Below are 41,449 nucleotides of genomic sequence, written 5' to 3' on the forward strand. Positions count from 1 at the left end.
GCGTTGACGCAGCTGGCCGGGGGCGTCGTCGAGCACCCATTGCTGGGTCCCGCTGCCGTCCAGCGACCGGCTGTGCAGGCCGGACAGGGTGCCGGGATGGTTGCTGGCGTCGGCCAGTGCGAACGGCGGGGCGACCTCGCCGTTGTAGAGCTGGCCGGTGATGACGGGCTGGTCGATGTCGCCGTGCAGGAACTCGACGAGGACCTCGCTGCCGACCCGCGGCAGGGCGTGGCTGCCCCAGTTGGGGCCGGCCTGCCATTCGGCCACGCGGACCCAGGTGCCGCTGGTGGCGTCGCCGGGGGCGTGGCCGTCGGGACTGGCGCTGGAACCGGTGTCGGTCAGGCCGCCCGGATTCGGGGCCACGCCGCGCTGCCACGGGAACTGGACGCGTACCTGGTGGTCGCGGGTACTGGTGACGGCGGCGTCCGGCAGGCCGACCACGCGCGCGGTCTGGGCGCCGGGGGCGGTGGGCTTGGGACGGGCGAACGGGACGACGGCGGTCTCGGCCGGCACCGCGACGAACCGGTTGCGGTAGCTGCCGCGCTCGAGATCGGCGTGGTCGAGCAGTTCAACGACGCCGCTGCCGAGGTTGTTGGCCGCGACGTGCTCGACGGCCAGCGGCAGGAAGCGCTCGCCGGAGAGATCCGGATGCTGGGTCAGGGTGAACGCTGCGCCCGGCGCCATCCCGCGGCCGCTGCCCGCACCGGCGTGTAGGCGCTGCGGCAGGCGCAGGGCGTCCAGCCTGAGTTCGGCGGTCTGCTCGGCATCCGTGCGCGTGGCGAAACGCCCACTGCGCGGAACCGTGTAGACCTCCAGCGCCGGCACGCGGGGGCCGGCCGCGTCACCCGCCAGGGTGGCGGAGACGGCCTCGACCTGTTCCGGCTGCCAACTGGCGGTGGTGAAGGCGTTGGCGGTGACCTGGCGCTGCTCGGTGAAGTGGTTGATGGCGTCCTGCGACTCGGTGATGTCGCTGCGGTGGAAGCGCAGCATCGACGGCGCGGCGTCGGGCGCCGTGGCGGCGCGGTCGTACACCACCAGCGCGTGGCCGGCCTCGCCGTCGCCGGCCGCGCCCTGCACGTGCTCGAAACGCCACGCCAGCCCGGCATCGGCCAGCAGGCGGAACACGAACGCGTGGTCGCTCTCGCGGTACTGGGTGGTGATCGGATACACCGGCAGCGGCTGGCTGACATCGACCCTCAGCGCGGCCTGCGGGTAGTCGTCGAGGATCCGCTCGATCACGCCCAGCGCGTCCAGCTCCTGGAACACCAGTGCGTTGCGCCGCAGCCGCAGGAACGCGGTCCACGGCTCCATCACCAGACGGTAGCGGGCCAGCCCGCCATCGCTGCCCAGCGGCGCGATCCGGGTGCAGTGGCCGTGCCAGTGGCGGTGACTGCCGTCGGCCTTGCGCACGCGCAGCGAGACCGCCTGCCCGACCAGGCCCAGCGGCTCGATGAAGGCCGAGGTCGACAGGCAGTCGATGTCGAAGCGGAAATCCGCGCACACGGCCTCGTGGCCGGTGAAGCGTTCGACCACCAGCGAATCGCCCGGCCCGGCGGCGGGCAGGTCGATCTCGATCAGGCGGGTGTCTTGCGAGAGCAGCGCGCTGGCGAGCGCCAGCGGCGTAGCAGGGAACGTCCTGTCCATGGCGTACCAAATCCGTTTGGTGGTCGTGCTTGATCGCCGCCCCGCGACGGGACGGCCGGCGAAGGATACCCCGCCGGGGCGGTGGCCGTCAGCCGGAGCCGTTCAATCCTGCAACCACGGCCGCGCGATCTCCAGCGCCATCGCGTATGGCTCGGGGTGGTTGCGGTTGGTCAGCACGACGACGGTGAGCCGCCGTTGCGGCCAGCGCACAAGGACATTGCGGAACCCCATCGTCTCGCCCGAGTGCCACAGGGTTTCGCCGGAGATGCGCCAGCCGTAGCCGTACTCCACGGCCGGGTCGTCGGTTGGCGTGGCGGGCGCGAAGGCCAGGGCGCGCGACGCGTCGGAGAGCAGGCGGTCGTCGTAGAGCGCGGCATCCCAGCGGGCCAGATCGTCGATCGACGAGTAGATACCGCCATCGCCGAGCACCGCGCTGGTCTGGCTCTGGTCGGTGCGCTGCCACTGACCGTCGACCAGGCTGTAGCCCCATGCCCGGTGCGGAACCGGCGGGCCTTCGCGGACATACGCGAGGGTGTTGGCCATGCCCAGCGGCAGGAAGATCCGTTCGCGGAGGAAGCCGGGGTAATCGCGGCCGGAGGCGCGCTCGACGATCAGCGCCAGCAGCGCGTAGCCGCTGTTGCTGTAGCGGTAGTCACTGCCCGGGGCGAAATAGGTGCGGTCCTGCGACTCAAGCAATTTGAGCACGTCGGCGTCGCGCAGTTGCCAGGTCATCGAGCCGGGAATCACGTCCTCGTAGTCGACCAGCCCCGAGGTGTGGGTGAGCAGGTGGCGGATCGTGGCCGGTTCGACCGCGGCGGGCAGCGACGGCAGCCAGGTGCGTACCGGGTCGTCGAGGTCGAGCCGCCCGTCCTCGGCCAGCAGCAGGATGGCGGCGGCGGTGAACTGCTTGGACACCGAGGCGAGCCGGTAGTTGGTGGACGGCGTCGCCGCCGCACCGGCCTCGAGGTCCGCGCGGCCGAATCCGCGCCGCACCACCGGCCTGCCGTCGTGCATCACCAGCACCGAGGCGCCGGGCACATTGCCGGCGTAGTCGCGCATCACCGCTTCGACGTGCGCGATCCGGTCGCCCGAGGTGGCGCAGCCGGCCAGCAGCGCGGTCGATGCCAGCAGTGTCAGTGGAACGTGCATGGCTACTCTCCCTTCGTGGCCGGCGTGGCCGGACAGGCACCCGTGCGGACGAATGCGAGGTCTTCGTAGTCGTAGCTGAAGTCGGCCTGCGGATCGACCTTGGCCATCACCAGCCGGCGGGCGCCGTCAGCGACGCTGAAGTCGGCCCAGGCCTCGGCGTGGTCGGCGTGCCAGTCGACGAGGTGGCGGTCACCGACGCGCATGAGGTCGCCACTGAGCCGTGGCGACTTCGCCGAGCGGAACTCGACGCGGTCGCCGGCCGGGCAGATCGTGGCCTCGCCGAACCACGGATCGCGCCAGGTGCCGAGCCATTGCGACGCCGACGCCGCGGTCGCGGGACGGCGCGACGAGGTATCCGGCAGCGCCGTGGACGCAGCGGCGCCACCGCTTCGCTGCGCCAGCGCGGCGGCGACTTCGGCCACGCTACGCGCCTCGCCATCCGGCGTCAGGCGTTCGACCAGCACCTGGTTCAGCACCGTGCGCGCCTCGTCGGCGTCGCCGTTGATCATGAAGACGAAGCCGTCGCCGAGGTCGGGCAGCAGGTGCAGTTGCGAGTACATGCCGCCGAGCGTGCCGGTGTGCGACACGCTCCATTCGCCGTCGATGTCGGCCAGCCGCCAGCCGTATCCGTACGCGTAGAAGCGGGTGTCGTCCCAGTCGCGGCGCCGCTGCGATACCGGCATCGGCGTGTGCGCGGTCCACAGCTCGGCGCGGCGCTCCTGGGGGAGCCATTCCAGTTGCGCCGCGGTCGGCGCGAGCCAGTTGCGCGCCCAGGCCAACATGTCGTCGAGGCTGCAGCGGATGCCGCCAGCCGCGGCCGAGGTGATCGCGGGAACCTGCGGCGGGTCGAGTCGCATCGCGACGTTGCCGCCCTGCCCGCGCGTGTGTGGCTGGGCGACGTTGCCGAGCGCATCGCGGTCGAACGCGCCGACCCGGCAGCGCTCCAGCCCAAGCGGTTCGAACACCTCGCGCCGCATCAACTCCTCGTACGGCGCGCCTCCGGCCGCGGCGGCGACCTCGCCGGCCACCACGTACAGCAGGTTGTCGTAGGCGTAGCCGGAGCGGAAGCTCTGCTGCGGCTTCAGGTGGGCGAGCCCGGCGATGATGTCGTCGCGGGTGAAGAGGTTGGGCTCCGGCCACAGCATCAAGTCGCCGGCGCCCTCACGCAGGCCGGCGTTGTGGATCAGCAGGTCGCGCACCTGCATCCCGCGCGTGATCCAGTCGTCGTGCATGCGGAACCGCGGCAGGTGCTTCACGACCGGATCGTCCCAGCGCAGCCTGCCGGCATCGACCAGCCGGGCCAGCAGCGCCGCGGTCATCGCCTTGGTGTTGGAGGCGATCTTGAACACGGTGTCCGCGTCGACCGCATCACCGCTGCCGGCGACGGTTTCACCGCGGGTGCCGCGATAGACCACCTTGCCATCTTCGATCACGCCCAGCGCAAGTCCCGGCAGGTCGTAGCGCGCCATGATCGCGTCGACGATCCGGTCATACGGGGCAACCGCCCCGCCCTGCCCGGCCACCCGCTCCACGCCCTCCCAGACCCGCAGCAGGTTGCCGCCCCAGAGTTTCGCGATCCCGGCTTCGTCGTAACCGCGGCGACGCAGGCCGGCGGTGACGTTGGCGGTTTCGGACGCGTCCATCCAGCCGGTGATCGCACCGCCACCGTCGAAGTCGGAGGCGATGCCGACGTGGTCGATTCCGGCGACGTCCACCGCGTGGTCGATGTGGTCGAGATAGTCGTCGAGGGTGGCGATCGGGTGGTCGCGCTCGATCCGCGCCATTCCCGCGACGTAGGCCGGCAGCTCGCCGTGCAGGTCGCTGTCGAATTCGTCGGCGCCGATGCTGCGGGCGACCTGCTCCGCCAGCGCGGTCTCGGCAGCCTCGCGCGCGGGGTCGGGCTTGAGGAAGTAGGTGTAGGCGACGATCTGCACAACGCCGCCCTTGTCGCCGATCGCACGCAGAAGGGTGTCGTCGAGGTTGCGCGGGTGGTCGGCCAACGCGCGGGCCGATGAGTGCGAGGCGATGACCGGCGCCGTTGAAAACGCCAGCACATCGCGCACGCAGGCATCCGACGCGTGCGACACGTCCACCATCATCCCGATCGCGTTGGCGCGCTGCACGACCTTGCGGCCGAAACCGCTCAGTCCCACATCGCCCGCCGGCTCGTCGCCGAGCTCCGGCCGCGCGCCGGAACTGGTGCAGATGTCATTGTGGCCGGTGTGCGTCAGGCCGAGGTAGCGGGCGCCACGGGCGTAGGCGGCGTCGAGGTTGGCGAGGTCGAGGCCAAGCGAGTAGCCGTTCTCGATGCCGATCATCGCCGACAGCAGGCCGGCATCGTGGTTGGCCCGCACCTGCGCCGGCGTGGTCGCCAGCCGGATACGGTCCGGGTAGCGCGACAGCATCATTTCGATGGCCGAGTACTTGCGCTCGGCCTGGGCCATTGCCTTGGCGTAGCCCTCGGGGGTGCGCGGCCCCTGCTCGACGTAGATCACGAAGAACGCCGCATCCAGCCCGCCGCGTTCCATCTTGCCGAGGTCGACCCGAAGGTACGTGTCGGTGCCGACGTCGAAGCGCGGATCATGCATGTAGTCGGAGGGGATATCGACGTGGGTGTCGATGGTCAGCGGGTCGCCGGCCCGGGCGTTGCCGGACAGGGCGAGCAGCAGAGCGCACAGCGGGATTGCTCTCATCGTCGAGTTGCCTCCATGGCGCACGGGACGCGGGGCCGCGTGCCGGCGAAAAAGAAGGCGGCCTGCCGCCGCAGGCCGCCAAGGGGGTCTGCCTCAGTACGACAGGGAGAGAGTCAGCTGTGCGTAGCGCGGGGCCTGCAGGTAGCGCTCCTGGCCGAAGTACGGGTCGCGGTTGCCGACGCCGGTTTCCAGGTCCTGGTAGACCCAAACCGGCTCCTGGTCGTTGAGCAGGTTGTAGACCGCCAGCTTGGCCTGGAAGTTGGCCAGCCCGAAGTTGCGCTCGTAGGTGACGCTGGCGCCGATATCCACGGTCCAAGGCATCCGGCCCTCGCCACCGCGCGGCGAGTGCTCGAACACGCGGTCGGCGGTGCTCCAGGTGTCGCCCTCGACCGCGTCATCCGGGCGGGTGCAGTTCTCCACGCACACGTAGTAGCTGTGGTAGCTCTTCCAGTTGTAGGGGTTGCCGACGCCGAAAGCGGTGATCGGGCCGCCCGACTTCGCGTCCACCGTGCCGCCCACGCGCCAGTTCTCGTTCAGTGCGTAGGTGCCTCGCAGCTTGATCTGGTGGCGGTGGTCGTTGGCCAGCGGGCCGTAGCCATCGAGGTTGACGAACGGGTCGTCGAAATTCTCGGTACGGCCGGTGTCGCCGAAGTTGGTGTCGGTGTTGACCGGACCCTCGGCGTTGCCCTCGTTCCATGACAGCGTGTACGAGGCGTTGAACATCCATTTCTCGTCCCACGCGCGGTCGACCTGGAACTCCAGCGCCTTGTAGGTGCGGCGCGGCTTGACCCAGCCGCGCTGGCCGGTCGGGGTGGAACCGACGTACTCCCACTCGCCGTCGGTGAACACGTAGTTGTCGGCCTCGGTCCAGTAGCCGGCCTGCGAGGTGTCGATGTCGATGTAGCCGTCGTTGACGCCGTCGCAGTCCGAATCGCCCCAGATCGTGAGCTGTTCACCCGGGTTGGCCATCACCCACAGCGACTGGTATCCCGACCGGTCAGGGTCGACATCCAGCCGGCCGCAGTGGGTCGCGGTGATGTTGATGTCGTCGATCGCGTTGTTGAGCTTGCGGTAGATGCCGCGCACGCCCCACGACCACGCCTGGCTGAGCTGCTGCTGGAAGCCGAGGATCAGCTCGTCCTGGTAGACCTGGTCCATGTCGGCATCGACCTCCGAGCGCAGGTCGCCGACGGTGCCGTCGCCCTGGCTGTTGTCGAAGCCGAACTGCTCGCCAAGGATCGGGAAGGCGTACTCGACGCCGTTGTGCTCGCGGATTTCCCAGCCCTCGAAGCCGTAGAACGTCCGCGCATCAAGCAGCGCGCCGCCCTGCTTGATGTTGATGACGTTGGCGACCGGCAGGAAGTAGCGCCCGACGTTGCCGAACAGCTTGGTGGTGCCATCCCCGCGCATGTCCCAGGAGAAGCCCAGCCGCGGCGACCACATGTCGTCCATTTCGATGTAGGTCGCGCCCAGGCCGTCCTTGTTGTCGAAGGACTCGTTGCGGATGCCCATGTTGAGGATCAGGTTGTCGGTGACCGACCAGTTGTCCTCGATGTAGAACGCGTTGTTGGTCGACTCGAAGTTGCCGAAGATCTCGTACTGGCGCGCGCGGACGTAGGCGAAGTAGCCGTCGGGGACGATGCCCGCGTCGGGGATCGACGCGCCGGGCGTGGTCGCGGTGACGCCGTACATCACGCCGCCGGGGCCGGAGTACGCCTGGCTGAGGTCCGAGGTGTTCGCCTCGCGGTCGACGCCGAAGCGCAGGCGGTGGTCACCGAGCGACCACTCGAAGTCGACGCGGGTCTGCTCGCGTTCGTCCAGGCGGTCGTACATGCTGAGGTTGCTGGTACAGCCCAGCGGAACGCCCGGGTCGGGCACGCCGGTGCCGGCGGAGACAAAGTTGCAGGCGGCGTCGTTGGGCGAGGCGGCGAAGTCCTTGCGCTCGGTCTGGCCGTGCATGACCTTCATCGACAGGTCGTCGGTGAGGTACGAGGTCCAGGTCAACGCCCAGTTCCGGCCACCGGCCTCGGTGTAGCGGTCGCTGATCTTGTCGCCGACTTCGCCGGTGTCGAAATCGTATCCGTAGGTGCTGCTGTCGAAGCGGTTCTCGTTGGAGAACGCCATCAGGCTCAGCAGGTTGTTGTTGGTGACCTGCCAGTCCAGGGTCGCGCCCCAGAAGCCGTCATCCGATGCGCTGCGGGTGAAGCTGGTGCCGAGGTTGTTGGTGTTTTCCGGGTCGACCTGCCGACCTTCGTACATCGCGAAGAAGAACAGGCGGTCGCGCACCAGCGGGCCGGAGGCCCAGATGTTCATGCGGGTGGAGTCGGTGGTGTCACGGCTGCGGGTCAGGTAACGCTCGCCGTCGAGGTGGCTGTCACGCGCGTCGGAGCGCCACTCGCTGGGGCTGTAGACCAGCTTGCCGCCGGAGTGGAACTCGTTGGTGCCCGACTTGGCCACCGCGTTGACCACGCCGCCGGTGGTGCGGCCGAACTCGACCGAGTAGCCGCCGGTCTTGACCTGGAACTCCTGGTAGAAGTCGAACGGCGCTTCCGAGAAGCCAACGCGGTTGTAGAAGTCGGTGACGTTCAGGCCGTTGAGGTAGAACGCGTTCTCCGCCACCGAGGAACCACCGAACGAGATGCCGCCGAACGCCGCCGAGCCCGCGGCCACGCCCGGCGCGAGCAACGCGACGGACGACACGCTGCGCTCCACCGGCAACCGCTGGATCTCCTCGGCGGTCACGTTGGTGGCAGACTCGGTCGAGCTGACATCGACCGCGTTGATCACGCGCGAACCGACCACCTGCACGGTGCCGAGGCTGGTGACCGCGTCGCTGGCACCGACATAGGTGGCGTTGCCGAGACCGACCCGCACCTGCACCGGCTCCCCGACCGGCTGGCCGTTGGCGGTCGCCTGCAACTCGTAGGTGCCCACCGGCAGGTAGGAGAACCGGTAGTCACCGTTCGCATCGGCCGTCACCGTGCGGGTGAAGCCGGTCTGCGGGTTGCGCACGGTCACCTGCGCGCCGGCCTCCGAGACGCCGACCACGGCGCCGTCCTGTGCCATCGCCACTGGCGCAAGCGTTGCGAGGCACAGCCCCATGGCGATCGAAAGCGCACTTCTTTGCAAGGTCCTGCTGTTCATGCCCCCTCCGGCGTTCTGGTCGGTGATCGGCCTGCACGGGACAGGGCCGTCGCGTGGATGTCGGTTGCTTCAGTCGTTGCCGCGCGCCGTCCTGGCGGTGTCCGGCAGGACCCGTGCCTCGAAGTCGTAGTCCCACTGGTCGAAGTACAGGTTGCCGCCGTCCCACTCGACCTCGCCCCGCTGGGAGTCGACGGTCTCGGAACGGAAGTGCTGCTTGGCCGGGACGAACCCGGTGCCGTAGTCGTCGTTGAAGGCGATCCGGTAGGCGTCCAGGCCGCCGAGGTAGAACCATTCCAGGCTGGAGCCGTCGGCGGCGGTGGCGCCTTCGAAGCGGCCGGTGGTCACGTCCATCGGCACCCAGCCGTACGGGGCCAGGTACATCCAGCCCCAGTCGTGCAGGTTCCAGTAGTCGCCGTCGGAATAGACCATGCCCGACTGCCAGCGCGCGGGGATGCCATTGAGGCGCAGCAGGGTCATCAGCAGCAGGGTCTGCTGGCCGCAGTCGGCGTGGCCGGCATGCAGCGCGTAGTCGCTGATGTTGGTGATGGTGGAGTACTCGCGGGCACCGGCCCACGGGATGTCGTCGACCGCGGCGAAGAGCTTCTGCGCGATCCGGTACGGGTTGGTCTCGTCGCCCACCACCTTGCGCGAGAACGCCCGCAGCGCAGGGGTGAACACGATGTGCGGCGGGCGTTCGGCGAGATGCGGCGCCAGCGTTTCCGCCGCCGGTGCCGGCACCACTCGATCCGGGTCGATGGTGTGGCGCTGCGCGTACAGGATCAGCTCGTAGTCGATCGAGAACCTGGTCGGCTCGCCGGCGCGGGAGACGCGCTCCAGGTAGACGGTGCGCTGGGCGGTCGATTCGGGCGCAACGCGGGCCTGCGCCGGACGGCTTTCGAGCAGGCGGATGTCTTCCTGCTGGCCGGGAATCGCGCGCGGGAACGGGATCCAGGCGCGGACGGTCTCGCCGGCCGGCACCGCGTCGGGATCGACCGTGATCGACTGGGTGACGTGTACCCGGCGCGGCAGCACGTTGCTGTCGCCGCTCTCGCGGGCGGCCTCGGTGATGGCGGCGTGGTGCGCGTTCGGCGACTCCATCGGCCCTTGGCTGAAGGGCTTGGGGTCGGCGCGGCGGGCAGCGGCCTCCGGGCTCAGGCGGAACAGGTTCGGCACCGCGCGGACGAAGTACAGCGTCCGGCCGTCGATCACCCGGTGCTCGAGCAGGTTCGTCGTCTTCCAGCGCGCGAACTCGTCGTCGCGCAGGTCGGGGATCGCCTGGCGCAGGCGTGCGCGCACGTCGTCCTCGTCGAGTCGGAAGTCGATCAGGATCCGGCGCATGCGTTCGCGCTGGAAAAGCAGCGCCCGTCGCGATGCGGCGGATGTGCCATCGTCGGCCAGGGCGGCGGCTATCGCCGCTTCGGCTGCTTCAAAACGGTCGCCGTCGACCAGCGCGACGACCGTGTCGACAACGGCGTCGGTCGCTGCGGCACCCGCGCTCGAATCGCCGTCACCCGTGGCCGCCGGCACATCCGTCGACGCCCGGGCACCGCAGCCGGCCAGCAGCGCCGTGACCAGCAGCAGCGCGCAGGCATGCCGCACCGGCCGTTGCCGGAAACATGTGTCGCCAAGCTGGTGTCGAACCGTGTACACCCGTTGCTTCCCCTACGGATACCCACTCGCGACGAAGTGTGTAGCACGCCGTCACAAGTCGGTCAATAAATTATTCCGATGCTGTGTGCTATAAGAATCACGTATTCCGCAGTGCACAACGGCGCCGATGCCGCAGCAAGGGGACGGGGAATGGCCATCGCGACAGCTCCACGGCCCTATGCGGCCGCCGTCCCGCCCGCACGCGCCCCGTATGCTTCCTGCAGCCGTCCTGTTTCGCCACGCAACGCCACGCCCATGCGCCTGACCCGTTTTGCCGCCTGCCTCGCCGTCGCCCTGCTGCTGGGCGGCCCCGCCACCGCGCGCGAGACCGCTCCGCCGTCCGTCCCCGCCCATGGCGTAGTCGGGGTCCAGCCACAGCACCTCGATCCGGCGTTCTGGGTCGGCCGCATGGAGCAGGCCGACCGCGTCCTGATGACGCCCGCCGCGATCGACACCCGGAACGCACGCCTGTGGCAACTGGACGCGTCGATGCACGACCTGCGGGCACTGCCGGCCACGCTTGATGCGGCGACCGTCCGCGGCTGGATCGAGGACCTGTCGCAACGGCCCACCGGCGAACGCTGGGACGTGGACGGCAACCCGGTGCCTGCCGCAACGCTGGACGCGATGGTTGCCAACCTCGCGCTCGACGCGGTGCCGACCAGCCAGCCGACCCGCCACGGCCTGGTGGTCCATCGCGCCGCGCTGCGCACCTTCCCGACCGCGCAGCGCATGTTCAGCCGCCAGGGCGAGACCGACATCGACCGCTTGCAGGAAAGCGCGCTGTTCCCGGGCACACCCGTCGTCATTGCACATGAAAGCGGCGACGGTGACTGGTTGTTCGTGGTCAGCCCGCGCTACGCGGCGTGGATCGAGAAGAAGCATGTCGCCGAAGGCAGCGCGGAGCAGGTGTCCGGTTACGTCGACGCTGCGGCCTACCGTGTCGTCACCGGCGCGACCGAGCACACCGTGTTCACCCGCGAGGAGCCGCGCGTCTCGCAGCTGCAGCTCGACATGGGCGTGCGCGTGCCACTGGCCGACCTGCCACCCGACCAGCCGGTCAACGGCCAGCACCCGTACACCGCGCACATCCTGAAGCTGCCGGTGCGCAACGACGACGGCAGCCTCGCCTTCGCCCCCGCACTGCTGCAGCGCATCGCCGACAGCCAGCCCGGCTACCTGCCGCTGACCCGCGCCAACCTGGTCACCCAGGCCTTCAAGTTCCTCGGCGAGCGCTACGGCTGGGGCCATTCGTACAACGCACGCGACTGCAGCGGCTTCGTCTCCGAGATCTACCGCAGCATGGGCGTGCAGGTGCCGCGCAACACCAGTGCGCAGGCGGTCAGCCCGGCGCTGTCGCATGTCACGTTCGGCAAGGACGACGACCGTGCCACCCGCATGGCCGCGGTCGCGCGGCTGCAGGTGGGCGACCTGGTCTACATCCCGGGCCACGTGATGATGGTGATCGGCCGCGTCGACGGTGCGCCCTACGTGATCCACGACACCAACGGCGGCAGCGTGCTCGGCGCCGACGGCGAGTTGCGCTCGATGGCGCTCAACGGCGTTTCGGTCACGCCGTTGCTGCCGATGATGTTCAACCGGAATGAAAGCTACGTGGACCGCATGACCAGCATCGTGCGCCCGCACGGCACCCTCGACCTGCCCCGCTGAGCGGCGGCCACACGGACAACGACACACAAGCCATGAAGATCACCGACATCCAGTTCGGCATGCTGCGGGTACCGCTGAAGACGCCGTTCAAGACCGCGCTGCGCACCGTCGAGCGGGTCGAGGACATCGTGGTGATGGTGCATACCGACACCGGCCACGTCGGCTACGGCGAGGCGCCGGCCACCGCGGTCATCACCGGCGACACCCACGGTTCCATCGTCGACGCGATCCGCCACTACATCTCGCCGCGCCTGATCGGCGAGGAGATCGCCAACCTCAACCGCATCACCCGGCTGGTGCAGACCTCGATGGAGAAGAACTCCAGCGCCAAGGCGGCGGTGGAGATCGCGGTCTACGACCTGTTCGGCCAGCTCTATGGCGCGCCGCTGTACAAGATGCTCGGCGGCGGCGACCCGGTCATCACCACCGACATCACCATCAGCGTCGACACCATCGACAAGATGGTGGCCGACTCGATCAGCGCGGTCGAGCGCGGCTTCGACTCCTTGAAGATCAAGGTCGGCAAGGACATCGGCGTCGACATCGAGCGGATCAAGGCGATCTACGCCGCAGTCGAGAACCGCGCACTGCTCCGCCTCGACGCCAACCAGGGCTGGACCGCCAAGCAGGCGGTCTACGCGATCACCACGCTGGAGGACGCCGGCGTGCGGCTGGAGCTGGTGGAGCAACCGGTCAAGGCCCGCGACCTGGAAGGCATGCGCTACGTCACCGAGCGGGTGCACACGCCGATCATGGCCGACGAGAGCGTGTTCGGCCCGATGGAGGTGATCGAGCTGATCAACCTGCGCGCGGCCGACATCATCAACATCAAGCTGATGAAGACCGGTGGCATCTCCAACGCGATCCGCATCGCCGACATCGCCGCGCTGCACGGCGTCGAGTGCATGATCGGCTGCATGCTCGAATCCAGCATCAGCGTCGCCGCGGCGGTGCACGTGGCGGTGGCCAAGGCCGACGTGATCACCAAGATCGACCTCGACGGGCCGTCGCTGTGCCAGTTCGACCCGGTCGCGGGTGGGGTGACGTTCAACGAATCGGAGATCTCGGTCAGCGACGCGCCGGGCCTGGGCATCCGGGATATCCGCGGGCTCGAGCCGATCCCGGGCAGCGCGGCCGCCTGACGTGTCGGCGCTGCTGAGGATCCGCGCCGAGCGCGACCGGATGTCGGCGATCGAGCGCCGCATCGCCGACTTCGTGCTCGACAACGCCCAGCTGCTGCGCGACTACTCCTCGCAGCAACTGGCCAACGCGCTGGGGATCAGCCAGTCGAGTGTGGTGAAGTTCTGCCAGAAGCTCGGTTTCAAGGGGTACCCGGACCTCAAGTACTCGGTCGGCGAGGCGATCGCGCGGGCCGACAACGGCGACGACGCGGGCGACTCCGGCACACCCGCGGCGCTGCCGGCCGACGCCGGCATGGAGCTGTGGCTGCGCAAGAGCCAGGCCGAGGAGGAAACCCGTTCGATCAACCCGCCGGCAACGCTCGAGGCGGTGGTCTCGGCCCTGCTGGGCGCCTCCGCCGGCGGCAAGGTCTTCATCATCGGCCTCGGCGAGGACGACATCCCGGCCCGGGCGATCGCCCTGCGGCTGTCGCTGCTGGGCATCCTCACCGTGCACAACTTCGACACCGCCCACATGACCGCGAGCGTGTCGGCAGCCGTGCCGGGCGACGTGCTGCTGGTGTTCTCCGAGCACGGCAAGCAACCCGCCCTGTGCCAGATCGGGCGGCTGTTCCGCGAGCAGGGGGGCACCGTCGTGAGCATCACCCGCCACAGTTCCAACCCGCTGCGCGCCAATGCCGACCTGTCGCTACTGGTGTCCGCCCACGACGAGCGCGCCCACATCGAGCCGCTGCTGTACCGGTCAGCGCTGCAGCACCTGCTGGACCGCGTGTTCGTGCGGCTGTGCGAGTCGGGACGGATGGAACGCCTGCAGGCGACGATGGAGCGGATCCAGCCGATGCTGGAAGGGTGATCGCCCCGGGCGCCGGCCCGGCCACGCACGACATGCCCGCAGGAGACCGTATGCGACCACCCACCCGTACCGCGTTCAACCGGCTGACCATCACCTCACTGCTGGTGGCCGTCGCTGCCCTGTCCGGCTGCGCCCACACGGGCTCTGGTTCCTCGCCGTCTGCGGCGTGGTCGGATGCGCAACAACTGGTGCTGGTGACCGTGCCCGACTGGGACGCGCCCGAAGGGGAACTGGCGACCTACCGGCGCGCGTCGGTCAAGGCCGCGTGGCAGCGGGTCGGAGAGCCGGCGCCGGTCACCGTCGGCCGCAGTGGCAGCGGCTGGGGCCTCGGCCTGCATGCGCCACAGGGCGACGGCCCGGTCAAACGCGAAGGCGACGGCCGGGCACCGGCAGGGGTGTTCGCCATCGGCACCGCATTCGGCTACGCGCCGGCCGCCGCCACCGCCCTGCCCTACGCGCCGATGGACGCGGGCGACTACTGCATCGACGTCCCCGCCTCGCCGCTCTACAACCGCATCGTCGACAGCACCGAGGTCGGCGCCGCCGCGGTCAAGGACTCGACCGAGCCGATGCGCCGCGACATCCACGCCGATGGCGACCAGCGCTACCGGCTCGGGTTCGTGGTCGAGCACAACGGGCAGGCCGTGCCGCAGGCCGGCAGCTGCATCTTCGCCCACCTGTGGAAGACGCCGGACACGCCCACCGCCGGCTGCACCGCGATGGCGCCGGAGACGATGGACCGGCTGCTCGGCTGGCTGCGGCCGGAGGCGGCCCCGGTGTTCGTACTGCTGCCCGAGGCGGAGCTCCGGCGCCTGCAACGGGCATGGGGATTGCCCGCGCCCGAATGAGCCGCAGGGGAGGCCATCCCCGCCGGTCTCTGCGATAATCGTCCGGATGGCCCCGTAGCTCAGCTGGATAGAGCGTCCCCCTCCTAAGGAAGGGGTCAGTTAGCTGGAACGCCCTTCTACCCTTACATATCAGGGACTTACGAAGGCCCTTCCAACTGACCAGGGCTGATTTTACACCCTCAAACACCCCTGAACATCACTTTTTTGTCCCAGTATTTGTCCCAGAAATGAGCCAAGCCACGCTTCGCTACCTCATCGAGAACTTCCCACTGCGGCCCACCCTTCGGGTCGAGGAAGTCGCTCATGTGCTTGGCAAGAAGAACACCCGCGGCGCCATCCAGCGGGTTCGGCAACGAATGACGGACGGGGTGTATCCCAACGCCAGGAAGGTCGATGGGATCTGGCAGCTGCCGATTGAAGAGCTGGCGGAAATCATGGAGCCCACGCCCGAACACGCCAGGCCTTCCCTGCCCCTGCCCAACCCCAAGACTGCGCCCAGCCGCACCGGCCGGCGCAGGGGTGAGGTTGGCCCACGCGTGGGGTTCATCCGGGCTGCCCAGTTCTGGGTCCAGGTGTTCAACATCCTCGGCTACCCGGAGGATGCAAGCGATCTGGAAAACCAGGCCAACACCCTTCGGATGGAAGGCCGTCTTGCGCGCGACATAGCGCGATCGGAAGAACATGCCGCCGCCCTGGACGCCTCAACCCCCCAACCTCCCACTTCTGGCTCCAAGCCAATCCGTCGCCCCTGATCCACTGTCCACCAGGCCGCTTGCGGCCAGCCGGGCCAGGACGGCTCGGCCAGGTGGCCCGCAGGCCACGCCCCAGGACGGGGGCTCTGGATGTTCATGGGTATGTATGTATACCCATGAAAGCCTCATACCCCTTGCCAATTTCTGAAACGGTGGTTATCTGAAAGGCGAGCCGGGGCTGTTCACCCATTTCTCCCGATGGTTATCCAAGGCTCAAACCCGCAAGCAACTGCGGGTTTTTTATTCGCACCCTCTTGCGCTCGATGAAACTTCTGATTGGATGATGCCTGGGTAGAGTTAGATAACCCTCCTGTCCAACTCCTCCCAAACCCGCGGCTCACCCCGCGGGTTTTTTATTGCCAGAATTTTGTGAAAGGGGGTTGCGCTCGATTGGTTAGGCCTTTTGATGGGTAGTTGTGGATACCCACTAAACAAAAGGAGGCCCTTTGATGAAATACCTAATTCTCGCCGCAAGTCTATTCGCAGGCTCCGCGTCGGCCGCTGTCATCGAGGCCAAGACTGAACTGCATGTCCTGGCAACCAAGCCGGTTGTGGAAATGAGCCGCGGCAGCTGCGCGATTACTGGCGCGGTTGTGGTCAACGGCGAACTCGTGAAGGGCGCCGATATTGGCCTGCGTGCAAAAGACAAGCCTGACCTCATCGCGCGGACCAAGACCAACGACAAGGGCGTTTACACCCTGTCCGTTCGCGTTCGCAAAGGAACCTTGCTGCAAGAGATCGTGATTTCCAACCCAGACAAAACTGGGAAGGTCGCGGTGTTTCCGGGCCAGGTCATCGCGTGCAAGTAAACCCAACCCCAACTGCCAACCATAAGGAGGCTTCGTGAATATCAATCGCATCATCAAGCATACATCGCTCGCACTGGCCCTTGTGGTTGCCAGCTCTGGGGCATTCGCTCAAAGCATTTGCGCTGAAACGCCCACCGCCACGGCCACGGGCGTCAATGCCCACGCCTGTGGAATGAACGCTTCGGCAAATGGAACCAACTCACTTGCCAATGGAAGTGCGGCCACCGCCGATGGTGAAAGTGCTTCGGCTTACGGCACGTTCTCCCAGGCGACTGGATACCACTCATTCGCATTCGGAGCTGGCGCCATCGCAAACGGGTTTTCTGCACTCGCAGTAGGCGACGGTGCTAACGCAATCGGTGATCAAGCTGCAAGCTTCGGCGCCGGGGCAATTGCAGGCGCTGAAAAATCTCTTGCTGTTGGAAATGGAGCCAATGCCGGAGCTTATGGCGCTGCCGCAATTGGGTTGAACGCGAATGTATCTGGCGTTAACGGTGTGGGCATTGGCACTGCCGTTAACGTATATGGCACCGACGGGGTTGGTATCGGTTCCGGAGCACAAGCTGGTTTCCAAGCGATCGGCATTGGTGTTGAGGCTGCTGCTACTGGGGACGGAACCGTTTCAATTGGCTCTGGGTCCGTATCTAGCGGTATTGCAGCTGCAGCGTTCGGCGTTGATGCCGAGGCAACGCACGACTACTCCGTAGCGCTGGGCGCGGGCACCCGGACCACACAATATAACGAAGTGGCCGTTGGAAATCGCAAGGTTACCCAGGTTGCTGCGGGCACGGATCCAACCGATGCCGTCAATGTCTCGCAGATGCAGCCGTTCGCCGCTGCCTTGGGCGGTGGGTCGAACTTCAACGGCGGCGTGTTCACCGCTCCGAACTACGGCTTCATCTCTGGTGCTGTCTACAACAATGTAGGCGACGCATTGGCGGATCTTGATAGCCGCGTCTACGACCTGGAGCAGAACCCAGGTGGTGGCGGGACGGGTCCCCAGGGCCCAGCTGGTGACAGTGCTTATCAGGTAGCAGTTAACAACGGCTACGCCGGTAGCGAAACCGAATGGCTTGCCTCTTTGAAGGGTGAGCAAGGCGAGCGCGGTGAGCAAGGCATTGCTGGTGAGCCTGGCACCGGATCAACCGAGCCTGGCCCAGAGGGTCCCGCGGGACAGGACGGCGTTGACGGTATCGACGGTCGCAGCGCTTACGAGGTTGCCATCGAGAACGGTTTCGATGGCACCGAGGAAGAGTGGCTGGCTTCCTTGGAAGGCGCCGATGGCCGTGATGGACGCGACGGCAAGGATGGCGCTGGCAAGAAGTTGAACGGTGGCAGCAACATCGCTGTCAGCGACAACGAAGATGGCAGCCAGACCGCTAGCCTGAAAGACAACGTGCAGCTGTCTGACCAGGGTTCTGTGAATGTCGGCGCTACGACTGTCAACGCGCAGGGCGTTTCGATCGCGGGCGGCCCGTCGATGACCACCAATGGCATCGATGCTGGCAATCAGCGTGTGCGCAATGTCGCCGATGGACGGATTGAACAGGGCTCTCGTGATGCTGTGAACGGTGGCCAGATCTGGGCGCTGGAACAGGACTGGAATGACCGCTGGACCGAGATCAACCACCGCGTCGATGGCTTGGAAGGTCGTATTGATGCAGTAGGCGCGCAGTCCGCAGCGATGGCTCAAATGTCTGCCGCTGGCACCTACCTGCCCGTTGGCAAGGTGGCGATCAACGCAGGCTACGGCCAATACGGCACGGCCAGCGCCCTGGCGGTTGGCGTGAAGGTCCGCTTCTCCGAGCGCACCTCCGGCTCGCTTGGGTTCTCTGCGAGCGATGACGGCAAGCTGATGATCGGTGCTGGCTTCTCCTTGACCTTGCCGTAAGGAGACGACCATGGACCGTCTCTACTTCCAGGTGCCGTTCAACGACAAGGACATTGCAAAGCGCAGTGGGGCGAGGTTCGACGGGGATACCAAGTGCTGGTATGCCCCGGACGAACAAGTTGCGAACCTGCTTCGCAAGTCGTTCAAGGAAGTGGAGAACCCTGCTCCCATAACCGAGCTACCCGGTGAAGACCGGGAGTTCGGAGGGAATGGGCTCTTTGTGGATCTGGTGCCGTCGAGCTGCTGGTTTACCAATGTCCGCTACTGCATCGAAGACGACGACTGGGCCCGGTTGAGCAAGGGCGTTCGCGCCCGCGCCGGCCAGGAATGCGAAGTGTGCAAGGGAACGGTGGATGCTGAGAGTGGCATCTTCCTGGAAGCCCATGAGCGCTGGCATTTCGATGAGGAAAGCGGCACGCAAGTGTTGAAGCGGATCATCTGCTTGTGCACGGCTTGCCATCGCACGACGCACTACGGGCTCGCTCAAATCAACGGTGAAGCGGATCAGGTGAGGGCTCACTTCATGGCAGTCAATGACTGTGATGAGGCCGAGCTTGACCGGCATGTTGCCCACGCCTTCGATACCTGGCAGGAACGCAACTCGCGTGATTGGGCGCTGGATCTATCCATCATCACCAACGCGGGTATCACTTTGCGGCGTCGTGTGGCCAAGGATGACAGGCGCAACATTGCGCACGCCGAGACGCAAGCAACGCGTGCGGTTGAGGCCAGCGAGACCCTGACGATCAAGGAAATATCCTTGGATGACATGGATGACTTGTTCCGGGGCTTTTAATGGCCCGCAAGCATCGTCTTGGACGCTCCCAGAAGTATCACCCCAGGCCACGCCACCTGTATGCCCTGCTCTTCAACAATGGCGGATGCTATGTAGGGCAATCAGTGGATCTTGGGAAGCGCCTGCAATCCCATCGGTCCAACGCTGGCGGCTGGGGCGGCGCGAAGTTCCACATGGTGGAGCTTGGCGTGATCATCGGCACCTATGCTGACGCCGAGCAATACGAATATGCCTGGCGCTACAAAGCATCCAAGGCGGGCTGGCTGATCTACGGCAAGCCAGGGGTCCTGGTGAACCCTACCTACCGCCTGACGTTCCGTAGACGGATGTTGGCGTGGACGCTTTCATGGCCTGGCAAATACCGCAGGAAAGGAAGACTTTCCTCCTCCATGTTCTGGCTGTTCCTTGGCGGCATCGCCTTGATGTGCTTCTACACGGCGCAGATGTAGCGCAGAGTGCTGAACAGCACGAAGCCGGCATTTGCCGGCTTCGTCATTACTGGACGGTTCGTCTTACCTGTTCAATGACAACCGCTGGCGCTGCTCTCGGCGCTGTTCGATCCGCTCCTTGAACTTGTCAGTCACCTCTTGATCATTGCCCAAGCTTGCGCCGATGCGTTCAGCGGTCTGTTGGGCCTGCTCCATGAACTCTTGCGAGACCTTGGGCTTCTTGACCTTCACATGCGTCGCATCGTCCAACCAAGCGGGCTTTTGCTCTGGCTTTGCCGGCGCTTGGGTTCCAGGCTTTTCCACCTGGGCCACCGGCCCATCCACCGCTTTTTGCTCTTGTCCAGGCTCTTTGATCCCCGCCTCCATGGCGTTGACCTTCAACCGGTCCATGCCAAGCTTGTCGCGGATGGCATCGAGTTCATCCGTAGTGGCGTAGGCCTTGTAAGAGCCCTTCATGCGGGTGTAGCCCACCAACATGCTTTGGTTGTCGGCCATACCCGGATGCCACCTGTGGAACACCTCTTCCCTGCCCTGTCCTTGGGAGACATGGATGGTGTTGGCATAGCCATGATGCAACGCGTTGAAATCGTGGTGGTTGAAGGTGATGGTTCGGCCGCGGTCCCCGCGAGTGCCGTCCAGCGCTACGGTGAAGTCATAGCCGCCTTGGCGGTAGTTGCGCTTGATCTGTTCGATGGTGCCGCGAGTGCCGTTGACCACGCCCAAGCCGTCATCCTTGGCCCCAAAGCGGATGCTGTCGCCAGGGGCGAACTCGCGTTTGACCATCTTCTTGGCTTGGTTATCGCGCGCATCAATCACAACCGCCTTGTCGCCCTGGATTTCCCCACGCGTTTTTAACTCGTCGCGAATGGCGTTGTTGAGCATGGTGGTGTCTTCATTGGTATGGCCCATCACCAGCTTCTCTTGCGAGCTTTTAGGAGACTGGAAATAGTCGCGCAGCATGGCAGCCGTCGCCGATGGCTCATCCCGGTGCTCGTCAATGTGCCCACCCTTGTCCAAGGCCTCAAAGATCTCTTTGCTCTTGGAAACAACCTCCCGGCGAGACTTCACGCCTGGCTTGTCGATGACATTGCCAAGCTCGTCGCGATCGTAGAATGTTGTTGCCGTGGCGCGATCTTCCACACGCGACTGACGGCGGATTTCTGTGAGCATGGCATCGCCGGTGACCCCCTTGACCAGTTGCATGCCAGATCCGGCCCCCACGGGCTGCAATTGGTGGGTGTCGCCTTGGAGCACCAATTTGGCGCCGGCTGTATCGCAAAACGCCATCAATGCGCGGGTCTCCCGGGTGGGCACCATGCCGGCTTCATCGAGCACAACGACGTCTTTGTCGGTGAGCTTCATGTCGCCCTTTTTCAGCTGGTGCAAAGCCATGGCAACCGATCGGCAGTCCATACCGCTTTCTTCGTGGAGCTTCTGGGCGGCTGCGTTGGAAATGCATACCCCCACCATCCGCTTGCCCTCACGCGTGAACGCATCGGCATAGCAATCGGAGACGGTGGTTTTACCCGTGCCAGCCAGGCCTGACAGCACGGCCACACCGCCTGTTTCGTTGGTGATGTGGGTGATGGCATGCCGCTGCTCATCAGACAGCTTGAAGCCCTTCCTGGCCTCGTAGTCCTCGATCGCTGCCAAGGTGGTTTCAGGCTTCACGCGGACATGCTCATCATTCATGCGCATCTCGGCGCGGTGCATGATTTCTTGCTCAAAATCAACCATCCACTTGGCGGCAAACCGGTCTTCGGTGTGTCGGCGGGCCAGGCGCTGGCCCTTGTCTTCGTCGTGGATGGCTTCGCCCTGGATCCGCACCAAGCCGGCGCGCTCGGTGAACTGGTCCACCTTCTCCATCAGCTCGTCATGGTTGATCCGCCCCGACCACTCGTTGCCGATCTGGCGCACAAGGTCATGGTGGGCAAACACGGCTTCGGTCTTGTGCAGGCGTTCCAGGATCTCTTCGTCGGGGTTGACCTCAACGAACTTGTCCTCCCTGCCCTTCAATTCCTCGATCTTGGGGATCTCCAAAGAAGCATCAAGCTCAACCATCCGCTGATAGGTGAGCACCCAGTTGTCCTTCATTTCGGTGAAGGTGGGCTCATCCTTGTGCTTGCGCGTGGCCAGGCAAGCCGCTTGGTTGGATACCCCGTGTTCTTCGGCGTAGGCAAGAAGCTCGGCGCTACGGGTGGAGAACTTGTCGCACAACTCATCACTGACGCCATTGATCGTCCACCAGATCCGGCCCGTTTCTTTCTGGTCCATATCCAGCTCAACCTGCTGTTCGATGCCATACCCAAGCAAGCGCAGCTCGCTGGCTAGTTCATTGCGATAGATCTGGTCAGATGCGTGCTGGTGGCGGAACAGTTCCTTGGCTTCGAACGTGCCCCAAACGCCATCCACGCCCTTACAAATTCCGTAGATAAGATTGTGGGTGTGCAGGTTCGGTTCCAAATTTCTGTTGGATGTGTGGTCGTGCTGGGAATAGATCAGGCCCTCAATGTCCATCGCATCCTTGCCACCCGCGCCCCTGCGGGTCTCAACTCGGCCTTCCAGGTAGTCCATGGCCTTGGCTACGGCTCGCCGATGGGCCGTCAGGATCTCCATCTGCTCTTTGGGTTTGGCCAGGGCAAAGGCAACTGATACGGGCTTGGGCGCAGACAAGGTAATGTCGTAGCCCACTCGGTGCCCGCCCTGCCACAAAGTCTCGGGCTCACCCTTTTTGTCCAGGACCGGATTGCCGTGGCGATCGGTCTTGACCACCTCTGTGGGTTCGGCGCCTGCGTTTTGGCACAAGGCCATGTCGGTTGGTGAGAAGCCTTTGGCAAGCTTCAACATCACATCACGCTCAACCTTCTTACCTGCCAGGTTCATGACCGGATCGGCAGCGAGCTTGCCGCCATATCGCATGGTGTCGAGGGCAGTGTCGTCGGTGTAGTAGTAGCCCATTGAGCTTTCAGCATGGCGTCGAAGCTCTTTATCCAGCTCCTCGCACTCAAATAGGTAGTCGATGGGTTCGCCCTGTGCGTTGCATCCGCGGGCGTCAATGCGCTTTGTAGAATTCATTGTTTACTCCTGGAAAGCCGGGGTCGAGGCGGCGGGGGTTCGACCCTTCCAGGGTGAGGTAGAACGCGTTTAGCGCAAGGGGGTGCGGGGCAACTCCGGCTTGGGCATGAAGCTGTCCATCTGATCTTGGGTGAGCTTCTTCCTGGGCTTGCTCAACACCTCCACGGTTTCAGCCTTGCGAGCAGCTGCATGCTTGGGGTCATCCACGGCTCGCATGGCGTCAAGGGGCAACACGGAAGGCCCCGCCGGCTTGGTGGTCCATTCGGCCGCTATCTGGCCTTCCCGCACCTTTTCAAACTGGTTGCCTGGAAAGTCCAGCAGTAAAGGATTGCCACTGATCTGCACGATCGCCCGTATGCCCCAACGATGCTTACCAAAGCCCCTGCCGCGGCGAAACCCTAGCTTGTCCGTGAGTTCCGCCGCATGGACTACCGGTGTGCCTTCCTCAATGGCGCGCGGATTAGGACCGTTGGAAGTGATGGCGACTTTTCTCGATCCCATGATTTCGGCCAGGTGCTTGCGCGTTGAACCCATCTGCACTTTGCAGATGATGTGCATACCGATCATGCCTTCGATGGCTTCCGCCGTTTCGGGCCCATAGATCAGCTTGATCTGGGAAATGCTCTGCACGCCACCGATGAAGACCACGCCCTTGCTTCGACCCTTGTCAACAAGATCGGTGAAGTTGATTTTTCCCACGCTTGTCAGCTCATCGAAAATGAAGCCCAGGAAGCGCATATCAGTGTCGGGCATGCTCGGCGAGCTAATTCGCTCTGCGGCGATGTTGACCATGGCCGCAATGTAGGCCTTGGTCAGGCTCCCTTCCCCACCCTGGACGATGACCTGGCGCCGTCCCTTGTAGTCGTCTTTCAGCCACTCATTGATTGAGAAGCGGCGCTTGCCCACTCGGGGCCAGGCCATAGCCAGATCGTCAATCACGCGGGTGTAGCTTGCTAGCGTTGACAGCACCGACTGCACCGATGAGCTTTCTTCATCGGCCACCAGTGGGAAGGCCTTGATGTAGTGCTTTTGCAAGGCGGGAGCGAGTTGGGCCGCACTTCTCGATGTTTTCTGGGACAACTCTGCCCAACCCCAGTTCGTGCCGTGGTCGTTTTGCAGCTCGCGCAGCACACCGATGAGGATCTGTTGGGCGGCGATGGACCAGAACTTGCCGTTGCCCTGCTCTTCGGGGATCAGCGATGCAGCAAAAGCCGATGCTTGGGTAGGCGTGCGCACATCAGCTCCCACATCCCACACATAGCTGCGCTTGTCGAAGGGCGAGACGATGACGGGCTGTTTGAAGAAGCTGGTGAAGTCGCCCTTTACGTCATAGAGGAACAGCCGGTCGTTGCGGTCGATGATCTGCTTGATGAGAGGGAGCAGGATTTGGGTCTTGCCGGCACCTACTCCGCCATAGATGAGCGCGTGCGATACCCATTGCTTCTTGGGCAGCACAAGTGAGGGATGCAGCATCAGGTGTCCAGGATCTGCTTTCCGCTCCTTCTTCGTCATTGACCGGCTCTTGGCTTCTTGCAGCGCCCTTTTGCCGTCCAGTAGCTCGGGACCGGCGATATGCCGAACCCCGTTGCGAGGCGTCAGGGCATGTCCTGCCAGCCACCAGGCGGCTGCAATGGATCCAAGCATGGGTAGACCCACCCGGATTGCAGCGCCCAACCGGTCAGGCTTGATGGCTTCGAAGAACCGCGCTGCAGGCTCGTCCATGGCGTAGCCCCCGCCCAGGTAGTGGAACAGGGTCTGCACCCCACCCCACGCTTGCGAGCCCCATTGGGAGGCAACGTCGGGGTCAGTGCCTGGAAGATGGAAAGCAATGAAGGTGGAAGCGGTGTAGATCGTAGCAAAGGCAAAAACGCCGGCAAGCAAGCCTTGATCCCAGTGTCTTACTTTGATCGATGGCGGAACGGTGGCGGGCACTGGGCCGAAAGCGTCATAGATCTTGTTGCTGCTCACGCTTCAATCCTCTCGCAAGGTGCAAGGCAGATCGACCAAACTTGTCCAGCTTGCTGGTGTCGGCAGAATGATTGATCAGTGCCAAGCAAGTGTCGGCATGCGAATTCTTTGCAGCCAAATGCAATGGCGTCAGTCCACCCCAGCACTGTTCGTCCACCCGGGCGCCGCAATTGACCAAGGCACCAATGAGGCTTGCGCGCCCGCGCCTGGCTGCGATGTGCAGACTGGTCTGGTCGCGGTCGTCGGCAAAATTTGGGTCAGCACCAAGATCCAACCCGTCGAGCACCGCTTCTTCATTGCCCTTGGCAATGGCATCGAAGAACAGGTAATGCAGGTTCGGGTTGGCACGGATCAGATCGGCCTGGTGCAAGCATTCCAGATAGTCATTGCAGTCTTGCGCCACTCCCTCCCAAATGCTGGCTCGGTCCTCATCGTCTTGTTGCTCGATGTAGTCCCACACCATGGCCGAATAGTCTTCTTCGGGGCCTTCCACATCGAAATCCCGCTCCACGCTTTCCGGCGTAAAGGGAAGCTTGGCTGCGAAGCGCATGGGTTCGTTGTCGCGCTCCATCTCAACAGTGAAATGAGGCAGGCCGCGTGGGCAGGAAATGCGCCAGGTGAGGTCGCCAAAGCCGTCCTCGCCTCCGATGGGTTCCTTGGCTTTCACATAGGCCAAGTGCAACAGCTGCAGCGGGTGCAGTGGTGGCGCCTCGGGGTCGATATCGAGCTTGATGCGATCAGCTAGATCTACGGCGTCATGAACGCCAAGATCGGTCAGCTGCTTGTGCAGTTGTTCGTAGATGGTTTCCTGGGGTTGAATATTCTTCATCCCTTCGTTGTAAAGGCAAACTGTCCAGGCGCAACCATTTGCGATGAAAGTCGTGAGCGACGGGCTGGTTCATGCAAACAAAGTCATTCAAATCGGTGCTCACCCTGCAAATCGAAGCTACCACCTGGAACGCAGTATCAAGGGTGGGCGCTTCATCGAGTTCAACCGGAATGCTCTGACCAACGCCGTGCTTGTTCCACTCCCATCCAAGAACCGGCGAGAACGGGTCCTGGTAGCTCGGCAACTCGGCGTTTTGCACCGCGATGCCTTCAAGTCCTGCCCAGTGATTGGGTGTGTGGCTTGGCACATATTTGTCCATCAGTGCCACAAGCTCGGCGCGCATGGCTTCTTCACGCTTGGCAGCGCAGGCAGCCAGCTCGTCGGCCAAGGCCTGGTCGGGGCCGTCAATCCATAGCACTGCGTTGTTCAAGCCAGCGCGCTCCAAGGCGTCCATGGTTTTTTGGTTGACCGCGGGACAGCCTTGGCTGCGTCCGACATGTCCAGGATTGACATAGCCAGACGGATGCATGACTACTGCCCTGTCGCGGGCGTTGGAGTTGAACCGCTTGAACAGTCCATCGAGCTTGCGAGACAGTCCATTCTTCCCGTGATAGGCCTCTGCGATCTTGTAAAGACCAAGGCTGGTCATGTGGGAGTTGGGCGTGTTGGAAAACTTGTCTGCTCGACCGTCGCCGTTGCGATCAGATCCTGACCCATGGGCCACCAGGGCGTTCAAGATGAGCTTGGGCTTCTCGCCTGACAAGTCGTAGGCCCACATGCGCTTGTCAGTGCTCTTCATGCCCATGTCCACGACAATGAGCTTGTCCACTTCCTCGCCGGCATCTTCGGCACAAAGAATGGCGCTGGCAGCGCGCTCGGCCACCGCGGGTTTGAGTGTTGGTGAGATATCTTCAAAATCTCCTGCGCCGGCAGCATAGGCAAAGCCAGGCAAGCAGATCAGAGACAGTAGCAAAGCAGATAGTTTCATGGATGGGGCCTCCTTAATTGCAACGCCTTCCTCCGGTGGCGTCTGGGTTGGTTGTATTCATGGGTATGTGTGGATACCCATGTAATTATGAAAAGGCATATATTTGTAAACGCAACCCAATAAAGCGGAAACTTGACCTAACTCACGCAAAAAGAAAGAGCCCCGAAGGGCTCTCTCGTTTGAAGCGGCAGGCTTTGACTGCTTACTGGGATTGCGCGTTGCGGCGTTGTTGCACTTGTTGATGGAACTGGTTCTGGGTTTGCTCGTTCTTTTCAGTCTTGTCTTCGAAAGTAGTCCCCTTGGGTTGGTTCGCTTCATTGGACACCTTCTGCGCTGTCGCCTTGGCGTGTTCGAAGTTCGCATCCTCGTGCTGGTTCTCCGCCTGAACGCCACCCTGCTTCGCTGCTGTGGCTTCCTGCGCCTGGCGCTGGGCGATAAAGGTCTGCATTTCAGCATCAGACGGGACATGACCCAACTGTTGGTGAGCGGCCAACTGGTCAGCTTCCAACTGCTTCACGAAGTCCCGGTCTTCCTGAGTTTCTGCGGCCTTGGCATAGTTAGGCTGGAGTCTTGTCCCGGCCTCCGTTCCATCGGACTGGTGACTTCTTGCCTCCTGCACCAGCCCTTGCCCGTTTCCCGACTGACGCTTCGCCTCGTCATAGCTTGGCGACCAGCTTTCCCTTGACTGCTCAATCCTGTCTGTCATGGTGAGGCTGTTGGATTCACTTGGCAGCTTGGCAATGCCCTGGCGCTCAGCCACCAACTCTTCAAGCTCACCTTGCTTGGCTTCCATGCGCCCTTGCAACTCACCGATGCGTTCAGGTGAAGACTTGCGCGCCATCTCCAACAGGGATTTTTGGTAAGAACCCACTTCGCCCTCATACTTGGCCTTGGCCATGTCCCAGGCTTGCCGGTCTTCTTTTTGGAAAATGCTAGGCCGACCGGAAGCAATATGGGCATCTCGGCTATCCTGGGCTTCGGTGAGCTGCTGTTCCATCTCGTAGATATCCGATCCCATGTTCTTTCGCTTGTCGATCGTGGTCTCGTATTCCCCTATCTGTGCTTCCTTCTTCTGGGCTTCCTCGTCCAGCTTGACCCACTCTTGGTCCTTCGGGTCGTCGCTTTGTTTCATCTTCTCGCGAAACTCTTGATCCCGGACGGCATCGAACTGCTCGCGATCGCCCTGGTTCACCGCTTTACGCTCGGTATTTAGACTGGCTCGATCCAAATACTCTTGGGTTTGCGGATCGTATTTGCGTTCATTGCTCATAGCATGGGTCTCCGTTGAAGTGGAATATCTACATCTCCAACATCCCACAAATGTCCATGGGCGCAAGGGGTGCGGATAAAAAAAGCCCCCGGCGAAGGGGGCTTTAAGGGGTCTGGAAAGGCGATCAGTATTTCGAAACGGTATGATTGATCGTTTCGCCCATCTGGGTCCCGATAGCGATTCTGGCAAGCCACTTATCTGGGTTTTCTTCAATCAGGTCCAACACCTCATCGGATACGAAGTTCATCGACGCAGTATCTGCGCGAGGGCCACCTGCCCGATTGAGATACACCACGGCTACACCACGCTGTTTCAGCTCCTCGTTGAAACTGGACGCTCCAAACAATGGGAACTCACCGAACTTGGTGCCTACCTTTCGATCAACCGTAGACACCTGCTGGACAGAATGTTCACCCTTGCGCTTGGTCTGATGACCCTTCCAGCCAACGCTTTCTTTGTCTTGCGCCGTTGCTTCGACCTTGCCAGCGCCCAACAGCTCAAACCGGCGCATGACCGCGCGGTTAGGATGGTTGAGATCGTTCAACGGCCGGTTCTTCCAATCCCTTGCCGCCATCTGGTAGTTCAGGCCTGCTTGATACGAAGGCTGTTCGAGCTTCCGCACCAACCCAAACCGCTTGGTCAGATACTCATAGGTAAGATCCGACGCACCCAGGGCCACAATGTTCTGGAAGGTGTTGGCGAACTTCATCGCCTTATACTGGTCATCGAACTGCACCCACAAGTTCTCGTAGCTCTGCGTGAACATGACCATCATCAGCCCCAATTGCCTGGCGATCGGAGCCATGTCAAGCTCCTTCTCACCCACCACAAGCTGACACTCGTCGCAAATGTCCATCATCGGGCGCTGATCGGGGAATTCCTTGTGCCACTTGTTTCCGAACGGCGCACGCTTCTTAACCCCCGTATAGATGCGCTGAACAACCAGGGCTTGAATAACATCCGCGGCGATACCGTGGTCAATCTTGGGCAGGTTGATGCCTACGAACTTCCCTCGCAAGGCCTGTTCCACATCCGCGCCCTTTTCCAGGATATACCAAGGCGTTCCGTCCTTGTCCTTCAAATGCTTACCACGGACAAGTGGATTGATGCGCCGGGTGACGTTCATGATGATGCTCGTGCGGGTTTCAGGAGCTAGTCCAACCCAGCTCGGAGCGAACACATAGGCAAGAGAACGGTTAATTTGACTGTAACCTCTAAGCTCGGAGTAAATACTCTCTGGGCACTCCTTGACCCTGGCTTGCTGAGCGTTGTAACCAAGCTCTGACGCCATTACCGAAAACGCAGGACCAACCGATGGCACCCCGTCCACGACGCGGCAATCAGTCAAAGCCTCGACCACACGGATCAGTGTGTCAACATTCCAAAGATACTTGCGTTCGCGATCACGCACTGCAACCCAGTTGTCTTTGCGCAGCTTAATTTCTGCGAATGCCTTACGCGCATCAGAAACATCCTGTCCCCTTGCGTATCGCTTGGTAATTTCCATCTGCAAGTAGGTCAGTTGGTTTTCCAGTGATCTGGCCTGGCGGATTGCCAACTCTTTGTAGAACGGCTCGTGCTTAACCAAAGCCTCATGGATCGTGGTTGCATGCTCGATGAACTGGTCAGCTTGCTGCTCCCAGGTTGGATCTTTGGCGGCTTTATTGCCAAAAGAGTTCAGTGCAATGGCAACACCCTCAGCGTCCAATCCTTCCAGCAAGGCCAATGGAATACCGGGCTCAATCATCAAATCGATGATCTGACGCAACTCACCTGCTAGCGTTCCCTTGCCGTCTCGGATGAGTGCACCGCCAAACATACCTGCACGATACTGCAAGGCAATGGGCCGGGCCATGTTGGTGGTCTTACCTTTACCTGTATCGCCAAAGCCCAAGAAGTGCATGGAGAAGTCATTGCAAGACAACACCATGGGCGCCCCACGGTCGGGACCATAGGCATACTGTCGCTTGGCCTGGTTGCCACTGGCGATACCCAAGATGATGATCGGTGAAGTGTCTTTGATAGCTGCTTTGAGCTGCTCTTGGCGAACAGTGTTGGTGATGCCAAGAGGACCTTCATTGGCCGCGGCCAGGTTGTAAGCCGTTCCTTGCTCTTCCAGATCTTGCGCACGAGCAATGAAGTCGCGCTCGGAGTAGGTCATAGGAGCAAAACAGGCAGCAATGTAGGCCGCGGCAGCCATCATGCCATCGGGCAGCAAGCCTGAAATGGCAATGATGGCCGCCCAGATGGCCGCCCACTTGATGGCATGTTTGACGCGCTGACCGAAGCCTCCGATCACGACGCCTGTTTCTTTGTCCTCACCCACAACCAGTTCAGAAACCATCATTGATAGAAACACAATGATCGCAATCGGGATGATCAAGGCGAACGCGGTCATGGTAACAGTCGTTAGTCCGCCAGATGCCATGCCGGCGAGAGACGGTCCAGCCACGGGAATCATCATGACCAGGCCGCCCATAACACTACCTACACCTGACAGCGTGCCGATGACAGCCGCGAGCAACATTGGCCCGAGGTAGTATTTGATCAAGCTCCACACCCCCTCCTTAACCCCTTCCCCTTGGCAAAGCGCAACCAGGAACGGGATGATGAGCAGTGAAGACAATGCACCCATCACCAAGTGGATGTTGAGCAAGACGTAAGTCAGTGCTGAAAGCGCCGGGAAGGCTGCATACAGAAGCGGCGTTGCCAGGCTGTCTCCACCCTTGATCCTGTCCTCAGGGAGCACATAGCCTTCAATGGACTTGCCCATCTTGGTCTGGATCATGCGAGGTTCGCGGTGGCGCAGATCAATCGGGATTTCCGGCCACCACTTCTTGAACGGATCCAGGTTCTTGATCGTCATGGGAACGAACCACTCGTTCTTTTCGGCGTTGTAATCTGCTCCAAGGCGGACCAACTCTTCCGCTTCGCTTTCCTTGACGCCCACGAGCTTCCTCGCAAGCAGCAGATCGTGGATATCGCTACCGTTGACGATGTTATCGAAGTTGGCCCTAGCCGCTTTGACTGCTTCATCTTTGGATGAATAGCTTTCTTGCTCACCCTTAGACTTACGCTTAAAGATACGATTGATGAACTTTCCGGAGGCGTCTACGCCGTCCACGATGTTCCACACGGTTGGCATGAACATTAATTACCTCCTTGGATTAGTTTCGGACACTCATTCTTGGCACCTGGCGGCAATGTGGATGGATCTAGTGTCCCGACCATGTCTTGCTCCATCCACATCTCACAATTTTCACGCGTAATCGCAGCTACCGGTTCCACCGATGCTTCCATGGCCTGGCTCACGACTTGATTTGTCAGCGTTTCCCCACCAGTGATCTTGTTGACCACCATGCTGCTGCCAATTAGGACCATGACCGATACCACGGCGCTGTAAAACGCAGCGCGTGCAACGAGGGGGCGTATGGTTTCGCGAACCTGCGTCGCCTGGATGCTCTGGTTTTGCCACTCCTTGAACCCTTCTTTATCTTCGGGTGGAATGCGATCAACGCGGTGCATGTAGAAACTTTGCGCCAGGTCTTCGCGTATTTCTTCCATGCCAAGTGATTGTGGTGTTCCAATGAACCACCGACCCAACGCATCTGAAAGCCGCGAGCCGAAGATTGGCTTGCGCTTCTTTTCATACTGCAAGTAAATTTTTTCAAGCAACACTGGTGCGCCTCCTTTTGGGTATGTCTGCATACCCATCAAAAGGCAAAAGCGGATGAGCGCAAGGGCCGTAACTAGAAAAAAGGGCCCGCGATGGGCCCTTGTTTCATGTGGAGCATTAACCCCCTAGTTGTTTCTCAAACGCGTCCAACTCGGCCATTGCCTCGTCCTGCCAAGTTGGCTCCTGCGGCACTGGCGCGGCCTTTGGTTTCGCCGGTGTCGGACGGGCAACCTTGGGTTTCGGTGCAACTGGCTTAGGCGATGGGGCAGCCTTTGGAGCAACAGCGGCCGGAGATGGAACGGGCTTGGTTTCAATTTTTGGCTCTTCAATCACCGCCACCGAGTCTTCAACAGCTTCGCTTGTCGCATTGGACGCAACGGGATCCGTTGGCGTTTCACCTGCCGGTTCCAACATGTCCGGCTGTTCTTGCACGGCAACGGGCTCCACCTGGATGGAAGGCGCAGGCTTTGCGTTGACCTTCACCTCAACAGAAGTTGGAGCCTCGATGACGTCAGCTGGCGCTTCTGTTGGTGCCTGGCTCGGCGCATCTGTTTGCTGGGTGAACCAGTAGGCTCCCCCCAAGATTGAGGCAATCAGAATGGCGCCAACAATGATCAACAGATTGCGCTTGCCTTGCATCTTGACCGGAGCGTCAGAGGAATACTGGGCGGCAGGCGCAACAGCCTGGTGCACAGATTCGGCAGAAACCTTTGCAGTTGGTGCCGCAGGTGCAAGCGGAACTTCCTCATTCACTGCATCCAGGCTTTCGTCGTCGGCAGCTGAAACCTGCTTGACCTCGACTGCTTGATCGAACGTCTCATCGATTGCTTGGTCAATCTCTTCGTGAGCTTCCTGCGCATGCTCATTGTCCGCCAACGGCACAACTGGCTCAGCTGGACCCGCTTCGACTTCCGCAAGCCGAGCTTGCTCTGCAAGAAGCTCGGCTTCCTTGTCTGCTGCCATTTTGGCTACCCGCGCTGCTGCGAGTTCCGCCTCTTCCTTATTCCGGGCTTCACGCTTGGCAAGCGCCGCCTTGGCTTTGGCAGCTGCCACCTCCGCTGCCTCCTTGCTCTTCTCGACCAGAGACTTGCCCGCCATGGCCGCGAACTTGCCGGCTACCTTGGCCTTGGCAACGGTGCTGTCGGAGACGATCTTGGTTTCGTCCTCGGCATACATGTTCGACGGTCGCTTGGGCTCATCGACAATCTTCGGTCCACCCTCGGCTGCAACCTTGGCCTTCGCCAGTCGCACCCGCTCGGCCATCGTCATCTTGCTTTCGTCAGTCATGGTTCCTCCTTACTTGTGGGCCAGCCCTCCAACTGGCCCAGGTGTTGTTAGTCCGCTTGTGGGGCGATGGTGATGGTGTTCCCCCCTGACCCGCACTTGTCGATGACCGTGTGACGGCTCATGTCGGGCTGGCCCCGCAGGAAGTTCAACGGCACCTGGCAAGCATCTGCCTCACCTTCAAGAATGAAGACCAGGTTGGCTTTGGATTTGGAAGCCATACCGGCAATCCGCTCCATCAGGGCGCGCGTCTCTTTGGTCATGGGCTGCATGTCGGCCGGCTTGTAGTCAATCGACATGCCTTTCAGCTTTTCAACATTCTTGCCCTTCACCCGCTCTTGCTGGGTGTGAACGGTCGCCTTCATGCCGGCAGCGTTTGCCGCGGCTTCCAGTTCCCTCGCGTCTTTCATCTGGTTCCGGATAGAGACTTCCTCACCCACCATCCCGCCAACAGCCATCACGGCTGGTATGGCCCTGGGGTCAATACCGAGTGCCCCACCCACCAAGCCGCCGATCATTGCGCCGATGCGACCACTTTTCTTTGCCTTGGCCTGATCCACCTTTGGCGCAGCCTCTCGTCTACCTTCGACTTCAACCGTCTCCAAGGTCTTCGCGTCAGCATTGCCGGCGTCAACGATCTCGTGGCAGCGAACTGACTTCTGGGCGTTCGCAGGCGTCAGTGCAACCTTGCCGTTCTTCTCGTCAAGCAAGAAATATTTGCAGTCGGCGAACTCGGCCGGGGAAACTTCGGCGACCTCGGGCTTGTCCTTCTTCTTGAACCAGTCCCTAACGCCTGCCTGGGCGGAAGTAGCTGACAGTGCAAAGACGATGCCGGCAGTGATGAGGGTGATTTTGGTTTTCATGGGTGCCTCCTTTTGAAGTAGATATGTTTATGAAAAGGCCAAACGCGTTGAGCGCAAGCGACCTTGATTAATAGGTATCGGGAATGCCGGAATTGTCGGGAGACCATGGGGTGTCAGGGCCCAATGTCTCGCCCAACATCCCAATGAACCCTTGAAGCTGGGAATGGGTGGTCAGCAAGAACTGTTGGTTTTGCTCGCGCAGTTGCTCACTCATGGCGTCGTTGTCGTCTCGCAACTCAACGCGTAGCCGGTCCATGTCGCTGCGCATCCGATCGAGCTGCTTCAACAACCGGTCTTCCATTGCCTGCAACAGATCAAGCGATCCGGCACCCTCGTTCTTCTCCTTGACTGCCAACTGCAGATAGCGGAACAGGGAAATTCCCATGGCATCCGCCCGCGCCTTGGCTTCATCCAAGTCGGCCTTCTCGATATCAAACCCTTTCCGAACTTTCGACAAAATTCTGTCTCCGTTATCTCGATCCCTTTCAGAGATAACCGGGAACTAGGCGAGCGCAAGGGGGCCCGAGCTGTTTCCCCTGGAAAACATGCGTATATGAATGATTTAGGACCCGAATGCGGGCACGTCGCGCGGACACGTTCCAAACACCGCATGTTTCCTTGCTTTGGACACAACAAGGGGCCCGACAAGGGCCCGTGCTCTACACCACCAACGGTGCGTGTTGTGTATGCCCCACCCCCTCGCCGCCCCCAGCTGCTGTTCGCTTGGAAGGACGAGGAAACTCAAAGGGGCAAAGTTCTGCTTTTCGCTCTGCCGATGGCCCTCTTGCCCACAGCCAGGTTCCTGCTTTACTGGAACCAAGGCCAAGGGCAAGCCCGCTTTTGAACTTCGCAAGCTCCCCTGTGCTCCACCACGGCTCGTCCGCTTTGCTCTTCCGCACTTGCCACTTGCACCACTGCCCTAGCTCCACCAGCTCCACTTCGTCTCACCAGCTCGGCCCACTCGTCTCAACCCAACAAGAGGAACCATTGGACAGTTTTCAAGCCACCCCCGCACTTCCCGAAGTCGCCCTGACCCCACTTGTCCTGCAAGCCTTGGCTGCTGCTGACCGCGCCGTTCGCGTTCACCACGAACCCTGGCAGCGGGCAACTTTGCATTCATCGGTTAGAACCTCGTGTGCCTACTGCGCGAAGGATTTGACCGGCGCGAAGTCCAGGGAAGCAATGCTGTCCTACCTTGTTCCGGTTCATCTGGGTGGCCCAGCGATTGAGGCGAACCGGGTGCTGGCCTGCGCGTCATGCGCGATATCAAAGTTTCATAGCGACCTGGTGGCCTGGCCTCGATTGTCCGAAATTCCAGACGGAAACCGGGCTGCCCTGCTGACCATGCGCACGAAGATGTTGTTCATGGCAAGCAATCATCTGACCCCTCACGGTCGGTTCTCCGCCAAGAAGAAGGTGCTTGATCACTTGGCAAACAGGTTCAGCAATCCTCGCTTTCGCGTCTTTGCGTTCGCCTCTGGTGATAACGCATGGATAGGCTGGCGCATCCGAAATGGAGAACAACTGGACAAGCAAGGTCCCGCTGGCTTACTTCGTTGGACCTTCCAAGGCGAGCCCGTGGGCAATATCAAGGTGGCATGTTTCAAGCTCCCCGCCTCCCGCTTCCTCGATGCAATCTGGGCCCTCATCGAACATCACGGCCTGGTCATTCCTCTACATATCGACAACCTGCCACCTCCCAATCTTGACCCCGATGACTGGCGCCACTGTTGGGTTCGCCGCTTCCAAAAGGTCAACGATCTGGCCCGCCGCCACTCCCGCAGATATCGGGATATCGCCCCGTCCCCACCTGTCGTCCTCTCTGAAAATTCCCAGGCGGTCTGGAAGCGCAAGCGCCTGGCTAGGAAGAAAGAAGAAGAAGCCGCGCGCATGGATGAGCTACGCAAGGAGAACTTGTGGCGCGAATATGAGATGGCTTGGGAGGCCTACCGGGAGCTGGTGAAGGTCCGCAAGACCCAGGACCCGCCGCTCATCCCGATTGATTACATGCGTGAGCGTTCCAGGGAAGTCATGGAGTTGAAGGCCCAGGCGTTGGGCATTGAACGGCCTAATAGATCAGCGTGAGCGCCCCGCGGCCTCGCTAATCTGCCGGCGCAAGTGCTTGCGCTCTTCGGCTCGATCGTCAGTTGCCGGCTCGATGTGCAACCTCGCTCCCTCTCTCTTCAAGACCATAGCTGCATAGTCAGCCAGGGCCACAAGCGTGGTGGTGATCATCACTTCATCATCCCCATCGACCCCGAACAGATCCCGCAGGTTGTCTCTCACCTTCGGCGGAATAGTGATGACAGCGCGGTGTGCCCGCTCGTTGTCCAGGTTCCGATAGTCATGAAGCAACGCTCGCTTGCCCATTGAAAGCAAGACGGTTCGCCCGTCGCGCTCAAAGGGCTCCCGGCTCTCATCGAAGTCAAAGAAGCTCGCCCGCGTGGAGCAATCGCCCGCGGCACATAGCAAGTCGGGGTCGACGTCACTGCGGTCCAAGGGTTCACCGCTACTCAATCGGTGCGGATGAACTCGGGCGACGGCTCGGCTTAAATCAAACTGGCCAGCGTTGGATTTCTTCATGGTCATAGCTGGTCTCCGGTGGGTTTCGTGGACTGTTCGATGGCACAAGCCAGGCGCTCGATATCGTTCCTGGCCGCCTTCAAGTAGGGGCCAGTCATCTCAAACAGGGTCTTGCCCTGGGCGTAGTAGCTGGCGAATGCGGCGCGCTCTGGGAAGATGACAGCGTTGTGCAGGTGCTTGTTTTCCAATCGGGCGCGGTGCTCGGCGCGTTTAGGGTTGAACCGGTTGGCAACGACAACATGGGGCAAGCCCCGCTCTTCGATGAGCTGCATGGTTCGCAGGAAGACCACGAAGGACACGCCATCGAGCAAGGTGGGCACCACGTATAGATCCGCCTCTGGCAGCAAGCCATTGGCTGGCAAGCTGGGCGGCATGTCGATCAGCTCGATATCAAACCCGCGGGACCTGCCGCAGCCAACGGTGAAGGGTTTTTCGCCAGGTAGTGCAGACCATGCGAGCGCGGAACCTTGGGGATCTCGATCACACACAAGGACGCGTGCATCAGACTGGGCGTAGAAGCCAGCCAGGTTCAAACAGGTAGTCGTGCGGCCACTGCCGCCTTTTGCGTTGTAGATGCATAAGCGCATGTCTTCCCTCTTGGAATGGATATGTGTGTATACCCATCATCAAAAGGCAATCTTCAACCTGCGCAAGTGTTCCTAGGCTGACAGATCCAATTTAAGCAGCAACTCCGAAATACTCGTCCAGCTCTTCCATGCTCGACTCATAGTCCTTCATGCTATTCGCGTAGGCTTCCTTGATCCGCTCACTACGCTTGTCCACCATCTGGTTCTCAGAGCGATGGTTCACCACCGGCTCGGCCACCTGGCTTGAAAAGTAGTCAGTCAACGCTGGCGGCATGTTGCCTCGGCAGATTTCTGAAACGGTCTTGCCCGGATCCACTTCCACCCAGTGCCCTGCACGGTTGGCTACCTTCCGGCCTGCCGCGCGGCACGGGTTCGCGCCTGCTTCCAGCAAGTCCCGGATCATCTCGTTGAACTGGGCCCGGTGCTCCTTGTGAAGCACATAGTTGCCGCAGGCCACATGCAAAGCAGTGATGCCCATGCAGCTGACCAGCCCGTCATCGACATAGGTCTTGCGCGAGCGACCCAGCAAGCTGCAAGCCTCTTCCCTTTCCTCGCCGCGCCGGCTCGCAATAGCCGTATCCAGCCGCGCCGCAAGCTCGTCTTGTTCCTTGTCGATCAGCTTGGCTTGCCAGGCGATCGCTTCCCGCAGTTGCTCGGGGTTGGCCGTCTGCACCGCTTCGATGAGCCGGTTGACGATCTTCCCAACGCGCTCCTGGTCGGCCATCTTCCCAACTTGCTTCAAGGCCGCTTTCACCACATCGTTCTTGTTGGCTTGGATCTCGCGCCGAATGGTGAGGTCGATGAGCTTGCGGTTGGAAGACTTGATGGCTTCGGCAAGCGTATGAGCCACCGAGTAGGCCTGCACACTGCGCATGCCGGCTTGTTCAAGGATTGTCTGGTAGTTGTTAGCAGAATTCATAGGTTCCTCGTAATCAGGGGGAGAATTGGATAACCAAGATCAAACCGATCGCCAAGATGCAATTGGCAAGCGTTGACTGGTGCAAGCGGATGTAGAGGTTTTCCAAGGTCTTCAATGGACCACCTCATTCTCATTGCGACATTCGGGCTGGCAGAACATGAAGGTCTCGCCCTCCCGGATCTGAGCCAGCGAGTGTTCCAGGGCATCGCGGATGCAACCGCCGTAGATCAACACTTCATTGCCTCGGCCGGCGCCCAGCGCCCGAATGACTTCGGCCACCATGTCGGGACCATTGGGGTTGGCCAGGATCTGTCGTGGATCAACGATGACGGCAAGTTGGCCATTGAATGGGACGACTTGGATTGCGGCGGGTTGGGTAGTGATCGTGATTTCCATGTTAAGACTCACTTGGCAAGTGAATTGAGAACGGCATAAGCGAATGGAAGCCATACAACCAGCAAGAACGGCACTCCATAAATTGGCTTCACGAATGTTCCTCGCTCCTCCAAATACATGAAGACATATAGTGGAGCCGTCAGGAATAGAACTGCGAGAATGATGGTTAAGCCGGTAGCTAGGTGATAGATGAACTCATGCATTGTTTTTCCTCCTTAAAGAATGTTGCCCAGGATCTCGGCGTAGCTGAAAGCAAACACCACCAAGACCGCGATTGCTGCAAGGGACCAGAATGGCCCCGGCGTCTTGTTGTTCTCGATTACGCCCATGACAGCTGGCCTTCGGCCCGGTGGCGCTTTGCCATCTGCATTTCCATGCGGCGTTCCTTGTCGCGCTGCTTGCCGGCCAGGCGGGCGATGCGCTTGTTCTTCGCCAGGGCCCGGGGGCTTTCCAATTCGTCAAGGGTTGGAGCGGCGAACTGGTTGGAAAACTTGTTGCTGGAATGGTTGTAGGTGTGGGTTTTCATGCGTTGTTTCCTTTGCGTTGGGGGATTAGGAAATAGGTTTCTTATCTCCATGTATTCATTCAAAGGCAACGTGCAAAGTTGTCAATACTTTTTCAGCAACTATTTTCAAAGTATTTGCAACCCCCTTGATATACCCACCCCACAAAAGAAAAAGCCCCGGCATTTCTGCCAGGGCTTCATGGTTCTCTTTGGTTCTGTCAGCGTTGAATGTTGCCAAAGGCACATTCCAGCGCAAGGCGCAACGCAGACAGCACCTATCAGGTATTCAATCTAGTCTTCGCCGATCAACATCAAGGTGCACACGGGCGCCGCATCATCCCCAGGTCCAATGACCATGTGGAACTGCACGGGTTTGGCCGCTTCTCCTGCTCCTGCCTTGGGCACCATCAAGACCGGGAACTGCGCCCGGTTACCTTCGGTTTCCCGTGCTGCCTGGAATGCCAGGGTCAACAGGTCATGCAATCGGCCATCGGTGGACTGCCCCAGCCCCGGCTTGCACTCACTGTCAAACTCGTCCCACTTCACGGTGTTCCACACCCCTTCGGTGCATGCAAACGGCACCTTGAAGCCATACTCCTTGGCCTGCTCGGTCAGATCGACCAGGACACCATCGGCAAGCGCCTGGCCGCGGGAGTAGGTGAACACCACATCGTCTTTGTTAAACATGTCTTATCTCCCTCGATCTCATGAATAGGTTTTGGCAACTTGCCCGGGTCCGTTGTAGTTCTGTCCCATAGCCTTTAATAGTGATGCAGCATCGTCTGGGGGCAAGTAGTCACCCAAACGTAAATAGTCCTCGTCTCGCAGGCTGTGACTGGTGTTTCTCTCGATGAACTCTCCCCACAATTCAATTGATACGTCCATTCCATAGGGCAGCACGCCGGCATAGATAAGCCCGGCAACCCGCAGCTTCCTCATGTCTTCTACATGCGCGCCCGTTGGCGGCATGACGCTGCAGCTCGTCGGCCCTGTTCTTCGGACAAACCCAGGCGGCACCGGGCTTGCCTTGGTGTTCCGCCGCCTCATGATTTGGCTCCACAGTCGTGCGGATGCAGCCAGATCCGTTGACTTGTCCAGGATCCGTAGTTGCCCGTGAAGTCGAACCACCCCACCAACGCCTCCTCGCCCTTGGTGATGAACTCTCCGCAGCAACGGCACCTGGCCCGGCCGGTGGCAATGCCGGTCTCAAATCCATTGCCCTGCTCGTTCATCCCACCATTTCGGAAGGTCTCGGCCCAATACCTCGTCAGCATGTTCATCACTCTCCTCCGCCTCTTCTTGACTGGCCCTGCCCAGGGCAGCGCCCCGCGATGCTCTGCATGGCAAACCCACTGCCCCGCAAGGAGGCGCGGTCAAGGAGGACGCCGAAGGCGTAGCGCAAGGCTGGTGCGGGCCGGAGCGCCCCAGCTTCATCGGGGCGGGACTACACGGGCCTTGTGCGGCCCTTGACCGTAGAAGCCGAGTAGAGGGGCGCAAGCCCAGGGATGGGCGCGCAGCGAAGCGAAGGCCTTAGCTCGTTAGGATCCTTTGGTAGTTCATGGGTAGGTGTGTATACCCATGAATTGAAGGATCAATGGCAAAGGGCAAAAGCGATTGATGGGCCGTTGGCCCGTGAAAGAGCAAAGGCGGATTACAGTTCGACGCCCTGGCGCTTGCCGAACACGCAATGCGTCGGCGAGTAGTAGTTGTCGCGTGGCGGCTTTGCCACCCTCGGCGCTGGCAACATCAACACGGGCGCAGGCTTGGCGGCTTGCGGCTTGGAAACGAACCTGCCGGCCACGGCGCCCAAGGCAAGCCCAAGCACCAGGACTTCACCGGGCATCGCGCCCCACTGCGTGGCAGCCAGGGCAACAAGCAAGCCAGGTGGCAAGCCATAAGTGAGTGCTCCGCGGATAGCTGGATGAATGTTCATTAGATCCTCCTGGCCGTAGTGTTCTTGTTGTTGGCTGGCGTTGTCGCATCGAGCTGTATTCGTTCCAGAGAGGAAACGGCGATATCAAAGTAGCGTTCCCAAGCCATGAGCCCTTGGGCCACTTCTTTAACGATCAAGTGGGCTTTACCCAGGCCCGCTGCTGCAACTGCGGCTTCATGCGGGGTAAGGCGCAACCCTCCTTCGACCAGGAGCTGGAACAGCTGCGGGCCAATCCGACTTGCCGCTGATCCGTTCAGCGCCACGAAGAAAGGATTCTTCAACGCTTCCGTGTCCACCCCATCCCGCAGCAAGTTGGAAAGCCGCCGTAGGTTTTGCTCGCGGTTCTTGCCATGGCGCTTGACCAACTCACCTAGCAGCTTGCTTGCTTCCTCGGTGCGCGCTGGATCTGCGCCGGCTACCGGCGCATTCGTCAAGCTGCGTGTGATCAGTGCGAGGAAATTTGCGTCCATGGTTCGGCTCCGGGTTATTTGACGGTGACGCACACACGCCAGGTGATGCTGGTCAATGTGTTCTTGTCATCCTTGCATGGCTTGAAGATCTGCCCGAACCTCACGCGCGGGTAGTTCTCCCATAAGCCGTTATCAACTCGTAGCACCGCCTTGCGGCCGTAGCGCTTGGCAACGGCGCGCTCGATGGCTTTGTCGGCGTCGTCCACGCGATGGGTGGTGATGGTCTTCGTGTAGTCGCCGTAGCATTCTTCAATAGTGATTGTTTTCATGGGTAGGTTCCTTATCAGCGGGGGAGTTTGGGAGGGGTGGGCCCCTTTCGGGGCCCGTATTGGTTAATCCTCGTCCTCCTCTTCGCTGTTCGTTTCCTCGTCGCCATCAACTTCGTAGTGGAAGCTGCCGGTGTCGTTCTCGTCAAAACCAAGCCATGATGGGCCTTGATCAATCATGCGACGCTTGGCTTCTTCAATAGCCAGTTCAACATCTGACCAGGTGTTGCCTTCGATTGTGATTTCTACTTTCAACATTGCGTTGTTCCTTGATTAGGTAGGTCAGCGTGTTTGCTTTCCATATATTCAAGGTAAGCTAAGGGGGATATTTGTAAACCCTTTTGGGGCT

39 protein-coding genes are annotated in these 41,449 nt (G+C 61.6%); 10 read left to right on the forward strand and 29 right to left on the reverse strand.

Annotated features, from left to right (window positions below):
* The 5 genes from N799_RS10670 to N799_RS10690 form a co-directional block, all read right to left on the reverse strand.
* Positions 1-1,644: type VI secretion system Vgr family protein (locus N799_RS10670; RefSeq protein WP_036212146.1), on the reverse strand; the 1,644-nt coding region annotated here is incomplete at its 3' end.
* Positions 1,645-1,746: 102 nt separating this feature from the next.
* On the reverse strand, positions 1,747-2,793 hold the full coding sequence (locus tag N799_RS10675) for a serine hydrolase domain-containing protein (RefSeq protein WP_036212149.1): 1,047 nt from the start codon (positions 2,791-2,793) through the stop codon (positions 1,747-1,749).
* Between the two features lie 2 nt (positions 2,794-2,795).
* The gene (locus N799_RS16090) at positions 2,796-5,486 is read right to left on the reverse strand and encodes a membrane dipeptidase (RefSeq protein ID WP_081974971.1); all 2,691 of its coding nucleotides are present in this window, start codon (positions 5,484-5,486) and stop codon (positions 2,796-2,798) included.
* A gap of 93 nt (positions 5,487-5,579) precedes the next feature.
* Positions 5,580-8,630 carry a TonB-dependent receptor gene (locus tag N799_RS10685; protein ID WP_036212152.1) on the reverse strand — a complete coding sequence of 1,017 codons (3,051 nt, stop codon included), beginning with the start codon at positions 8,628-8,630 and terminating at the stop codon, positions 5,580-5,582.
* A gap of 69 nt (positions 8,631-8,699) precedes the next feature.
* The gene (locus N799_RS10690; RefSeq protein WP_081974972.1) at positions 8,700-10,229 is read right to left on the reverse strand and encodes a transglutaminase-like domain-containing protein; all 1,530 of its coding nucleotides are present in this window, start codon (positions 10,227-10,229) and stop codon (positions 8,700-8,702) included.
* A gap of 306 nt (positions 10,230-10,535) precedes the next feature.
* On the opposite strand from N799_RS10690, the gene N799_RS10695 reads away from it, so the two are divergent.
* The 9 genes from N799_RS10695 (at position 10,536) to N799_RS14885 (ending at position 19,488) form a co-directional block, all read left to right on the forward strand.
* Positions 10,536-11,951, forward strand: coding sequence for a C40 family peptidase (locus N799_RS10695; protein ID WP_036212158.1), 1,416 nt, complete (start codon positions 10,536-10,538; stop codon positions 11,949-11,951).
* A 32-nt stretch (positions 11,952-11,983) separates the two neighbouring features.
* Complete coding sequence (locus N799_RS10700) at positions 11,984-13,093, forward strand: dipeptide epimerase (protein WP_036212161.1); 1,110 nt, start codon at positions 11,984-11,986, stop codon at positions 13,091-13,093.
* Position 13,094: 1 nt separating this feature from the next.
* Positions 13,095-13,943 carry a MurR/RpiR family transcriptional regulator gene (locus tag N799_RS10705; protein ID WP_036212164.1) on the forward strand — a complete coding sequence of 283 codons (849 nt, stop codon included), beginning with the start codon at positions 13,095-13,097 and terminating at the stop codon, positions 13,941-13,943.
* Positions 13,944-13,993: 50 nt separating this feature from the next.
* Entirely contained in the window at positions 13,994-14,791 is a 798-nt protein-coding gene (locus tag N799_RS10710; protein ID WP_052101472.1) for a L,D-transpeptidase family protein, read from the forward strand.
* A 227-nt stretch (positions 14,792-15,018) separates the two neighbouring features.
* Positions 15,019-15,543: a hypothetical protein gene (locus N799_RS10715; protein WP_052101473.1), complete on the forward strand. Its 525-nt coding sequence runs from the start codon at positions 15,019-15,021 to the stop codon at positions 15,541-15,543.
* Between the two features lie 449 nt (positions 15,544-15,992).
* Positions 15,993-16,352 carry a hypothetical protein gene (locus N799_RS15395; protein WP_152597910.1) on the forward strand — a complete coding sequence of 120 codons (360 nt, stop codon included), beginning with the start codon at positions 15,993-15,995 and terminating at the stop codon, positions 16,350-16,352.
* Positions 16,353-16,386: 34 nt separating this feature from the next.
* Complete coding sequence (locus tag N799_RS14880) at positions 16,387-18,243, forward strand: YadA-like family protein (protein ID WP_152597911.1); 1,857 nt, start codon at positions 16,387-16,389, stop codon at positions 18,241-18,243.
* Between the two features lie 10 nt (positions 18,244-18,253).
* Positions 18,254-19,039 (forward strand): DUF5710 domain-containing protein, encoded by a 786-nt coding sequence (locus N799_RS10730; RefSeq protein ID WP_052101476.1) that lies wholly within the window; start codon positions 18,254-18,256, stop codon positions 19,037-19,039.
* A complete protein-coding gene (locus N799_RS14885) occupies positions 19,039-19,488 on the forward strand; it encodes a GIY-YIG nuclease family protein (protein ID WP_081974974.1) in 450 nt (149 codons plus the stop codon). The genes N799_RS10730 and N799_RS14885 overlap by 1 nt, the downstream gene beginning before the upstream one ends.
* A gap of 63 nt (positions 19,489-19,551) precedes the next feature.
* Here N799_RS14885 and mobF read toward each other — a convergent pair whose 3' ends face one another.
* The 10 genes from mobF to N799_RS10775 all read right to left on the reverse strand — a co-directional run bounded on the left by mobF (position 19,552) and on the right by N799_RS10775 (position 33,898).
* Positions 19,552-22,563 (reverse strand): MobF family relaxase, encoded by a 3,012-nt coding sequence (gene mobF / locus N799_RS10740; RefSeq protein WP_081974975.1) that lies wholly within the window; start codon positions 22,561-22,563, stop codon positions 19,552-19,554.
* Between the two features lie 69 nt (positions 22,564-22,632).
* The gene (locus N799_RS10745) at positions 22,633-24,531 is read right to left on the reverse strand and encodes a type IV secretion system DNA-binding domain-containing protein (protein WP_152597912.1); all 1,899 of its coding nucleotides are present in this window, start codon (positions 24,529-24,531) and stop codon (positions 22,633-22,635) included.
* On the reverse strand, positions 24,509-25,360 hold the full coding sequence (locus tag N799_RS14890) for an ankyrin repeat domain-containing protein (protein WP_081974977.1): 852 nt from the start codon (positions 25,358-25,360) through the stop codon (positions 24,509-24,511). The genes N799_RS10745 and N799_RS14890 overlap by 23 nt, the downstream gene beginning before the upstream one ends.
* The gene (locus N799_RS14895; protein WP_081974978.1) at positions 25,287-26,348 is read right to left on the reverse strand and encodes a murein L,D-transpeptidase catalytic domain family protein; all 1,062 of its coding nucleotides are present in this window, start codon (positions 26,346-26,348) and stop codon (positions 25,287-25,289) included. The genes N799_RS14890 and N799_RS14895 overlap by 74 nt, the downstream gene beginning before the upstream one ends.
* A 202-nt stretch (positions 26,349-26,550) precedes the next feature.
* Positions 26,551-27,618: a hypothetical protein gene (locus N799_RS10755; RefSeq protein WP_152597913.1), complete on the reverse strand. Its 1,068-nt coding sequence runs from the start codon at positions 27,616-27,618 to the stop codon at positions 26,551-26,553.
* Positions 27,619-27,742: 124 nt separating this feature from the next.
* Entirely contained in the window at positions 27,743-30,769 is a 3,027-nt protein-coding gene (locus tag N799_RS10760) for an MFS transporter (protein WP_036212175.1), read from the reverse strand.
* Positions 30,769-31,296 carry a hypothetical protein gene (locus N799_RS15400; RefSeq protein WP_152597914.1) on the reverse strand — a complete coding sequence of 176 codons (528 nt, stop codon included), beginning with the start codon at positions 31,294-31,296 and terminating at the stop codon, positions 30,769-30,771. The genes N799_RS10760 and N799_RS15400 overlap by 1 nt, the downstream gene beginning before the upstream one ends.
* Positions 31,297-31,411: 115 nt before the next feature.
* Positions 31,412-32,581 (reverse strand): ribonuclease E domain-containing protein, encoded by a 1,170-nt coding sequence (locus N799_RS15405; protein WP_152597915.1) that lies wholly within the window; start codon positions 32,579-32,581, stop codon positions 31,412-31,414.
* Between the two features lie 47 nt (positions 32,582-32,628).
* The gene (locus N799_RS10770) at positions 32,629-33,441 is read right to left on the reverse strand and encodes a hypothetical protein (RefSeq protein ID WP_036212181.1); all 813 of its coding nucleotides are present in this window, start codon (positions 33,439-33,441) and stop codon (positions 32,629-32,631) included.
* A 67-nt stretch (positions 33,442-33,508) separates the two neighbouring features.
* A complete protein-coding gene (locus N799_RS10775; protein ID WP_036212184.1) occupies positions 33,509-33,898 on the reverse strand; it encodes a hypothetical protein in 390 nt (129 codons plus the stop codon).
* Between the two features lie 725 nt (positions 33,899-34,623).
* Here N799_RS10775 and N799_RS15410 point away from each other — a divergent pair.
* Positions 34,624-35,526 (forward strand): hypothetical protein, encoded by a 903-nt coding sequence (locus N799_RS15410; RefSeq protein ID WP_203225052.1) that lies wholly within the window; start codon positions 34,624-34,626, stop codon positions 35,524-35,526.
* On the opposite strand, the gene N799_RS10785 is transcribed toward N799_RS15410, so the two are convergent.
* The 14 genes from N799_RS10785 to N799_RS15440 form a co-directional block, all read right to left on the reverse strand.
* A complete protein-coding gene (locus tag N799_RS10785) occupies positions 35,518-36,030 on the reverse strand; it encodes a hypothetical protein (RefSeq protein ID WP_152597918.1) in 513 nt (170 codons plus the stop codon). The two genes, N799_RS15410 and N799_RS10785, sit on opposite strands and share 9 nt — an antisense overlap.
* A complete protein-coding gene (locus N799_RS10790; RefSeq protein ID WP_036212190.1) occupies positions 36,027-36,611 on the reverse strand; it encodes a ParA family protein in 585 nt (194 codons plus the stop codon). The genes N799_RS10785 and N799_RS10790 overlap by 4 nt, the downstream gene beginning before the upstream one ends.
* Positions 36,612-36,702: 91 nt before the next feature.
* A complete protein-coding gene (locus N799_RS10795) occupies positions 36,703-37,530 on the reverse strand; it encodes a hypothetical protein (RefSeq protein WP_152597919.1) in 828 nt (275 codons plus the stop codon).
* 111 nt (positions 37,531-37,641) lie between these two features.
* Positions 37,642-37,926, reverse strand: coding sequence for a hypothetical protein (locus N799_RS15415; protein ID WP_152597920.1), 285 nt, complete (start codon positions 37,924-37,926; stop codon positions 37,642-37,644).
* An 8-nt stretch (positions 37,927-37,934) separates the two neighbouring features.
* Complete coding sequence (locus tag N799_RS15420; RefSeq protein ID WP_152597921.1) at positions 37,935-38,129, reverse strand: hypothetical protein; 195 nt, start codon at positions 38,127-38,129, stop codon at positions 37,935-37,937.
* 116 nt (positions 38,130-38,245) lie between these two features.
* Positions 38,246-38,452, reverse strand: a complete 207-nt coding sequence (locus tag N799_RS10800; RefSeq protein WP_036212193.1) for a hypothetical protein — start codon at positions 38,450-38,452, stop codon at positions 38,246-38,248.
* Between the two features lie 55 nt (positions 38,453-38,507).
* Positions 38,508-38,669, reverse strand: a complete 162-nt coding sequence (locus N799_RS15675; RefSeq protein WP_160279968.1) for a hypothetical protein — start codon at positions 38,667-38,669, stop codon at positions 38,508-38,510.
* Between the two features lie 53 nt (positions 38,670-38,722).
* Positions 38,723-39,118 carry a DUF6573 family protein gene (locus tag N799_RS10805; protein WP_036212195.1) on the reverse strand — a complete coding sequence of 132 codons (396 nt, stop codon included), beginning with the start codon at positions 39,116-39,118 and terminating at the stop codon, positions 38,723-38,725.
* Positions 39,119-39,136: 18 nt separating this feature from the next.
* Complete coding sequence (locus N799_RS15425) at positions 39,137-39,370, reverse strand: hypothetical protein (RefSeq protein ID WP_152597922.1); 234 nt, start codon at positions 39,368-39,370, stop codon at positions 39,137-39,139.
* A gap of 104 nt (positions 39,371-39,474) precedes the next feature.
* Positions 39,475-39,711, reverse strand: coding sequence for a hypothetical protein (locus tag N799_RS15430; RefSeq protein WP_152597923.1), 237 nt, complete (start codon positions 39,709-39,711; stop codon positions 39,475-39,477).
* 371 nt (positions 39,712-40,082) lie between these two features.
* Positions 40,083-40,364 carry a hypothetical protein gene (locus N799_RS10810; RefSeq protein ID WP_152597924.1) on the reverse strand — a complete coding sequence of 94 codons (282 nt, stop codon included), beginning with the start codon at positions 40,362-40,364 and terminating at the stop codon, positions 40,083-40,085.
* Positions 40,364-40,834 carry a hypothetical protein gene (locus N799_RS15435; protein ID WP_152597925.1) on the reverse strand — a complete coding sequence of 157 codons (471 nt, stop codon included), beginning with the start codon at positions 40,832-40,834 and terminating at the stop codon, positions 40,364-40,366. Before N799_RS15435 ends, N799_RS10810 begins: the two co-directional genes overlap by 1 nt.
* 14 nt (positions 40,835-40,848) lie before the next feature.
* A complete protein-coding gene (locus N799_RS10815) occupies positions 40,849-41,103 on the reverse strand; it encodes a hypothetical protein (protein WP_152597926.1) in 255 nt (84 codons plus the stop codon).
* 63 nt (positions 41,104-41,166) lie between these two features.
* Positions 41,167-41,358, reverse strand: coding sequence for a hypothetical protein (locus N799_RS15440; RefSeq protein ID WP_152597927.1), 192 nt, complete (start codon positions 41,356-41,358; stop codon positions 41,167-41,169).
* Positions 41,359-41,449 lie beyond the last annotated feature (91 nt).

This window comes from Lysobacter arseniciresistens ZS79 (assembly GCF_000768335.1).
GTDB classification, from domain to species: domain Bacteria; phylum Pseudomonadota; class Gammaproteobacteria; order Xanthomonadales; family Xanthomonadaceae; genus Novilysobacter; species Novilysobacter arseniciresistens.

Bases quoted from the DNA above. Each gene is read 5' to 3' on its own strand.
- N799_RS10675 (WP_036212149.1), bottom strand. From the start codon at position 2,793: ATGCACGTTCCACTGACACTGCTGGCATCGACCGCGCTGCTGGCCGGC.
- N799_RS16090 (WP_081974971.1), bottom strand. From the start codon at position 5,486: ATGAGAGCAATCCCGCTGTGCGCTCTGCTGCTCGCCCTGTCCGGCAAC.
- N799_RS10685 (WP_036212152.1), bottom strand. From the start codon at position 8,630: ATGAACAGCAGGACCTTGCAAAGAAGTGCGCTTTCGATCGCCATGGGG.
- N799_RS10695 (WP_036212158.1), top strand. From the start codon at position 10,536: ATGCGCCTGACCCGTTTTGCCGCCTGCCTCGCCGTCGCCCTGCTGCTG.
- N799_RS10700 (WP_036212161.1), top strand. From the start codon at position 11,984: ATGAAGATCACCGACATCCAGTTCGGCATGCTGCGGGTACCGCTGAAG.
- N799_RS10710 (WP_052101472.1), top strand. From the start codon at position 13,994: ATGCGACCACCCACCCGTACCGCGTTCAACCGGCTGACCATCACCTCA.
- N799_RS10715 (WP_052101473.1), top strand. From the start codon at position 15,019: ATGAGCCAAGCCACGCTTCGCTACCTCATCGAGAACTTCCCACTGCGG.
- N799_RS15395 (WP_152597910.1), top strand. From the start codon at position 15,993: ATGAAATACCTAATTCTCGCCGCAAGTCTATTCGCAGGCTCCGCGTCG.
- N799_RS10730 (WP_052101476.1), top strand. From the start codon at position 18,254: ATGGACCGTCTCTACTTCCAGGTGCCGTTCAACGACAAGGACATTGCA.
- N799_RS14885 (WP_081974974.1), top strand. From the start codon at position 19,039: ATGGCCCGCAAGCATCGTCTTGGACGCTCCCAGAAGTATCACCCCAGG.
- mobF (WP_081974975.1), bottom strand. From the start codon at position 22,563: ATGAATTCTACAAAGCGCATTGACGCCCGCGGATGCAACGCACAGGGC.
- N799_RS14890 (WP_081974977.1), bottom strand. From the start codon at position 25,360: ATGAAGAATATTCAACCCCAGGAAACCATCTACGAACAACTGCACAAG.
- N799_RS14895 (WP_081974978.1), bottom strand. From the start codon at position 26,348: ATGAAACTATCTGCTTTGCTACTGTCTCTGATCTGCTTGCCTGGCTTT.
- N799_RS10755 (WP_152597913.1), bottom strand. From the start codon at position 27,618: ATGAGCAATGAACGCAAATACGATCCGCAAACCCAAGAGTATTTGGAT.
- N799_RS10760 (WP_036212175.1), bottom strand. From the start codon at position 30,769: ATGTTCATGCCAACCGTGTGGAACATCGTGGACGGCGTAGACGCCTCC.
- N799_RS15405 (WP_152597915.1), bottom strand. From the start codon at position 32,581: ATGACTGACGAAAGCAAGATGACGATGGCCGAGCGGGTGCGACTGGCG.
- N799_RS10770 (WP_036212181.1), bottom strand. From the start codon at position 33,441: ATGAAAACCAAAATCACCCTCATCACTGCCGGCATCGTCTTTGCACTG.
- N799_RS15410 (WP_203225052.1), top strand. From the start codon at position 34,624: ATGCTGTCCTACCTTGTTCCGGTTCATCTGGGTGGCCCAGCGATTGAG.
- N799_RS10785 (WP_152597918.1), bottom strand. From the start codon at position 36,030: ATGACCATGAAGAAATCCAACGCTGGCCAGTTTGATTTAAGCCGAGCC.
- N799_RS10790 (WP_036212190.1), bottom strand. From the start codon at position 36,611: ATGCGCTTATGCATCTACAACGCAAAAGGCGGCAGTGGCCGCACGACT.
- N799_RS10795 (WP_152597919.1), bottom strand. From the start codon at position 37,530: ATGAATTCTGCTAACAACTACCAGACAATCCTTGAACAAGCCGGCATG.
- N799_RS15415 (WP_152597920.1), bottom strand. From the start codon at position 37,926: ATGGAAATCACGATCACTACCCAACCCGCCGCAATCCAAGTCGTCCCA.
- N799_RS15420 (WP_152597921.1), bottom strand. From the start codon at position 38,129: ATGCATGAGTTCATCTATCACCTAGCTACCGGCTTAACCATCATTCTC.
- N799_RS10800 (WP_036212193.1), bottom strand. From the start codon at position 38,452: ATGAAAACCCACACCTACAACCATTCCAGCAACAAGTTTTCCAACCAG.
- N799_RS10805 (WP_036212195.1), bottom strand. From the start codon at position 39,118: ATGTTTAACAAAGACGATGTGGTGTTCACCTACTCCCGCGGCCAGGCG.
- N799_RS15425 (WP_152597922.1), bottom strand. From the start codon at position 39,370: ATGAGGAAGCTGCGGGTTGCCGGGCTTATCTATGCCGGCGTGCTGCCC.
- N799_RS15430 (WP_152597923.1), bottom strand. From the start codon at position 39,711: ATGAACATGCTGACGAGGTATTGGGCCGAGACCTTCCGAAATGGTGGG.
- N799_RS10810 (WP_152597924.1), bottom strand. From the start codon at position 40,364: ATGAACATTCATCCAGCTATCCGCGGAGCACTCACTTATGGCTTGCCA.
- N799_RS15435 (WP_152597925.1), bottom strand. From the start codon at position 40,834: ATGGACGCAAATTTCCTCGCACTGATCACACGCAGCTTGACGAATGCG.
- N799_RS10815 (WP_152597926.1), bottom strand. From the start codon at position 41,103: ATGAAAACAATCACTATTGAAGAATGCTACGGCGACTACACGAAGACC.
- N799_RS15440 (WP_152597927.1), bottom strand. From the start codon at position 41,358: ATGTTGAAAGTAGAAATCACAATCGAAGGCAACACCTGGTCAGATGTT.